Here is a 44,933-nt window from a genome sequence, read left to right on the forward strand (position 1 = left end):
GATTATTTTAATACTTTAAAGAGTACGGCATTTCAGCCTCGTCATTTTCCCTCGGTAGTTAACGTAGTGACAAAGTCACTTGGTAATTAAGGTACGACAGAATCGCTTGGTGATCACATGAGCTAGCCTCACCAGCTAGCTCGAAGCTGGACAAAAGTTTGTCAGTGACCTTGCTAAATTAGTAATCAATGGATTACTTCAAGTATAGGGAACTTCGCCAAGCAAAAGGCAAGACCTGAACCTATTAGTAACAGCCATCATAAAGAAAAAGGGTAAGCCAGTTATCAGCTTACCCTCTCACAAAAAATCAGTCGTACGGACTCAGCGCAACATAGCGTGTGAGCTGCTCTTGGCAGCACTAGATGGCATAAGCCTACTAGTGATACATATGTATTCGAAGCACCTTACCCGTACAGCTCAACACTAACTTACTAGTATGGACTTCGCAATTCTTTTTTCATTAGAACCTGAGCTAAGTTGTTTTCCTTCCAAGTAAAAAACCAATCTCTTCCTTTCAAATACTCTATTACCTTCTTATTCGAGAATCTCATACGAAGTTTTTTAGACAACATATCAATCAATCCATATTTAAATTCATCCGTAAAGAAAGGATTGCTAAAGCTATCAAATAACATACAAGTTAATTCTGTAGACTGTTTAATAGCATCATCATCGCTAAGCTCTATTTTTCTCATAACTTCACACTGCAAGAACTCAGTTATTTCTTTACGAGAGTTCCCGTTGAACCAAGACAACACCATAATCTGAAAGTAACCTAATGGAACTTTATTCTGTTCAATTAACCCCTCATCATTATGCTTAATATCAAATAAGTCTAACAATGTGCTTTGGCTAATTGGGTAATCACTAAAGTTAGTTTTTATAGAAACAAGCAAATTAAGAGTCTCAATACTATTAGCCTTACCTTTATCTTTCATTTTACTTAAAAGAAGCATTGATTCATCATAAATTTTCTTTCTCACTACATCTTTAAGTTCTACAGAAGAATTTTCCGTCAATCCATTTAGCCCAACCACAAGTTGAGTAATTATATATGTAGTTCGAACTCGAATATCCATACTATAGATAAAGAATGACACCTCCAAAGAAAACACACATAGCTTCATTATTCTATCTGTTTCTGTATTATTGATAGCTTGTATTACTCTTTCGTCCTCTATCAACCTGAAAAGCCTTCTACGAATTTCACCTAAAGCATAGCCAGTCAAACTTTCATAGCTTACGTTATTAACTTTTACCAGTCTCTTTAAGTCACGAATAAATAAATTGGATTTTCTTGATGGATTTATTGAAGATATAAACTTGATATCATCTACATCAGGATTATCTTTAGTAATAAGATCAAAATACTCATTAACGAGCTTTTTGCAGTCCATTTTGGCTATCGTTAATCCCGTGATAAACGGAACTTGGCAATGCTCTGTTTTAGACTCATTTATGAATAATTTATACTTTTCCAGTTCATCAACAACAACTTCCATTATAGTTGTAGATGCCGCCATGCTTTTAGTGTATAAAAAGTAATCATCAACATACCGCCTAATCGTGTAGTCCGAATCAAAATATAGCTCACAATCATTTTTCAACCTTCTAATTATATTTAGATCTATATTTTGGAGTATCACCTCAGCATATATTCTAGAGAACTCTGGGCCAACCAAAATTCCACTTGATTCTAAATCATTTGAATCTTCCATCAATTTTCTAAATTGTAAGTCAAACGAATAGTAATCAGAATACCTCTTTGAGAAATCCTTGCCCTTCACCGCCCAAGTAAAAGTTGGCGTATATATATTATGGAAGCATTTTGAAATATCAAACTTAGTAAGAAAATCAAACTTCTTTTCAATTCTATGTGACTCATACGAATCATAATACTTATATAAAAAATTATACTTTTTATAAGTAAAGTATGAACTGGCATATACTGATGTTTGTTCAAACGCATCTTTTTCGGTCTCAACTCCAGTGTCTTTGTCCAATAAAGAGAAAGAAGCCAGTTCTTTTTCATAATATCTCGATGCAATCTTATGAGGTGCTCTAAGACTTATAGGACTTCTACTACACAACTCGGTAATTAAAGAGTCATATTCTCCATATAACTTGGTTATTTGTCGTTGAATAGTTGGATGAGGGACAGATAATAATCGTTTACTCTTTGAATTCTTACTTATTCTATAATTATAGGGAACTGTGTAAGTATCCACGTAGAAGAAATGATCAACAAACTTACTAATATCTTCATCTACCTTCTTATAATGCCGACTTTTTTTATCCTGACTTCTTAGGTAGAAGTAAGCGCCCTCATTGAGAAAGGTGATAGGTACTTCGTAAGGAAGTGTATCAGTCAGCATGACTCTAAGGTGATCATGTTTATCTATTTTTACTTTTGACATTACCAACACCTTTTAATATTTCTACAATCTTTTCTATTAAATGAGTTCATTACTCTTTTACTAAACCCGAAGTAAAAAGACAATTTCTTTACCTTCACCAGTCTATTACCATGAGCTTTTTTATCATAGTTATCTATATAATTAATAGCCTTAGCCACACTACCTTTCTTAGTGTTAATAAGTTTCTGATAGTATTTATCTAGCTCTTTAACCTGAGAGCTGTCATTTATCAATGGATAGTTATAATATATTCCAGACTTAAGACGAGTTCTCTCTATATCACCTATAATATACTGATTTCCAGTTAAAAACTCCAAACGAGCCAAAAGCAACCTAAAGTTCCTAGTTCTAACATAAGAGGAAAAAGACCTTCTAACTCTATATTTTATTTTCCCAATCTTCTTATCACTAATTTTAACAATAACTTCTCTTTTTTGATTTTTGTTTCTTTTGTTAACATTACTTGAAGTAATTATCTTATAGCCTAAATAGTCTAGTGTTGAACGTGGCTTATTCTTACAATTCAAGTCTATTAACTTAGTTTTATCGTTAAAACTTAACTCAGGAGAGTTTCTTTTAAGAATGTCTTCTAAATCAGACATAATCTGCTTACTATCTCCAGTAAACATAATTATTATGTCATCAACAAACCTAGCATAATAATAAACGTTCTCTAGCTTTCTAACCTCGCGGTCAAACGGACGTATTCTAATTTCAGATAACGTTGAACTTAAAGACATTCCTCTTGGTAAGCCAGTCACACCTATGCTTTTTAAACTATCATCCCAGCATTTTAATACACATCTATTCTGGTGTGATAACAACCATTCATTTATTACATACTCTAGCACCTTATCTCTATCTACTGTTTCATAAAATTCTTTAATATCCAATCTAAGAACTTTAATTGGTTGTGTATCACTTAGTAAAGATATAACCTGCTTAACAATAGCATGCCTATCGCCAGCGTTTATTTTAAATAGCCTTCTTATATTATCATTTAATTTTTTACATACTACTTCATCTTCTGAAGAGCTAAAATCATATGTATCCTTACCCATTAACTTGAAGCACTTAAAAGTAGAAAACAAGTATTTCTCTCTTTCTAACTTCGCTTCCAATTTAGTGTACATTTCATCAAAAAATACATCAAATGACTTAGAATGATTCCATTTATGCCAGATATTTGATGATATGTTTTTTATATTTTTCTCACTTATTGACTGATCTAACATTCTAAAAATCCTTTTTTATATTTGAAGCCAAATAATTATAATACACTTCAGATTCTAAAAGACTCAAAAAATGACTTGATCTACTCATGAATACTCTTGACAAGAAAAATATAACAATTGAAAACATCATTGAACAAAATACGTAGTAACCTACAAAAGAAGACACAAAGAGAATAAATGAAAAGTTTCTATAAAAACCAAACCTAGCTAAAAACACCTCGACATTATTATTCTTGCAATTTTGAGAGACGAAAGCCTTGCAGTATCGAAACATTGTTTTTTCAGTTATTATGTCAGGAAGTAATTTTCTTACTTTTGCTTCTGCTTCCATTTGATCCCTTGATACTCTTTTATTTATTCTAAAAATCTTAATCTGAGTTCTATGGAATCTATTTGATAATGCGTCTACCAGCATTCCTAATAAAAGCAGTAGGACTGGCATTATAATAACAAGTACAGGAGAGAACTTTGATAGTAACTCTAGGATTTTAAAGTGGTCAAAATCTACATAGAAAAATACTGAAAAAAGAATTATAAGAAGTGTTGCTAATCCTATGGATAAATTGTTAAACACATCCCATAAGCTTAGCTTTCCATTGTCAAACATTATCTAGTCAGCCATCTGATAAATATGAAGTTATAGCGGCCACTTTATATTCTTTAAGCATCCGATTTTGTGATCTAAGACATACAAATGCCATCAATAACCTAAGATCGCCATATACTCAGAACGACTTGTAAAGCGTTTCTTAGGCTCTTGATCACTTAGCTCTAGCCGTCGAATAACGGGGTCAGATCTTGCCTTTTGACAATCATTACTTTTTGTATGTCAAAGTTAACTGAAAATCTATGTTCGTACTTTGGTTCACAACACGTTTCGGGGCAGGCCTTAGCCAGCAAGATCACAATTGGCACTGCAATGACATGCGTCTATGGGTGTTCAAGCTTGATTGTGTTTATTCAACCACTTCAACCCTTCACGATTGGCAATCCCTTGTATGTTTTGCTGATCAATAAACGAAACTACAGACTTGGCGTTGGTTTTCGAGAATTCTCGCAGTGCCCAGCCTATCGCTTTTTGTATAAAAAATTCATTGTCAGCCTGATTTTCTTTGATGATCTCAAATAATAGCTTTTCATCCGTCTGCTGTTTGAATCTCAATTGATAAAGTAATGCAGTTCGCCGCAACCAAATATTATCTGAGTTACGCCAACGACTAATGTACTGTCGAGTTTGGTCGGAATGGTTGATATACAGAGCAGCTGTAATGTGTGAGGAGAGAAAATCAACCGTATCCCACCATGATTTCGTAATGATAAGCCACTCTAATTCATATAGAAACGCTTCTGGTAGCTGGTTTTTACGTTTAATGAGCAAGTCAACTGCGATCAGTTGAAATTCCCTTTCAGGAAGTGACCAAAGCTCTCTGACAATGCTAGGTAAATCGTCTATCTCGGGGAGTTGTTCTTTTGAGAAAAGTGGTTTAAGCACTTCTCTCCTTTGAGTTGATTTAATCCCCAAGAATCGAAACTGATTGCGCATGTATGCCTGCATCTGTAGTGCATCAGCACTATTCGCCAAAGGTTCAAGCATTGTCTTTACCGTTATATTCCAAGGATGCATTCAAATGTTCCTAAGGCTCATTGAGTTCAATGATAAAGTTTACTTATTACATTATGTATATCAACACGACTCGGTTATATAGTTCAGTATGTCGGAGCGTAGCTCGGAATGGGGCAATAGTGAGTTAGCTATTCCTCTAAAGTCCATATTCCTCTAAAGTCCATAAATGCACAGGAAAACAATGAAAGTGATTTCTAGTATTTAGGGATAAGAATAAGCCCGCAGCAGAGGTGCGGGCTTTAAAGGAAACGAAAAGTTGAGCATCACACTTTAAAGCGGCCAACCAAGTCGTATAGTTCGTTGGCACGGTGGTTGAGCTCTTGGCTACCAGCGCGATTCTCATTTGCCAGTTCGGCAGATTGCGAACTCTGGTCTGAAATGACAACCACACGTTGAGAAATTTCCTGACCCACTAGGCTTTGCTCTTCCGTTGCCGTTGCGATAAGTGAGTTCATATCCATGATGGTTCCGATTGATTCCTGTATCTGAATGAGCGCTTTGGCGGCGGCATTCGCTTCTTCAACGGTACTTGCACCACGTCTTTGGCTAGACTCCATCGCTTTCACTGCATCGTCAGAGGCGGCTTTTAGTTGCTGGATCATCTGGTGAATCTCTCCAGTACTATCTTGAGTGCGGCTAGCCAGTTTGCGTACTTCGTCAGCTACGACCGCAAAGCCTCGGCCTTGTTCACCCGCACGAGCGGCCTCAATGGCTGCGTTCAGCGCAAGTAGGTTAGTTTGCTCAGCGATGTCTTGGATGACTTCCAGTGAAGAGGAGATATTCTGTACGTCGCCTTCTAGACGAGAAATAACGCCATTGGCTTGTGAAACCTCTTCAGCGAGAGCTTCAACCGATTGTGCCGCTGAATTAACGATGTGCTGCGCTTCTTTCGCGTAGTCATCCGCTTCTTTGGCTGATGATGCCGCCTGACTCGCGTTGTTGGAGATCTCGCTAGCTGTCGTTGTCATTTCGGTCATTGCCGTCGCGACTTGTTCTGTCTCTTCACGTTGCCCTGAAGCCAACTCATCGACTTTAGCAGCACGCTGGGACATATTGTTGGTTTCCGCGACGACTTGCTGGCCGACATCACTAACGTTTGCAATGATGGTCTGAAGGCTGGCAACGAAAGCGTTAAAGTTACTGCTTAGCCTAGCAAATTCAGGGGCTTTAAACGCTTCCATACGAGCGGTCAGGTCAGCGTCACCGCTTGCAAATGAGCTAATGGAGTTATCAAACATTTCTAGCGGTTTCATAATGGTACGATTTATCGCAACTGCGAAGACAGCAACGATCCCCGCGATGACTAGACAGAAAATGACGATAGCTGACAAGGTAGTTTGCAACGCACTAATGGTTGCGGCTTCCATATCGGCGATGATGGCATCAATATCATCTGTGTAGAAACCAGTCCCCAGCATCAAATCCCACTCTGGAATAAAGATTGAGTAGCTCAGTTTAGGTAGAGGCTTAGTTTCGCCTGGTTTAGGGAAGTAGTAAGTGGTGAACTCGCCAGTCTTTGCGTTACGGATGAGATCTTGGATCAGGTAGTTGCCTTGTTGATCTTGTAGATTCCAGAAGTTTTCTCCGATCCCTTTTTCACTCTGCCCCTGAACACGTCGTACACCTTTGGAGTCGTAACCAAATACGTATCCTGATTCACCGTATTCTAGTGTTTTCAGGGTTGGGTATGCCTCCGCAAGGCTCGCACCTTTCTCTAGAAAAGGTTCGATGGAGGATTTGGCCATTTGAAGATAGTTCCTTAGTTCGGCTTTCTTCAAGTTCATTAAGTTAGCGCGAGTAACTTCGATTTGTTGCTCGTTCAGTTCGGTGGTTTTCATGTAGGTAAAGCTAAGCATACCTAACGCGATAACTAGCAGCGGAACCAATGCCAAAATATATAAGCGGCTGCGAATTGTAAGACTCATACAAACATCCTGTTTAAGTAATAGTGGCTCATTGACCATACTGCGATCTAGAGGACCGAATAGGCAAGAAGCTTAATTATTGGAATCATGCTTATAGACCAAAAGTTTATCTTATAAGATTAGCCAATTTATCGGCTCAGGACTGTGAATCTTGAGGGGTTTGCAGATTCTCGATATTAGACCTTAGTACAATCTATCGAAAACATTGCTTGTCGTCGCAGTAACTCTTTGCTGTCAACCATTTAGACTAGTGGTTAAAGGTTGTTGGTAAACTTGATGTATAGCCAATCTGCCCATCGCTTTTACACGCAATGGGCAGCGGCCATCGTAGAAAATCGTCAATTTAGTTATGTTTTTACCTCGATGTTTCTGCGAAACCGTTATGGCTATTGATCATCGCTCACTGACGTTAAGTATCTGTGCCAGTTTTGACTCACTGCTTGATATTGATAGATACAAAAATCTTTACGATCCGCCAGATAGTCGTTTTCGACTTCGTCTAATAAGCTTTTATGTTGTTCAGGGTTGCTGCCATAAACTAGGCACAAAGTTGAGAAGTAGCGTTGTAAGTCAAAGCTGTGCTCGTCTATGTATTCACCAAAATCGTAATAGTCAGGACGATCTTCGGATTCAAAGGCGAACATATCGGCGGCACTGATTGCTGCATCTTCTCCATTTTCCACATATTCGATCATCATTAGCGCAGCAAAATTATCTACGGCATCTTCTTCCTTGCCTAAAATCGGGATGTTTTGGTCGGCAATATAAGCGTGTCCGGCTTCGTGAAGCAGGGTGTGTAATACGGTATCAATGGCACCGGCTTGCGCACTCTTGCCAAATTTTTTGTCATACTGATTTTTCTTAAAGTAATCCAGTGCTTGCTGATAGAACTCGTAAGGCATATGAACCTGATGCGTTTCTGGATCGTAAAGTGGGCCTTGATCGCCACCGTATTGGATGGTTAAGGTGTTTTTGAACGGAAAAATACTCTGCGATAAGTCGACTAAGGTTTGGTTTACACCACTTTGCTCAATCTCAGACTTGGCCATTTTCTCAACCTCATTTTGTGGTTTAAGATAGCGAATGACAACACTTTCTGAACCGGCAAAGACAGTAGATGCAAACAGCATTAGCGAAGGAAGTAACACACGATAAAACATACTCAATCCTTATTATTATCTTGGCATGGATGGGCTTAACTAATACTGGCATATAATGAACGATTTCGCTCTAGTTTGCCGTTGGTAACACTCAATTTTGAACGATGGATTGAGGGCAGGGTTGTTCAAGTGAATAGAGGGGAGTGAAATGATGATTATCATTAGGGAAGCAGCTATGCTTGTGCTACACTCGCCGCCCTTTTCCGTTTCTATGAGATAAATCACCATGAGCCTTAAAAAAGAACTTCAAAACCTTCATAACCGTCTAGATACTTGCCAACGTAAACTGGACGCAGCTAAAGGTCGTGGTGATCAGGAAATGATTTCTCAGTTCACTGATGAAATTGAAAAACTCAACAAGAAAGTAAGCTCAATGAAGCATAAGCAGCAATTCGATCGCAACAAAGAGCGTAAGAGCTTGCAGGATATGCCATTCTCTCGCGAAATCACGAAAGCGGAACAGGCGGATATGGGTAAACTGAAAAAGTCGGTAAAAGGTTTAGTGGTGGTTCACCCAATGACAAAGTTGGGCAAAGAGTTGCGCATTGAAGTGATGACAGGCTACGCACCGAACAAGTTCTAATGCCAACGTCTTGTATGTATTTAAAAAAAGCGCCTAACGGCGCTTTTTTGTTTTGGTGTTACGCCCAGTGAGCACTCACTATTCTTGAGCTGTTTGGGGTAATAGGAACACACCATTGGGGTTGATGGTTAGGTAGGCGTGGTCTGCGTAACTGGCGTCGAACTGTGATGAGTTGAGTTGTAACAATAGCTCGTGACCTTGCCATTGAACCACGACTTCATACATAGACCCCATATAAGCAAAACTGCTGACCTGACATTGCTGGCAAGCCTCTCCTTCTTCGGCGAGGAGGATTGCTTCAGGTCGTACACCAATCTCATAGTCGCCAGCGACAATGCCAGCGAGATTATCTTGATTGGCTTTCAATCGGTAGCCATGGATATCAACGTATGTGCCGTCGTAATGGCCGCTAAACATGTTGGCTTCACCCATAAAGTTCGCCATGAACATAGATGCCGGATGCTGATACAACTCTGTTGGTGTACCTTGCTGCATGATGTCGCCATCTTTCATAACAATAACGGTATCGGAGACGGCAAATGCCTCAGCTTGGTCATGAGTAACATAGAGTGATGTGATATTAAACCGCTGCTGTAGGTCGCGAATAGTTTCACGCATATTTCGGCGTAAGTTGGCATCTAGGTTACTGAGTGGTTCATCAAATAGCAGAACTTTGGGTTTTAGAACCAGAGCGCGAGCAAGAGCGACACGTTGCTGTTGACCACCGGAAATTTGGTCGACGTAACGTTCGCCAAATCCCTCTAAGTCGACTAATTTTAGAGCGTCTTTGACTCGCTGTTTGATTTCGGCTTTATCTAGGCCAAGCATTTTTAAACCATAACCAACGTTGTCTGCCAGCGACATATGTGGGAACAAGGCATAAGATTGAAACACCATACAAATGTCACGATGTTGAATGGAAGTATTGGTGACATCTTCTCCATCGATAAAAATCTGCCCGCTGGTGGGTTTTTCTAATCCCGCCACTAAGCGCAAGACGGTGGTTTTGCCACATCCTGATGGTCCGAGTAGGGTGACGAGTGCCCCTTTCTTAATTTCAAGGTCTAAATCGCCAATGACGGTCTTATCCCCAAAGCGTTTGCAGACATTCTTTAAGACTACAAAGTTTTCTTTTTCCATGAGTTATATCTCCAATTGCTACTCTTGGTTATTGGCTTTGGAACGCGAGACGCGTGCTTCACCGACAAGAAAATCAAAAATCAAAATAATCGCTAACATGACAACAATTAGGATTGAGCCATAAGCAATCGCAATCCCGTATTCGCCGTCTTCCACTCGATTTAATATGTACGAGGTGGCAACGCGAGTTTCGGGGGTGACCAAGAAAATAATCGCGCTGACGGTGGTCATCGCTCTCACGAAGCTAAACACTAAGGTTGATAAAATCGCAGGGCGTAGGAGTGGCAACAGCACATGTGTAATGGTTTTAAGCGAGTTTGCGCGTAGGCTAAGAGAGGCTTCATCAAGTGCTTTATCAAGTTGGCCAAGACCGGCGATACCTGAGCGAATCCCTACCGGAACATTGCGCATTACCATAGAAATAACCACAATTGCCGCAGTACCCGTTAAGTAGATCGGAGCATCGTTAAACGCGAGAATGTAAGATACACCCGCAACCGTGCCAGGAACGGCGAAACAGAGCATGGTGGCAAATTCAATCACTTTCTTACCATGGAATTGCTGGCGAACCACAATATAGGCAATCAGCAGACCAAAGAAAGCGGTCAAAGGCGCAGCAATGCCAGCGTAGATCATCGTTGTGATAAGCGATGGCCATGCACCTTCACCAAAACCACTGCCGAATAGGTTTAAGTAGTTAGATAGGGTTAGGCTGTAGTCTACGCCCCAGTTAACTGTAAAGCTTCCATAGAAGATGCTGCCGTAGAGTAGGATGTTAAACGCCATCCAGAAGTAAAGTAGGCCACAGACCGCATGTTTTAGAGAGGTAGGCAAAGGTTGCACATCGCCGCGATAGGACTTCCCAGAGATGGTGACGTATGAGCGCTTACCAATCCATAGGTACTGAACGACGAAAATGGCGAGTGAGAAGAGCAGCAGAACCGCACCGAGAGTACTTGCTGATGCGTAGTCCAGTTGAGCACCTGCGATATAGAAATAGATCTGCGTTGCCAGTACGTCAAAGCTACCACCGAGCACAAGCGGGTTACTAAAGTCAGCTAATGACTGAACAAATATAATTAGGAAGCTATTAGCTAGTGCCGGTTTAAGCAGTGGCATGACGATTTTGAAGAAGGTTTGATAGCGGTTTGCACGCAAGGTATAAGACGCTTCTTCGAGTGAAGGGTGTAGTGACTTCATTGCCCCATCCAGAATCATAAATGACATAGGAGCAAAAGCGAGTACCTGTGCAAGCCAGATACCAGTGAAACCGTACAGCCAGTTGGTCTGTTGTAGACCAAACCAGTTGACCATGAGTTCGGTGATGTAACCAGAGCGACCCAACATCAATGTCACACCAAGGCCGACCACAAAAGGTGGCGTGACAATCGGTAAAATGGAGAATATACGTGCGATAAACGCACTGCGCTGCGCAATACGAGTTGTATAAATAGCGAAAATCAGACCAAAGAAAGTCGCACCGATACCAACAGCGATACCTAAGCCAACCGAGTTGATTACGATCTGAATAATGTGCGAGCGACTGAGGATATCGACAAACTGCCAAGCGACAAAGTTGCCCATTTCATCCTCAAACATTGGGACGAAAATGGCAAAGCTCGGATAGATAATAAAGACGGTGATCAACAGAACGATAGCGATCAGTGAGCCCACGACGAAGGCATCTCCACCAAGGTATTCTAGGCGTGAGAATGCGAGTGTCATGACGGCACCTAACACCGTAAACAACACTATGGTGGCATAACCCATACCGTGTTCGGTGTACCAAGAAGAGATCAGCACCAGCAGCATACAAAATGCGGAGTAGCCAATATCAAACTGATGACGACGTTTGGCATATTTGTTTTGTGTTTTTAATGGACGTAGCAGCAAAACAGCAGGAAGGCCGAACCATAACCACGAAATATTGACACCACTCCAACCCATGGCGGAATAAAACTCATCAGGAGTAGAGTCGATCAAACCATAGTCGAGAGCAAAGACAGGAAGAAGAATGAAAGCGACTACCAAGCTCAATATCCAGTAAAATACGGGATCGCGCTTAGTAAGTTCAGGGCTAATATGCGCGGTGAGTTCGTTCATAATTAATACCTAAATTTATGAGCAAGTAGGGTGATGACAAGCATCATCACCCGTTCCCAGTTGGATTATTGACCCATCTTGACGATGTTCACCCATTTGTTGATCAAACGTTTACGTTCGTCTGATGAACCGTACGTTTCCATATCGTAATCAATGAGCTCAAGTGTTTTAGGATCAAGAGCGTTTGGCGATTGCTCGGCAGTCGTATTGGTTAGGATTTGGAATGATTGACCTTTTTTCCATGCAGTTTCCTGACCCTCTTTCGACAAAACGAAATCCAAGAATTTCTGTGCATTTTCTTGGTTACGCGCTCCGTTTATAATACTTACACCGCCGATTTCGTAGCCTGTACCTTCACACGGAGCGATAAGTTCTAGAGGTGCGCCTTTTGATTGTTCTAGCGAGTAGTCGTGCAAGAAGCCGATACCGATAGCGACTTCACCACGAGCGGCGTTGCGCGATGGTGTTACGCCTGATTTAGTGTATTGAGAGACGTTTTTATCCAACGCTTTGAAGTAGCTAAAGGCTTTGTCTTCATCCCAGAGCTGTATAAAGGTGGCGAGCGCGGTATAAGCGGTACCAGAGCTTTGTGGGTCTGAAATTTGAACTTCACCCACATATTCCGGCTTAGTTAGGTCACTCCAGCAGCGAGGAATTGCCAAGCCTTTTTCTGCCAGACGGTCCTTATTGACCCCAAAACCTAGAATCCCCATGTAAACCGCAGAAGAGTAGTTACCTTTGCGTTTGGCTGGGTCTTTAAAATTGTCCATGATGAATTCTAATTGAGGGGATTGGTAAGCTTGGAGCAGATCCATCTCGCCAGCTTGCGATTGAGGATCGAGCGTACCGCCATACCATACGTCCGCACGAGGGTTCTTTTTCTCGGCATCAATTTTTGCCAGCGTACTGCCTGAACCATTTCGAACGAACGACGTTTTTACATCATACTTCTCTGAGAAAGCTTTTGTTGTCGCTTCGCACATGGCGTTGGTCGCACTACAGTAAACCACTAAACGACCATCGGCGAGCGCTTGAGGTGCAGCGATTGATGCTGCAAGAATGCAAGCAGAGAGTAGGCTGCGTTTTGTTCCAACTTTCATGTTATTTCCTCTTGTTGTATCCAACTGTAGGGTTGGTAAGTCCTTGCGGTATAAGGCAACGAGAGGGAATTTATCAGTTAGGTTATGGCTATCCCTGCCCGTTGTTGAGCTTTAACAAAAGGAAGAATTAACAGTCCAATTAACGCTGCTGAGAGCGTAACGACGCTGAAAAATCCTTCCCAGTTAAACTGGTCGATTACAAGTGCGAGCGGGTATCCCGCCAGTGCAGCACCAAGGTAGGCAAATAAGCCAACAAAACCGGTCGCGGTGCCCGCCGCATCTTTGTGAGAACACTCTGCTGCGGCCATGCCAATCATCATTTGTGGCCCAAAGACAAAGAAACCAATGGCAAAGAAGCAGCCAGATAAAATGATGAAGTTATCCAAAGGGGTAAGCCACAAAGCGGCCACAGAAACAAAAATCCCCAGAGCAAATAGCAGTATCATCGGTGCTCGGTTGCCGTGAAAAAACTTGTCTGATCCCCAGCCCCCAAAGAGCGAGCCGAGTAAGCCTCCTACTTCAAACATTGACACGACACCATTGGCACTGAAGAGTTGGTATTCGTGACGCTGAGTAAGATAGAGATTGCCCCAATCATTGATTGCAATGCGAACTACATACACCAATAGATAAGAGCTGCACAGCAACCATATATATTTGTTTGCCAATACGTAGGTCTTCACTATTTGCCAAAACGGTAACCCACGCCCTTCTGCTTCATGTGCAATTTCTATGGGGTCGTTAACCCATTCACCAACTGTGGGTAGCCCCATCGAGGTCGGCTTATCACGTAGTCGGAAGCAGAGCATTACACCAACGATAATGGCTAGACTTCCTGGGAGGATAAAGCCAAAGCGCCATCCCCAAGTTACCGCGGCAAAGCCAATCGTTATGGGTATTATCGCGCCACTTAAGTTGTGGCATGTGTTCCAAATAGACCACCAAAAGCCACGTTCAGATCGTGAATACCAACTGGTTAACAGCTTGGCGCACGGTGGCCATCCCCATCCCTGAAAAAACGCGTTTAAAGTCCAAAGCAGCGCGAACATAAATAGGGAAGAACTCAAGCCAAAGGCAATGTTGATCAATCCTGTAAAAATCAGCCCAAGCCCCATAAAGTAGGCAGGTTTGGTTTGATCACTCACCATACCGGAGAGAAACTTTGACACGCCGTAGGTGATATAAAATAGCGTTCCCAAAATACCGATGTCGGAAGTCTCCAGTCCTAAGTCGGTGATCATACTTGGCATCGCAAAATTGAGACTTTTACGGGTAAAGTAAAAAACACCATATCCGACATACATCACCATCATTAGCTGAACTCGCCAATAACGGTACATTTGGTCAATTTGATTTGGGCTTTTGTCAGCGACTAACACGAGCTCCTCTCCTTGGCATGAAAGAATGGTAACCAACCCATAGATGGAATGAATTAGACGGTTTTATATATCTCTAGGAAATTTTCCTAGTTTGGTGGAGATGTTGTGTTTTTTGTGGGTAAGTTAACAAATATCCTACTCCCCAATGAATTTGAGGTGATACTCATCGTTCCTCCGAGAGCACTGACTCGTTCTTCAATGCCTCTGAGGCCTTGTCCTTTCAGCCTCCAGTTCTCAGGTAGGCCTATACCGTTGTCACGCAGTTCTAAACTGAAGCGCACGCCGGGCACTAAAGAGAGTTGTACTTGATTGGCTTGCGAATGCTTGCAGACATTATTGAGTAGTTCTTGGACGATGCGATAAAGCGTCACCGCGGTAATATCATCAAGCCGTTCGGCAAAAATACCGAAGTTAAGACTAAAATCGATATCGCGCTCGGCAAACTTCATTTCCGCAACTAACTGTCGAATCGCACTTTCAAGACCTAGCTCATCAAGAGCATGAGGGCGTAATTGTTTGAGAAGCTGACGAGTTGAATCATGGATTCTTAGTGCTAACTCGTTGGTTGTGTTAGCAATATTGATTTGTTGTTCATCACCTGCCAATCGCTTTGCGAGCATTGATTGAATCTGAATCGCGGTAATATTTTGGCCAATCTCGTCATGAAGCTCGCGAGCCACGGATTTACGAATGTCTTCTTCAACATGGACGAGTTGGCTTGCCAGTTGCTGTTTACTGGCGAGTTCATTGGCGAGTTTTAAGTTAGCTTGATGAAGTTGTTGTGCAAGGAAGTACTGACGACTGATCGCGATACCTAAACCAAGACCAATAAATGCTTGGGTAGAGATAAAAGTTTGCAATTCTAAATCGCTATCGAAGGAGCCGGTTACCTGTCGCGCAGTAGTGAGCAAAATACTGTTCATTACGCTGGCCAGAACGCCCCCTTGCCATCCGTAACGATAAGCCATGAATATGTTGGGCAATAGAAAGATCAGCAGAGCCAAAGACTTCATCTGCTCGAATAATGTCAGCTCGGTAATTAAACCAATCGCAAAAAACAACAGGCACCAGATGAGGGCTGACGGGCGCAACACCACTTCTTGATGCACTAATGTTGGCGTGAGTGGCTGCCATACTTGGCGGCGCAGATAGTCATACACTAGGTAGAAAAACGGTGTGAGCAGAATGCCGCCAGTGAGTACCGCAATGCCACCTTGAAGCGCATACATGCCACCTAAGCCTACCGGTTTACTCAACAGCAGTAATGCAAAACCACAAACGTGAGCGTAGGCGAGAGCAAGTGCAGACAATGCGAGCAAGCGCTGCCAATAGATTTGAAGCGGTCTCCAAAACTGTTGAAACATGATCGCGATGGCATGGTTAAAACAGGCAAAGAGAATCAGAAGGTAGCAATAAATAGGCGCATTAGTTAATTGAACCAAGCTAGCCACAAGCAAAACCTCAGACATGGTGAACCAAGGCCAAAGTTTTCGCGTGGTTAAAGTATAGATAGCGAGTTTAAACCCAGTTGGTAACAGAAGACCGGCCAACAAAATATCAGGCGTTAGGTAGAGACTGACATTCCATAAACAAAACCAGCAAATAACATATCCCAAGATGGCAAAGCTATAACTAAAGCCTTTAGTTAAAATCAGTTTTGGTAATTGCTGTCGTCGAGTCAGTTCACTCATACAGGTTCATCACTGAGCAGCTTATGATGGAGTGCAAAGCGAATCAGATCGACGTTATTGGAGAGATCCAGCTTGCTGAGGATATTTGCGCGGTGGACATGAATGGTTTTATGACTGATGGACAGCTTGTTGCCGACTTCTTTCACATCTAAACCTTGAATCAGATGATCGAAGACTTCTCGCTCGCGTTTGGTTAGCTCTTTCAATGCGGAAGAGGCTGATGAGGCATTGCTAAGATTGACTAATGCGTCGGTACACAAGTAATGATCACCTGCGGCGACCTTACGAATCGCGGTGACCAATTCACCTGGTCCACAACGTTTCGAAAGGTAACCATAGGCGCCAACATCGATGGCTTTACTGACAAACGATGCTGAATCATAAATGCTGAGCATGATGGCTTTTAAGTCAGGTTGTTTTGCTCGCAACTTCTCTAGCAGTACTAAGCCACTCTCATCGGGCATCGATATGTCGATCACAGCAACATCTATGTTCGATACAGAAAGGACGCGATATGCATCACGTGCGTTATCAAACTCGCTGTGCACTTGTATATCGGGTTCACACGACAGGAGTTGAGCAAAACCTGAGCGGACCATAATATGGTCGTCGACAAGAGAAACAGAAATCATAGCGGTTTCCTTGAGGTAGCTTGTAGCAAAAGTTCTAGCAAAAGTGACATATTGAATTAAGTATCAACGCTAGTGAGAACAACTATAAGGAATTGTTGACTCTGTCAATAGATATCGTGGTATCCATCATTTCTGATGGTAAAAGTGCTAACACGAACCAATTTGTTTGAAAGTTGGTCCGTGTTTTTGGCACTGAATATCGAGCTTGTGAAGCAGGGAAGGGAAGCCCCAACCATTTTTACCTTCAACCACTTTTTCACCAGTCAAATACTCAAACAGAGTAGGCGCTAATGAACCATTGGCCTCCGATTTAAGTGGCGTTGCCGCTTGACCAATTGGTGTATAGCTGGTCAGTTCTCGCCACTGAGTGGCATTACACCATGTTTGGCTCTCATTCGGGTTCACACGTTCGTCAAACCTTGTTCCATCTCGATTGGCCATGATGCGTATTTGGCAGTGATTTTCACCGCAGGCTTGTTCACGTACGATCATATAATCCAATGAATCATCTAGGTAGTTTAGGGATTCGGCAATAATGTCTACGCTTTTACCTTGTGCATTGATCGGCTGCCAGTTGATTAACTCAGCGTAGACAGGCTGACTGTCCCACCCTTGCTTTGAATTGAATAGGTCGAACATGAAGTTGCCTCCAGTGGTTGAGGCGACAAAATTTGGTATGCCAATTTGGGATGCCTGTCCCTTGTTCGTCTTGTTCGCCTTGAACGGAAAAATACTCTGCGATAAGTTGACTAAGGTTTGGTTTATACCCCTGATGATTGAAAATGCTTGTTTTTCTTTAGAATCAGGATCATGCTACGAACCGTGAAAATCACACTGACTCCTCAGCAGAAAATCCTACTTCGCTCTTTATTTATAAGGATACTCAATGACTTCGGAGACGATTGCACTAACCCTCGCTAGTGTTGGCTTACTGGGTTTGATTTGCCAATGGGTTGCATGGCAGCTAAAACTTCCCGCTATTTTGTTTCTACTCATAGCAGGCTTGTTAGTGGGGCCTGTACTTGGTCTATTTTCTCCTCAAGAAGCGTTGGGGGATCTATTTTTTCCAGTTATCTCTTTAGCGGTTGCAGTGATTCTTTTTGAAGGCAGCTTGACGCTCAATTTTAAGCAGATCAAAGGGATAAGTAAGAGTGTTTGGAGCATAGTAACGATCGGCGCTGTGGTGTCATTGATTATTACTACCGTGGCGACGCATTATTTATTAGGCCTAGATTGGGCGCTGGCATTTTTGTTCGGGAGCCTGACGGTGGTCACTGGGCCAACCGTGATAGTTCCCTTGCTACGAACGGTCAGACCGAGCTCGAAGCTCGCCAATATTTTGCGTTGGGAAGGGATACTTATTGATCCTCTAGGCGCGCTGTTTGTAGTGATGGTATACGAGTTCATTGTCTCGCACAGTCAAATGCACAGTTTGGCGGTATTTGGTTTGATTGTGGTGATTGGCTTTTCTGTCGGCATCGCCGCAGGTGTGTTGGTTGCATCTATGATACGGCGCCACTGGCTACCAGAGTACTTACAGCCTTTTGCTGTGCTGACCATCTTGTTAGGCGTGTTTGCCTTATCCAATTACCTAGCACACGAATCGGGTCTATTGACAGTAACCGTGATGGGTATTTGGCTGGCGAACGCCAAAGGCGTCAACATCAGTCATATCCTCCACTTTAAAGAAAACCTGACCATTTTGTTTATTTCTGGCTTATTCATTCTGCTCGCTGCTAGGGTTGAGTTGAGTGACTTTGCTCAGCTTGGGTGGGCAGCTTTGGCGCTGTTTATCGTGATTCAGTTGGTGTCGCGCCCAGCTTCCATTTTCTTATCCACCTTGCGCAGCAATTTAGAAATTAAAGAGAAAGCATTTCTTGCTTGGGTGGCACCTAGAGGTATTGTTGCAGCAGCGGTGTCGTCTCTATTTGCCATTAAGCTAACTCAGCAAAATGTTGAGCAAGCCAACCTACTTGTCCCACTTATCTTTATGGTCATCATCGGTACCGTGGTGCTGCAAAGTGCCACCGCTCGTCCGATTGCCAATCTGCTTGGGGTCGCTGAGCCAGCACCAAGAGGCTTTTTAATCGTTGGCGCGAACGATGTGGCGAGAGCATTGGGTAAAGCGATTCAAACTTACGGTTGTCGCGTGCTTATGTCAGATACCAACTGGGATTATGTTAGTAAAGCACGTATGGGTGGTTTTGACAGCTATTATGGCAACCCGACTTCAAGTCATGCCGATGAGTACCTTGATTTGATTGGGATAGGGCAAGTGTTGGCAGTTACGCCCGATCAGCACTTAAACTCGGTGGCTAGCGTGCATTTCTCTAATGAGTTTGGTCACCGTAAGGTGTTTAGCCTGCAAGATAAGAAAGAGCAGGAGAGGTTAGATAAGCATAGCCATAACTCGGAACACGCCTACTCTTTGCTACTCGGAGGCACGACTAGTTACAAGAAGCTCGCGAGTCTGATTAGCCAAGGCGCAGAAATAAAACACACTAAGCTGAGTGATAGCTTTGGTTACGAGGATTACCAAGCGCAGTATAAATCAGCGACAGTGGTGCCACTGTTTACGGTTAACAGCAAGCAGCACATTCAAATGCTTGCTCAAGCTGATGAAACGGTCCCAGTGAGTGGCGATATTGTCGTTTCTTTGGTGAAAGAGAGTTAACACTCTTAGAGTGATTTCTTTTTAGTGCCTATTTCAGCGATTTGTGATGCATAGCCGTCTCCAATTTTGATCTGACGCAATCAAGCTTGTGACTACCTCTTTTGGGGTGGTCGAATACAATGACAACTCACATAAACTAGAGCGTAAACAACTACAATTAACACGGTTATACGTATGAGAAGCAGAATTCAGAGAGATACTCTGTCAGAAGGCGCTTCAACTAGGATAATGTGATGAGCAAGCCTAAAACGACAACTTCTGAAAGCCGTCGGCGATTTCTCCGCGATACGGCGCGAACGGCTGCAGGTGTGTGCGCCGCCGCAACCATCTTGGGTTTATAGTCAGTACAAATACAAATCAAATTTACATATGCTCATAAATCAAGCTATACGCCTGTTTTTGTTTGTAGGTATTTTCGTTCGCGGTTGTGAGCTCCTCCTTATAAACTACCTAGTAACCCATTAACTGCAACAGGTTTTCGGCGGTTTTAACCGCCTCTTTTCTGTTGGCGATATTGAGTTTCTGGTACAAGTTGCGAATATGGGTTTTGATGGTTGTCCCCGCTACATCTAGCTCTTGGGCGATCTGTTCGTTGCTAAAACCAGAATAGATCAGCCCGAGAACTTGCCATTCACGCTGAGTCAGTGGACTGGTGCGAACCAACTCTGGGATGTTCGGGTGGTTGACCAGCTTTTCAACAAACTCTTCATCAAAGTGAACAGAACTGCTGCGTTGAGTGGTTGAGATATCTTTGAGTAGCTGTTGTGCGCGGTGACGTTCTAAATCTCCCAGCTCATTCTTATGGTTGAGCTTCTCCAAGATATGACCCACTTTCGCGCCATCTATGAGGAAATTACCTAACATACCCGTCTGATTGGTCAGTGCTAATGCTTTCTTTAGTTGTTCACGAGCGCTCTCTTCGTCATCTTGTGAGATGGCGAGTACAGCGGAAACAATCAGGTTTCGGTTGGTGTCGGTCAGCAACTCATTTTCCTCTGCCTGTTGCTGGAGGAAATTAAGTGTCTCAGTGGCTTGGTCAAAAAGCCCTAGTATGATTTGCGCACGCGCAATATTACGCCACTGAAGTTGAGTAAAGTGGTTACATGCATGCTGAGGCTTAACTGTTGTTTCCAACCACTGTTTGATTGACTCGTGATCGCCGCGAGCCTGCCAAAATAGGATCAGAGAGAGCGAGGCGTTGGCAGTCCAGTCAACGTGATAGGTAGATTGTTTGAGTAAGTGAACAATCTGCTCGATAAACTTACCTGCCTTATCCAGCTCGCCTCGGCCAATCGCGATACGTGCCAGCATTGAGTAGCTATGTAAGTGCTTACTCGGGCTGTGGTTACCAAGGATATCCAGACCTTTATAGGCACATTCTTCTGCTTCATCCAGTCGATTCCAACACCATAGGATCTGGGCGCGTACACGAAGTAAGAACTCATGCAGCGGAACTTGTTGCAGTTGTTGTTCTTCTATCAGTTTAAAGGCGTTGTCTTGCACTTCGAAAGCGGCTTGAACGTAGCCCTGTGCAATCAGAATTTCACTTTGTTGCAGCATCGCCCATAAAGCCTGATGGTAGACCTGATACTGGCGAGCCAGTTTCTCTGTTTGCTGCATCATTGGCAGAGCTCGGCTAAGATGACCAAGTACGTGGTTGACCTCACCCACGACTGACGTCGCAACAATACGGCTACGGTAAACCGTGCTGTCCAACTGGCTTAGCGCCAGTTCTGCTAACTCTAGCGCTTGTTCTGGTTCGTTACGGTTAATGGCAACCTGAGCGCGAAGGGCATTGAACTCACCTTGCTCTTTGGTGCTTAGAAGCACATTGAGCTTACTCATCTCTTGGTCAGCTTTTGATAGCAGGTCACCAACATCGTTGTAGCGGTGCTGACTCTGCGCTAGCCAAGCCTGCAACATACAAAGCTTAGGTTCACTGTAGAGCTGTTCTGTGGTGAGAGAGTTGATCGCTTTTTCGAGTGTTTGCAGCTCACCACCATTAAACATCTTCCAGCCATACTGAGTCAGGATATCTGCGGTTAACTGGCTGTCTTTGGCTTCTTGTGCATGACGAAGAGCTTGATGAGGCGAGGAGAGTTTTAGCCACGCTTTAGCGGCTGCATGGTGGAGTTGCTTCTCTTGCTGAGGAATTCTCGCACTGCGCTCGTGAGCAAGGAACTCGGCAAACAGATTATGGAAACGGTACCAGTTTTGCTCTCCCTCGAGAGGGTGAATAAACAGACCAAAGCGATTGAGAGACTCGATCATGCTCAGTGCATCTTCTCGCTGAGTCAGTTCAGAGACCAGTTGATCGTTAAAGTGATCAAGGACAGAACACTGAAGCAAGAATTGGCGGGTTTCGGTATCTAAAAGATCAAACACTTCTTCTATCAGGTAGTCCCAGAGGTGTGCGTGGTTGAACTGAGAGAAAGACTCGGCCGACTGAGCGAGAGTTTTGTTTTGATGCTGCGCTTGCAGAGCGATCAACTGTAGTGCTGATGGCCAGCCTTCTACGTAGTTACGCAAATTGGTCGCGGTGGTATCGTCAATGCCATCGGCGATACGTTGATTAAAGAAGCGCGTTGTCTCTTCGGTATCGAAGGCGAGCATTTCGTCGCCGATCTCGATCATTAAGTCTCGCACGCGAAGGTTAGCCGTCCCCAGTGGTGGTGCTGCTCGGCTGGTCACAACCAGTGTGAGGTTGTCTGGCATATGCTTGAGGAAAAAGCGCATAGCTTCGTGAATTTCGTCATCAGAAATCAGGTGATAGTCGTCCAGAACCAAATAACACTCTTGATGAAATTGAGACATCTCAGTGAAAACTTCACCGAATAGGGAGTGAAGTGAAGAGAATTGGCGTTTTTCTGCAAGTTTTTGCGAGTTTGGGCAACTGCCATCGGTGGCTTTGTTCAGTGCCTGAAGCAGGTAGTTCATAAAGCGAAAAGAATCGTTGTCACTTTCGTCAATGCTGTACCAGCCGACGTGTGACTTGTCCGATAGCCATTGAGCCGCCATGGTGGTTTTACCATAGCCAGCGGGTGAGCGGAGTAGCACCAATTTGTAGAAAGGAGCCTGCTGGAGCAGATCTAATACCCTTGGTCGTACAATGGCGTTATGTAATCGACCCGGACGCGTTAACTTAGAAGGAATCCACATCTTTTTATTCCCTATTATCCTTCCACTTTCCGTGGAGCAGCGAAGTTACCCGAAGGTGAAACACTTAATTGTGTAAATATTAATCAGTAAAGCTTATTGGCAATGATGTTACTTGAGAACAATCATAACCGTTATTGATCAACAATGGGTTTTTCGCTTAATTCACATTTTGCTACCAGCTACGCCCCTTTATTGTGACGAATGTCTCTTATTGGATCTGTGTGAGATGAGATTTTAGTGCCTGTTTGCACGAGAAATCATGAAAATTGCACTGCGAAGTAAAACTTAATGTGATCGAGTATGCATATTCATCAATTGTGTATTTTTCTCGACACCTATCTTTAATAAACCAGATATAGGCTAAATTGGTTGACGGTGTGATCTCAATCACCCGAGCTGTGATGTTAGGAAAACTTAATGAGACCTAGATCACTGAGCTACTGGTTGTACGCCCTCTACGCCCTTTGTCCTCCTCCTAAAATGGCTAGGAGTAGGAGGATGTTTTGCCAATCATGTCGATGCACGATATGGCACAGATGGATTGAAACCAATAAGTGAGATTTCTCTAATGAAACCTACGCAACAGAAAAATTTTGATAAAGCAGTGTTCCAAGCTGATGTGAAAAAACACCTTTCAGCGACTTACGCTAAAACTGTAGAAACAGCGACTGCGCGTGAGTGGTACCTAGCAATGGGCAAAGCACTGGCAGAACTAACAACCTTTGACTTGCTTAAGACTGAGCAGGATCCGAAGATCAAAAACGCGAAAAGCGTAAACTACTTGTCATTAGAGTTCCTTATTGGTCGTCTGACGGGCAACAACTTAATCAGCATGGGTTTGTACGATCAAATCACCGTAGCGATGGAAGAGTTGGGTCAAAACCTGACTGACCTTCTTGAAGAAGAGCGTGACCCATCACTGGGTAACGGTGGTCTAGGTCGTCTAGCAGCATGTTTTATGGATTCTTGTGCAGCACAAGAGTACCCAACGGTGGGTTACGGTCTTCACTATGAATACGGCTTGTTCAAGCAATCATTCAAAGATGGTCGTCAGCAGGAAGCACCAGATGCATGGCGCGGTGTTGAAGGCTACCCATGGGAAGTGGCTCGTCCTGAATTGGCACAAGAGATCGGTTTTTACGGTCATGTTGAAGTGACGCATGAAAACGGAAAAGAAGTCCGCAAGTGGGTACCTGGCATGACGGTAAAAGCAATGCCTTGGGATCTGCCAATTGTTGGTTACGAGTCTGACACAGTATACCCACTGCGACTTTGGGAATGTCAGGCTATAGCGCCTTTCTCACTAGCAAGCTTCAACAACGGTGACTACTTCGAAGCGCAACACGCACTAATCGATGCAGGTAACATTACCAAAGTTCTATACCCGAATGACAACCACGAGAAAGGTAAGACACTGCGTCTAATGCAGCAATACTTCCACTCGGCAGCATCAGTTCGCGATATTCTGCGTCGTCACGAGCAAGCAGGTTTTGCATTGGCGGATCTGCCTAAGCAAGAGACTATCCAGCTAAACGATACTCACCCAACAATCGCTATCCCAGAATTGATGCGCATTCTTCTTGATGAGAAAGGGTTATCTTGGGATAAAGCGTGGGAAATCAGCTCGAAGACCTTTGCTTACACCAACCACACACTTCTTCCAGAAGCATTGGAAACTTGGCCTGAATCTCTGATCCAGCGTCTGCTTCCACGCCACATGGAAATCATTTTTGAAATCAACCACCGCTTCCTACAAGAAGTTCGTGCAATGTGGCCTGGTGATGGTGAGAAACAAGCTAAGCTATCTATCATTCAAGAAGGCTTCAACCGTATGGTTCGCATGGCTAACCTATGTGTGATTGGTTCATACGCAGTAAACGGTGTTGCCGCTCTGCACTCAGAATTGGTTAAGAAAGATCTTTTCCCTGAGTTCCACGAAATGTACCCAACTCGTCTACATAACGTGACAAACGGTATTACTCCACGTCGTTGGTTGAAGTTCTGTAACCCGGGCCTGTCTCAACTTATCACGGATAAGATTGGCAGCGAGTGGCCGGCGAAACTGGAACTGCTAGAAGGTATTGCTCAGTACGCTACTGACGCAAAATTCCAGAAAGAGTTCATGGCTGTTAAGAAACAGAACAAAGAGCGTTTGGCTAAGTGGGTTAAAGACAACATGGGCATCGAGCTTGATACCAATGCGATCTTTGACGTACAAATCAAGCGTCTGCATGAGTACAAGCGTCAGCATCTAGACTTGCTACACATCCTGTCTCTGTACCACCGAATCATTAACGAACCTGGTTTCGAATGCACGCCACGTGTTGCATTCTTCGCAGCGAAAGCAGCGCCGGGTTACCACCTAGCGAAAGAAATCATCTTTGCTATCAACAAGATTGCGGACAAGATCAACAACGATCCGCGTATTGGCGATAAACTGAAAGTGGTCTTCATTCCTGACTACCGCGTGAGCATGGCTGAAATCATTATTCCTGCGGCGGATGTATCTCAGCAAATTTCTCTAGCGGGTAAAGAAGCATCGGGTACGGGTAACATGAAGATGGCGCTGAACGGTGCATTGACTATCGGTACTATGGATGGCGCTAACGTTGAGATTCGTGAAGAGGTGGGTGATGAGAACATCTATATCTTCGGTCTTGAAGTTGACCAAGTCGTTGCGACTAAAGCAGCGGGTTACAACCCTTACGACTACTACCACGCAGATCCTTTGCTAAAAGCGTCACTAGACCTGCTAGTGGGCGAAGAGTTCACACCTGGTCAACCTGGCCTGCTAAGAGCAACGTACGACAGCCTGCTTGATGGTGGTGACCCATACTTATGTTTAGCGGACTTTGCATCATATGTTCAGGCGCACGAGGCGATGGGTGCACAGTACAAAGACCAAGCTGGCTGGGCGAAGAAAGCCATCTTGAATACGGCCTTGATGGGTAAATTTACCTCAGACCGTTCGATTCGAGACTACGTCAATAACATTTGGAAATTAGAAGCGGTATCGCGCTAATTGAACCAGACAAAGCCAAGGCCTAGCGCCTTGGCTCTACTCTTTATAACGATTTAATAACCCTACATTTTGAAGGTATAAGCAGTCCTTCGGAGAGAGCGATGAAACAAGATAACGCATTAAAACAAGTCGCTGAAATGGCGAGAATTGCCGACAGCTACGTAAGCGCGTGGGGAGATGAAGCAAAAGTTGCTGATGAAACAATTCGTCGACTACTCGCTTCTTTAGGCTATGACACAACCAATGATGAAACTCTTCTAAAATCAGCGGAGAAAAAGCACAAGCAAGAGGTGCTCGCTTCTGTTCAGGTAGTCCGTGATGGAGAGCCAATTGAAGTGGTGCTCAATCTTGGTGCGAGTGCTCGCGAAAGTGAGTTCAGCTGGCGTCTCGATACAGAGCAAGGAGAGGTACTTGAAGGCTATCTTCAATCGCAAATCGTTCGTGATGAGCGCAAAGAGGGTGGCCCTTTAGTGTTTGCATTACCAAGTGATATTGCTTGGGGTTATCACAAACTGACGATTTCTCGTAAACGTCGTAAAGCGCCTTATGAAATGACGCTAATTGTGACGCCAAAAGCATGTTACAAGCAGGATGCTATCGTCGATGGTAAGAAAATGTGGGGCCCAAGTGTCCAGCTTTATACGCTACGCACTCAGCATAACTGGGGTATTGGTGATTTCGGGGACCTGAAACAGTTAGTGGCAGATATCGCTTCCCGCGGTGGTGATTTTGTTGGTCTTAACCCTATTCACTCACTGTTCCCTGCCAACCCAGAAGGCGCGAGCCCATACAGCCCTTCATCACGTCGTTGGTTGAACATTCTCTACATCGATGTGAGCTCAGTACCTGAGTTTTCGCTTAGCATTGAAGCGCAGCAAAAAGTGGGCAGTGCGGAGTTCCAGCAACGTCTACAAAAAGCACGTGAATCTCATTGGGTGAATTACAGTGAAGTCGCGGATCTCAAAATGAGTGTGCTACCGCAGCTGTTTACTGAGTTTAAAAAGCGTCATCTGGATAAAAATAGCGAACGTGCACAGGCTTTCTTAGCGTTCGTCGAAGAAGGTGGCGAAAGCCTAATTCACCAAGCTGCGTTTGATGCTCTGCATGCGGAACTGCATGCGAAAGATTCAAACATCTGGGGCTGGCCAGTATTCCCGGAAGAGTTGCGTAAGTTTGAAAACCGCGCGGTTCAGGATTTTATCGAGCAAAACAAAGATCAAGTACATCTTTACATGTACCTGCAATGGGTGGCTGATATCCAAATTAAAGAGGCGCAGGCTCTAGCAGAAGAGAAAGGCATGTCTGTTGGCTTGTACCGTGACCTTGCCGTCGGTGTTGCGGATTCTGGTTCAGAAACATGGGCAGATGAAGGCAACCTAGTCATGGATGCGAGCATTGGTGCTCCACCAGATATTCTTGGTCCTTTGGGTCAGAACTGGGGTCTACCACCGCTTAACCCACAAGTGCTTCAAGCAACAGGTTACGATGCATACATCAAGCTACTGCGTGCGAACATGAAGCATTGTGGTGCATTGCGTATTGACCATGTACTGGGTTTACTGCGTTTGTGGTGGATCCCGAAAGGTGAAAACGCGACTCAAGGTGCGTACATTTATTACCCTGTGGAAGACATGCTCGCAATCTTGGCTCTAGAGTCTCATCGCCATCAATGCAGTGTGATCGGTGAAGACTTAGGTACTGTGCCGGATGAGATTGTTGATATTCTGCGTGACGCAGGTGTTCACTCATACAAGGTGTTCTTCTTCGAAACATCAGAAGATGACGGTGGTTTTATCTCTCCAGCACACTACGCTGAACAGTCTATGTCTGCTCTGTGTACTCACGATATGCCGACTCTACGTGGTTTCTGGCACTGTGATGACCTGAAGATGGGCCAAGAGTTAGGCCTTTACCCAGATGCCAAGCAACTAGAAGGTCTGTTTGCGAGTCGTCTAGAGTGCAAGCAAGGTATCCTAGATTCCGTTGCATGGCACGGTTACTTGCCTGAAGGCGTTGGTCGCGATGCTCAGTACGTACCTATGGATTCCTACCTAGCGGAAGCACTGCAACTGCACGTTGCTGCGGGATCTTCGACCCTGTTGAGTATTCAGTTGGAAGATTGGCTGGAAATGGACAAGCCAGTTAACATTCCAGGCACGGTTGACGAGTACCCGAACTGGCGTCGTAAGCTGTCGATGAACCTTGATGAGGTTTTTGCTCATGAAGGGGTAAATCGTATTGCTCATAAGCTCACCGAAGTTCGCGCTAAAGTGAGTAAATAAAACGGATTTACAAGGTGTACATGGAAAATTTTTCGGTCAGGTCACTCTATGTAAACGCCGAATTCGCTACACTGTTGTAACGCTAATTAAGCCCGCTACCTAGCGGGCTTTTTGGGTCATAGAACCCCTTTATATTTCAGCCAAACTCATTTGAATAAAGAAAGTTAGGTTAGGGAGAGAATAACTTGAAAACGACAACGTTAGATAAGGCGACAAAGATATATAACCAACTTTCACATGCGACATTTTCTGACCCTTTTTCTTTCATCGGCCCATTTCTAAGTGGTGAACAAGAGGCATTGCGTGTTTGGATGCCAGGTGCGGACAAAGTTGAGTTAGTTATTGATGATCAACGTATCGAACTTGAACGTGAGGACGCTTCGGGCTTTATCCTCAAACAAAACAAAGATCTACGCTTTAGCCACTATCTATTAGCCGTTGATTGGAATGGAACCGAACAACTGATTGACGACCCATATCAATACCACACGATTTACGCAGAGTATGACGATCTGCATACACCAAAAGAGATGTACAAGCACATGGGTGCTCAATTCATCACTTTGGAGCGAGATGGCAAACAGATCTCCGGTATCCGCTTTCTGGTTTATGCACCGCATGCGTCAGCGTGTAGCTTAGTCGGTGAGTTCAACCAGTGGGATGGTCGTCGCACGCCAATGCAGCGTCTCGATTATGGTATCTGGGGTATCTTCATTCCAAACCTCGCTGAAGGCACACAGTACAAGTTCGAATTAAAAGGTCCTAATGGTGAAGGCTTACCGCATAAAGCGGACCCTTGGGGCGCATACTCTGAGCAATATCCATCGTTTGCTTCTGTGACTTATGATCACAACCGTTATCAGTGGAATGATAAAACATGGCAAGAGCGAGAAGTTACACAGAAACGTAAGCAGGCGCTCTCATTTTATGAGCTACACGCAGGTTCTTGGCGCCGCAATGCCGATGGTGATTTCCTTAACTATCGCGAACTGGCGGATCAGTTAATTCCTTATTTAGTCGATATGGGCTATACACACGTTGAACTGATGCCGGTTTCTGAGCACCCATTCTATGGTTCTTGGGGCTATCAGCCGGTTGGCCTGTTTGCGCCAACCAGCCGTTATGGTTCGCCAGACGACTTCAAATACTTTGTTGATCAATGCCATCAGTCGGGTCTTGGCGTGGTGCTTGATTGGGTTCCTGCGCACTTCCCATCGGATGACCATGGCTTGGCGAACTTTGATGGCACGCCACTGTTCCATGATCCTGATCCTCGTCGCGGTTGGCATCAAGATTGGAACTCGTACATCTACGATCTTGGTCGTGAGCATGTTCGCCGCTTCCTCGTGTCTAACGCGCTTTACTGGTTTGAACAATTCCATATTGATGGTATTCGCGTCGATGCAGTGGCGTCGATGCTCTATCTCGACTACTCGCGCAGTCACGATCAATGGATTCCAAATGTCGATGGTGGCAACGAAAACTACGATGCGATCGCAACCCTTAAGTGGATGAACGAAGAAGTTTATAAACATTTCCCAAATGCCATGACCATTGCTGAAGAATCGACCGCTTTCCCTGGTGTTTCTGCGCCAACCTTTATGGGCGGATTGGGCTTTGGCTTTAAGTGGAATATGGGCTGGATGCATGACTCATTATCATACATTCAGGAAGATCCTGTTCATCGCAAATACCATCACGATACCATCACTTTCCCATTAGTTTACGCTCATAGTGAAAATTACGTTCTGTCTCTGTCACATGATGAAGTGGTTTACGGTAAAGGCTCTATTCACAACAAGATGCCGGGAGATGAGTGGCAGCAAACGGCAAACTTGCGCGCTTACCTCGGCTACATGTATGCACAACCTGGTAAGAAGCTCAACTTTATGGGCGCTGAGATTGGTCAGACGGCTGAATGGAATCATGATGATCAGCTACAGTGGTTCTTACTTGAATTTGAACGTCACCAAGGTGTGCAGAGCCTAACCAGAGATCTTAACAAGCTTTACGCAAGTGAAAGAGCGATGCACGAACTCGATTGCGAACCGCGCGGTTTTGAGTGGCGTCTACAAGATGCGGCAGAAGCCTCGATTCTGGCTCATGAACGTTTGAGTGACAACGGTGAGAGAATTTTGGTGATCACCAACTTCACACCTGTTCCTCACGACAATTTCAGGCTAGGCGTACCTTTGGCAGGCGAATATGAATTGCTGCTCAATACGGACAGCGCTAAATATCATGGTAGCGATTATTCAGTTGCACAACAGGTAACGACCGAGGCGGTAGAAAGTGAAGGATTGGCACAATCTATTTCACTGCGTCTGCCTCCACTAGCAACCGTATTCTATAAGTTTAAATAGCCAAATAATAAGTAACACAAGGGTCAGCTTCCATCGCTGACCCTTTTTTTTATTGGCTCAGATCCGGCTTAGAATTGTCTTGATAGTTGGGCAATTGCTGTTTGAGCCCTTCAAAGGTGCTGCGAGCGCTCTCTTTAGCCAATTTGTTGATTAGCCAGTTAGGCAGAGCACCGCCAGGATTAGCAAATGCGGTGTACTCTATTAACGTCATTCCGTTGGTTAGCTTTTGCAGTGTCCAAGTCGCTTTCACTGCGGTAATACGGATGTAACCATCTTGTTCGGGCAAACTTGCGGGAGGGGCATCTTTGATATTTAGCGTAAAGCCTATCTCATCCACGGAGTATTTTGAGTAAGTCACCATATCGCGATCTTTGGCGGGCCAGGGAGCGGAAAACTGGGTGTAGACAATGTTTTCGTTTGGTGAGATTTGCCTTACAACGCGGCTGTGACTGACGTTATCAATCCAGTTGGGCACATTCTCCGTGTCTTCTAACAGGGTGACAAAAGCCCCATAACTGGTTGGCGCGAACATACGTGCGCGAATTTCTACCAGTCCATCACTATGATGGCGGGAGAAGATGGTGATTCCGTCTTCGTCACCTTCAAATTGCCAATGGGTTGAGGCTTGGCAATAACCGATACCTGATAGCGTCAACAGGACAATAATGAGGCTTTTCCTTAAGCTTGTCATAACCTTACTCAACGATTAATTTGTGATTTAATTCAAGCATACTTACAGTACAGAGCAAAGTCTTCCTATTAGGAAAGGAGACAATTGGCATCCAAGGGTCGAACGGTTAGTGCTGCACGCGTCCGCGCAGGGATTTCGTTTGTGATTTGATTCCTTTACTCTTGAGCCTGCGCTCTTTAGACGCTCTGGTTGGCTTGGTTTCGCGGCGTTTTTTCTGCACCACCATCGCGCAACGGATAAGTTCCGCTAAGCGATTGAGCGCATCTTCTTTGTTCTGTTCTTGGGTACGGAACTGCTGCGCCTTGATGGTGATAACCCCCTCTTTAGATAGACGGGAATCCTTGAGGGCGAGTAGACGCTCTTTGTAGATAGCTGGCAGGGTAGAATGCTTCACGTCGAACTGAAGATGAATCGCAGAGGAGACCTTGTTGACGTTCTGACCGCCTGAACCTTGCGCTCGTATAGCGGTCAGTTGGATCTCCCAGGATTGAAGGGTAACGGTATTAGAAATCTTCAGCATTAGGGCTTACGACAAAAACAGACACCGACCTATTGTAGCTTTACTGAAACTCTTCGCCATGGTTTTCGAGTTTTTTGTGGCCACACTCCTGACAGACTACATAGCGATCAATCAATTCTAGAGAAGCCAGCGCACCACCGACGGCAGCACCAGTAACAAATCCAGAAAGAAAGGCCTTAAATTGTTCCTTTTTGCTTTTACCGTATTTAGACGGTTTCTGCTTTATCAGTTCTTTGTGCTCGGTCTCTTTGGCACATTTTTCACACCATTGGATAGTCATATTATCACCTTATCGCTCTCTTGCTGCCAACTGACGAAAATGCCAACGATTGTCAGTCTAATGTGAGTGAGTTCATATGTCATCACTGATCAATGGTAATTTATGATTGTAGTGCCGAGTCGCTAGCGGCAGCGATGGTAGACAACTTATGTGGCAATATTTGTTTGGATTCCGAACAAGGGAACCACGTTTACAGTCACCCTGCCTGTTGGTTCATCAGTGAGAAAATGAGCATTATAGCCTTAGCCAAGGTGGCGGAGAGTGAGAACTGCGCTAGCTTTAGAAGGGAACTTGTAACGGTTAGGTGACAGTATGCAAATGAATCCGGTTGGTTGGTTTGAAATCTATGTGAATGATATGCCGCGAGCGAAAGCTTTTTATGAAGCAGTACTTGAAACCTCATTGGAGCATCTCGAAGATGTCGCCAATATGGGGGTCGAGATGTGGCTGTTTCCCTCTGATATGGAGCAGTATGGAGCATCTGGTGCGTTGGCGAAAATGGAAGGCGTCGCCGCGGGTGGCAACAGTACTATGGTCTATTTCTCATGTCAGGATTGTGCGGTCGAGGAGTCTCGTGTTGAACAAGCGGGTGGCAAGGTAATGAATAGCAAATTTTCCATCGGCCCGCATGGATACATTGCCATAGTGGCTGACACGGAAGGCAATATGATTGGCCTCCACTCAATGAGCTAAAAAAACGCCCCCGATGTGAGTCGGGGGCGTTAATTTTAGTTGATAGTTGCCGCGGTTTGATGACCCATAGCAATGAGCGTATCGAGGATCTTTTCACCATCGGCACGCAGCCCGTTGTGCTCGTACTCGTTGGTAATCCACGCTTGTGAATTTGGAATCTTTGCCAAGGTTTCACGACTAATGTCCATTTCGACGAACATATCATCAGCGTATACCGCGCAGCTCACAGGTACTTTGTTATTGGCAAGCACATCCGCATGGTACAAGGGTGCCCAATCCTGTTTTGCTGCCAGTTGTTCTGCTGCTTGTTTGAGTGGTTTCAGGCAGTGATATTGGTCGAACATCCACGGAAACACCATCTCGCCGGTAAAGTAGAATGGCTTTTCTTTTGTGTAGTTAAATTCATCTCGTGTCTGACGAATACGATGAGCACTCCAGTTTGAAGCAAAGCTCTGGCAGTAGATCGACTCATGCAGGATGGCGTAGATAGGGTTGGTCTGGAAACCTTGTTCCATCAGCATGCTGTTGAGGAATTCGTAACGTAGCTGCGGTTTACCATTCACCTCAATCAAAGCATTTTCCAACGCATAGTAAGTTGGCAGGAAGGTATCACTCATGCCGAAGTTGATACCAATCTGCTGAAATTGCTCAACCGTGAAACGCTGCCCGTTGGGCAGAAACTCATCGTTCTCAAGCAGATGGTCGGCAATCTGCTTACACAGTTGCTGCGCTTGCGGAAACTGTTTGAAGAAAGCTTGGTTCTTTTCCATCGTACGCTTGAATGTCGCCTGATACACCTCATCAGGATGGCGGTGAATAGATGGCACACCTCCAGTGATGTAGCTACGAGAAAGGCTTTCAGGGAACAGTGACAGGTAAGTAAGTGAACAAAAACCACCAAAGCTCTGACCGAGAATCGCCCACTGGTTGATACCAAACTGTTGACGAATAAATTCCGCGTCACGAACGATATTGTCTGCACGGAAATGACTTAGGTACTCAGCTTGCTGCTCTGCCGAGAACGGAGCCAGAGTTTGATGGGTGATCACAGAACTATTGCCGGTACCGCGTTGATCGAGGAGTAACACTCGGTACTCTTGTAGGGCACGTTTTACCCAGCCATTGTGACCATTCTGGCGTGGAGACGGGAACCCCGGTCCACCCTGAAAATAGACCAGCCAAGGCTTAGTGCTGTCGCCATCGGCGACCAGTGATAGTTCACGAGCAAAGATTTCAATTGTCCCTTGTGCGCTGTCTGCGTAGTTTAAGGGGACTTGGAAATAGTGCGGAGTGTATTTAACACCAGCATCAATAAATGGGTGAGCTTTCATAATTATTATCAGGACTTCCGTGACTTAGAGATGGCGTATCTTATCCTGATGCGGAACAGATACCAATCGCCGTTTGGTGGAGTGAGGCATGTGTTCAGTGTCAGCTAGCCGCCAGTGTCTAGCTGTACTCATTCAAATTTTTCAAACAAGCCGTTCGCTTGTGCCCTCTGTATGAAAGGCATATCGCTCTCTAAACTACACCTATCAAGTTATCGGGAGGCGATCATGGCGAATCGAGTAATCAAGCAAATCATCCGCACTCATGCGACATCTGATGGTGATGGTGTGAAAATCCAACGTGTCGCTGGGTTTAACAATACGCAATTTTCACCATTTTTGATGGTCGATGAGTTGAAGTCGGATCAACGTAAAGACTATGTCGGTGGATTTCCTCCACACCCACACCGTGGCATTGAAACCCTAACCTATATGCTCAAAGGCCACTTTCAGCATCGTGATCATATGGGAAATGTTGGTGAACTTCGCACTGGTGGTGCGCAATGGATGGCGGCGGGTCGTGGCGTTATCCATAGCGAGATGCCCATTATGGAAGAGGGCGATTTGCACGGTTTTCAAATTTGGATTAACCAGCCTGCCCGCGACAAAATGAAACCCGCGCAATATTTTGACTTCCAACCAGAAACCATCACTGAACATAGCGGTGATGAACTTGGATTGCTGCGGGTATTAGCTGGAACCTTAATTGCCAATGGTGAGACGTTAACGGGGCCGCTAGACAGAACAGGGGTCGAACTGAGTGTTTCTGATTGGCGCTCTGAGCAAGGACAGCAACTTTCAATTGAGGTGCCAGAACACTTTAACATGATGGTTCTTAGCTATCAGGGCTCTGTGGCTATTGATGGTCAGGTAGTCAATCAAGGCGAACTCGCTCTGTTGAGCAAGGGGGACAAGGTGTCTCTGACCAACCTCGCATCGGGTGGGGTACTGATCTTTTCTGGTCAACCGATCGATGAGCCTGTTGTTCATTATGGGCCTTTTGTCATGAACAGCATGGCTGAAATTGAGCAAACCATTCGTGATTACAACGCTGGTGTGTTTGAAACCTATTAACTGAACCTTTGTGACCGCCATTCGGTCACTGACGACAACCCCAGAGTAATTGGAGTCACGACCGGATCTCGAAGCTAATCAAGCATGAACAACGTTCTTTCTAATCTGCCAATTTCTCTCAATGCTTTAGCTAATCCATTCTGTTTGGGGTAACTAGCCAGCTTTTTCATCATCAGAGAAGCGGTGACTGTCCCTTGCCTAATTGATGTGGCGAGACGCAATACCTCATCCCAATGTGGCTCGATATCTTTTGGTTTCAAACTTGTTGGAGAGATAATGGATTTAAGTCATTGATTAATAATCCATTATCGCTCTTATATTGACTCAATATTTATCACCTTCATTAATGTTCAAAGATCTTCACTCCCCTTTCTTTAAGTCTTCTGGCAACGTAATCGTATAATGACCTAACATGTTGATGTGTTTGTATATTGGTGGGGATAGCTGAGAGATATCTTCTTCTACAATTTCTTCACTATTGGATTTCATCTAATTTAATGCTTGCTGTACGTAGAGAGTGTTCCATAACACGATTGCATTTGTAACGATACCTAATGCGCCCAACTGATCTTCTTGTCCCTCACGATAACGCTTTTTGATTTCTCCGCGTAGACCATAGCAAACGGCTCTAGCGACAGTGTGTCGACCCTCCCCCCTATTGAGTTGTGTTAAGATCCGGCGACGATAATCCTCGTCGTCTATATAATTAAGCAAGTACAATGTTTTGTTGACTCTGCCGACTTCCATGATGCCCTGAGCTAACCAGTTCTGATGCTCGAATGGTTCTAAGCTTTAATGAACCGACTGCACGCATCATTTCATCCCACTGTTCTTTTGCTTTTGAAAGAGTCGTACAGCTTCGAGCCAAATCATCTAACGGTCCATAGGCAGCGGACTTATCTACTCGCCAGAATACTGCTTCTCCTGCATCAGCCAATCGAGGGGAGAACTGATACCCTAACAACCAGAATAACCCAAATATAATATCGCTAGCGCCGGCAGTATCTGTCATTATCTCTATGGGGTTGAGCCTCGTCTGTTGCTCAAGTATTCCCTCCAATACATATAATGAGTCTCGTAACGTTCCTGTCACGATGATACCTTGAAAACCCCGTGAGGTACGGGGCATTACTCATTTCGATTCCGATTTACGCGCTTGGCGGAGTGCCTTCACCATTCGATACAATCGCATCCATTTGCACTAGCGCACCAATTGGTAACGCGGAAACTCCAACCACTGTTCGCGCTGGAAGCTCTTCTTCAAAATAACTTGCGTATATTTCATTGACTGAGTCCAGATCCGCCATATCTGTAAGTTGGATGTTTATCTTAACGATATCATCCATCACATGACCGACACTTTCTATAATCGCCTTTAAGTTGTTCAAGCACTGCATCGCCTGTTCTTTTGCGCCAACCGCAACGACAGCTTTTGTAATTGGGTCTATAGGCAACTGCGCCGAAAGATTGTTGTAATGCGAAAATGCGACAGTTTGCGTCGATAGTGCGTGGCTAGGGGCGTTTTTAGTGTTGTTTGCTCTGATCACAATGCTATGTCGATCTTCTACCGCTTGTGGAGGAGTGCCGTCACCATGTGAGACTGTGGCATCTATCTGCACTAGCGCATTCATAGGTAAGCCCTCTGCAACCATCAACGAACGAGCAGGCATGTAACTTACCGCTCTGGCTATTGCAGAGTCAGGGAAGAAGGTGCTGTACACTTCGTTAATTGCTTCAACGTCTTCAAGGCTTGAGACCTGAATATTGATCTTAACGATATCGTCAAATGGAGCATCAATGCTTGCTAGTACCGCTTTGAGGTTTTTAAGACATTGAACAGCTTGCTCTTTGGCGTCACCCGCAACAATATTCCCCGTTGCTGGAACAATCGGTAGTTGAGCTGACAAATGGTTATAATGGGAAAAAGCAACAGTATGTGTTGATAGCAAACATGCTGGTGCATCAGCTGTATTTTTCGCCACTTTAACCAAATCACACGCTTCTTGAGGATAAGTTCCTTCACCATTAGACAACACCGCATCCATCTGAACTAGCGCTCCTTCTAGTGGCAGCGCCGAAACCGCAAGCACGGTACGCGTTGGGAAGTAGCCTTGGAAGAATGAAGAATACACTTCGTTTACAGCATCGAGATCCTGAATATTTTTAAGATATACGTTCACTCTGACGAGATCATACATGCCGTGACCAATGCTTTCGACTATAGCTTTAATATTCATCAAGCACTGCTCTACCTGCGCTTTCACGCCACCTAAAATCAACTTTCCAGTTTTAGGACTGACAGGCAACTGAGCCGAAATATTGTTGTAGTGGGAAAACGCAACAGATTGCGTCGACATCTGATTTAATGGGGCTACATGGATTCCCCCGGTTGTCAAACATCCGCTAAACTTCAAGTGATGGGTTTTGGACTGCCGCTCTACATTCGGTCTTTATATCGATGATTCGCAACATCGTGACCCTGATGACTTTGCGCGACTGCGGTGCCTTACTCGTTAGATGACATCTGATGTGTCCGCCGCATTAACAGGCTCTCCGCTAGTGGTCTTAACCTATCTCCATCCATTGCGTCTGCTATGACCCGGTGGGTGTATTCTTGCTACGCTGCTTGGGTTAATGGTTTCTTAAGCAGCGTAATTCTCATATTCCGTTTGGTTGTGTAATAGCGACCAGATAATTCGAGCATTCTTCGCTGCAAGAGCGACAATAGCACGGTTCATTCCTCGTCGTTCCAATACGTCTCGACACCACTGGCTGAGCCTGTCTTGTTTATCACCTAGATTAGCAATGACTGTTCTAGCACCATGGACGAGTAAAGTGCGTAGATACTTGTCTCCGTGTTTGGTAATTCTGCCTAATCTGGGTTTGCCGCCTGTTGAATATTGCTTTGGTACTAACCCTAGCCAAGCGGAGAAGTCTCGGCTTTTATCAAACTGAGAGCCGTTACCAATAGAGGCAAGAATAGCAGTTGCTGTTTGTGGACCAATGCCTCTGACTTTCATAATTCGTTGAACATTTTCGCTCACCCTTGAAAAAGCCTCGAACACTTGTTCAGTATCTACAATACGTTGGTTGAGTTGTTCAAGATGGTAGTATGCGTCAGCAATAACGGTTCGCGCTAAATGTGGAAGCTCGTTTTCGGCATCTTCCAAAATGAGAGGCACTTGCTTCATTAAAGAAGAGCGTCCCACTGGAATGATAAGACCAAACTCAGAAAGTAAGGCGCGAATCCGGTTCATTAGAGCCGTGCGTTCACGAACCCAATGCTCACGCATACGATGAACGGACAGTATGGCTTGTTGCTCAGGAGACTTTACAGGAACGAATCGTGTAGATGGGTGTTGGACAGCTTGGCAGATAGCCACGGCATCATTGAGATCGTTTTTACCTTTAGTTCTATGTGGAACAACATACTTAACCGCCATAATACGAGCATCATGTCCTAATTTATTAAGCGTTCTTGCCCAATAATGTGCACCACCACACGCTTCGAGTCCTATACGCATAGGTGGCATATTTGCTATTGTGGTCAGTAGCTTAGAGCGAGTAACTGATTTATGAAGAGTCACTTTACCTTGTGAGTCAACAACATGAATACTAAAGTGGTTTTTAGCTAAATCGATACCGCCAAAATAAGAATAATCAGACATGGTGCCTCCAGTGCTAATAAGTACCACGTAAGTGTGGCAGATCCTCGTGAGGGGGAATCCATGTCATTCGTTATCAGTGTTTCTTGAAACTTTTTTGATACCGATAGTCATGTCGATATTTCTCCTTGTATGGCGACTCGTAGAAGTGCTTATTTTTAGGAAGCTATAAACCAATCACCGGAAGCAAATAATTAGCCCTGCTTCTCGCTGGGGAAACAGGGCCATTTAAGTCTTGTTTTGCTGCTACTATTTAAACGGGGCAAAACAAACTGTCATCGAACGTTATAGGGTACTTAGGAAACCATTGATCTTATCTTCGTGATGCTTGATGGTTTCTTGCGTTGGGATAACCGAATCTTTATGCGTGAAGTAAACCAAAATAGCCATTTGAGCCGTCAGACGGTTTTCAGCTTCATCGAATGCCACGGAGTATCCACTCTCTAGTGCGCCACGAGTCACTTCTTCTTTGTCGTTTGCTGGCAAGCAGTGAAGAAGCATTGCGCCAGGACGAGCTTTTGCCATCAGCTCTTCAGTGATGACGTAGTCCGGCATAAATGCCGCCAAGCGCTCTTCTTTCTCGTCCATCTGAGTCACCCAGTAGAAGCTGTCGCCGTAAACCACATCACAATCACTGATACGTTCCACGTCATCGGTAATTTCAATCGTACCGCCAGACTCTTCACAGAAGTTGAGCGCCATATCAATCCATTCTTGCTCCATATGGTACTTCTTAGGGCCAATTTGCTTAAAGCCCATACCATATTTTGCACAAGTCAGCATCAAAGAACGACACACATCCGTAGCATCACCCATAAACGCCAGCGTTAAGTCAGATAGCTTACGTCCGTCGGTAATATGCTCTCTGATGGTGTATAGGTCAGCCAGCATCTGGGTTGGGTGGAAACGTGTATCAAGGCCATTGATAACCGGCACTGTCGACATGTTTAGCAAACCATCCAAGGTTTCAGGGCTATTGGTACGAGCCATGATGACGTCACACATACGTGATAGAACGCGAGAGGTATCATCAATCGACTCTTTACCTCCTAGGTGAATATCTTTCGGCGAAAGGAACAGCGCGTGACCACCCAGTAAAGTTGCGGCTACCTCAAACGATACGCGAGTTCGTGTAGAGCCCGCTTCGAAGATCATACCCACTGACTTGCCTTTAAACAGTTGTGGAATCGCATTGTCTTTACGTGCCTGCTTTAGGTACGTCATTAACTCCATCATGTTATCCATCTCTTCAACAGAGAAGTCTTTCATTGATACCATGTGCTCAAGGTTTGCTTTGTTCAGTTCAGTCGCGCTAGAAGAAGGTAATTTCATAATATATTCCTATTTTTCGTCGTTTCACGGTGTCGTTTAAGTCGATCTCGTGATGATTTCGTTTCGGTTGGATTTAAACTTTGTTGTTGCTGTTTTTATGTTTGAGGCGATGACCTCAGGTTATATTCTTGGTACTTGCTGAGTAATGCAGTGGATATTGCCGCCACCGAGCAAGATCTCTCGCGCTGGAATGCCATTAACCTCATAACCTGGGTAGAGCTCTTCTAGGATTTCAATCACGTCGTCGTCATAGCGTTTATCCAGCAATGGCAATACTATTTGCTTATTGGTAATCAGATAGTTGGCGTAGGATGCCGCTAATCGCTCACCCGCTTCACGTTCCATCCCTTCTGCAATATCAATCCCTGCTGCTTCATCGGCAGACATATACAAAGGACCTGGCATTGGCAGCTTGTGTACTTTGATTTCTCGCCCTTTAGCATCGGTTTGGCTTGTGATGTAGTCATACGCTTCTCGGCTGATTTCATACTGAGGATCGTTTTCATCATCACACCAAGTCAGCACGACTTCGCCCGGCTTAACCACATGTAAGATGTTGTCTACATGGCCATTGGTTTCATCATTATAGAGACCACGAGGTAACCAAATCACTTTCTGAACATTGAGGTATTCACACAGCACTTTGGTCAGCTCTTTTTTACTCAAGTCTGGATTACGGCTTTCATGCAATAAGCACTCTTCCGTTGTATAAAGCGTGCCTTCACCATCCACATGGATTGAGCCGCCTTCCAATACGATAGGTGCTCGATATCTTGAGTCTCGGATGGTTTCACACATTTTTTGTGCGACTTGATTGTCTCTGTTCCAAGGTGAATACAAACCATCAACGAAACCACCCCAAGCATTGAATTCCCAGTCAACTCCGCGACGCTCTCCCTTATCATCAACGACGTATGTTGCGCCAATATCACGCATCCATGAGTCATCGGTTGAGACTTCTAGAACTCGAATATCTTCAGGTAAGCGAGACACCGCGTTATCGTATTGAGTTGAGCTCGCGAGCATCGTCACTGGTGTAGTTTTACTGATCTGCTCGGCAACCTCCGAGAACACTTTCTGCGCTGGTTTCGCTCCGTCGCGCCAGTTATCTGTACGCTCTGGCCATGCCATCCAAATTTCATTGTGTGGCTCATGCTCACCAGGCATTCTGAAACCATCATGTTTTGGTGTGGTATCAATAACTTTCTTCATTGCTCTATCCTCCAACTTAAGCTTGAGCTTGTTTATTTTCTGCAGTGTCGCCAGAGCTACCCTCTTGCTCGCTTTGTGCTTTTTTGCGCTTGAGAGCCCCCAACAAAATCCATTCACCAATCAAGACTGTCGCGATAACACCAATCAAAACTGGCCCTGTGTATCCCCAATCTGCCACCGTGAGATCGAGTGCCTCAGGGAAGATAAATAGAACCACCGCTTGGAAAATCACGAAGAAGCACACAATCGACATCAGCCATTGAGCGGGCATACCTCCCGGCACTTTGAATGGGCGCTCACGTTGGCCATCAACCACACGCAGCTTCAGATACGCTGGGAACATGAACAGATAAGGAAGTAAGAAAATGCAGCTTGAGAAAGCGAAGATAGACCAGAACAGATCATCGTTACCTTGAGCAAACAACGCGTACGACAAGATGACAACCGTTGAGACTATGCCTGTAATGTTGTTCGCGCCAATTGGAGAACCCTTCTCTGATACTTTTGCCACTGGAGCAGGCAGTTCACCTTCTTGAGCCGCTTCTGCTGCCGCACGGCTTGCCCCCATCGTCCAACTCACCATGTTGCCGATAAGCGTGAGTAGAGCGAACGTGCCAAAGACGTAAACCATTGCCGTGCCAAACGGACCTTCACCAAATAAGGTTTTAAAGGTGTCGATCAGGCCAGCCACAAGTCCAATGCTCTCAACAGGTAACGCCATCAAAATTCCAACAGTACCGAAGATGTATAGGAAAGCGGTGATACCGATGGAAAGGAAAACAGCCTTAGGCATGTCACGGACGTCTTTCATCTCTTTGGTCATCGTCGCGACAAGCTCGAAGCCCATTAGGTTGAAAACAATGGCAGGTAGAAATGAGACCGCTGAATCTAATGAAGGCATCATTGCTGGCAAAGTGAACTCATTGGCAACGCCGTTTTTCATCGCGTAGATAAATCCGCCTACACCTAATGTGCTGATTACGATTATTTTTAATACCGCGCCAATGTTCGTTACCCACACGCCAATATCAGCAGACACATTACAAATCCATACCGTTAGCCAAGTTAACAAGATACAAATTGCGATCTGCCCCCATAGCGACAAGCCCGGCATAAACAGCTCTGCGAACATACCCGCGAACATGATGTAGACGGCAGGCATCCACAAGCCTACGTTGATCCAATAAAACCAAGTGGTTCTTACTGCCCATTTAAAGTTGAAAGCTTGTTTTACCCAATCGTAAATCCCCCCTTCTCCTGGATAGGCGGTGCTTAACTCTGAAGTGATTAGTCCGTAGGGAATAACAAAGAAGACCAGCATTAACACCCACCAGCCAATAGCGCTAACGCCAATACTTGCTGACGCGGTTAATGTGTCGACTACTAGCACAGCACACAGTGTAAAGAGTGCTATCCCAGTGACCCCCATTTTTCCTTGCGTTTCGTTGCTCATCGCTTAGCTCCTTAATATCTAATTCGGAACTTATTAAACGGCAAAGCGATGAAGTGAACTGGGATGAAAATTGAATATCGGTTTTGGGGAAGAAAACTCAGATTACAAATGAAATAGAACCGACAAAAACTGGATAAAAAGCAACCAAACACTGAATGATTGATTTTCATCAACAAAAGTACTGTTTATTTATTGAGCGTCTTAAGTTGAAAACAAGATCACATATCCGATTGAATTCGCGATTATTTTCACTTTCTGTGATGGGGTGGCAACTAAATAGACTCACTTTTGAGCAGAAATCGAATTGTGATTTTTATCGCCAATAGTACTCTGATATTTCAATAGAGTATCTCCATCTTACGTGGCTTTTAGCCAGTCATTATTTGGAGATTAAGAGATGTTGAAGCCTATTATTGTTGTTGCGGTCGGTGGTAATGCGCTGCTGCAACGCGGAGAAGTAATGAGCTGTGAAAACCAGCAAAAGAGTATTGAGCAAACAGCAAGTTCATTAGCAGCCCTGAGTAAAGATTATCGCTTGGTTATCGTGCACGGTAATGGCCCTCAAGTGGGATTACTCTCTCTACAGAATGATGCTTATAAAGAGTGCCCGCCGTATCCGTTTGATGTATTAGGCGCTGAAACCCAAGGTATGATCGGCTACTTAATTCAACAGGGGTTAAATGCTGCAATCGAAGACCGCTTCACCACCACAATACTGACGCGCATCGTTGTTGATGAAAATGACCCTGCGATCGCAGACCCAAGCAAATTTATTGGCCCTGTTTATACCGAGCAGCAAGCTAAACTGCTGGCTGAAGCCAATAATTGGGTCGTAAAACCAGACGGTGTGCATTGGCGCCGAGTTGTTCCATCTCCTGCACCTAAAGAAGTGTTAGAAATAAAAGCAATTAAAGACTTACTAGAGAAAGAGCATCTTATTATTTGTGGCGGCGGTGGCGGCGCACCAGTTATCGAAAAAGACGGTGCCTATGTCGGCTTTGAAGCTGTGATTGATAAAGATATGACAGCCGCATTGATTGCCGAAGAAATTGGCGCACAGCACTTACTGATCTTAACTGATGGGACTCATGTTTGTTTGGATTGGGGCACGCCACAAGAACAAAAGCTAGAAAGAGTATCGGTTAACGAGATGAAGGGATATCACTTCCCTGCAGGTTCGATGGGGCCTAAAGTCGATGCATGCTGCCAATTTGTGGAAAATACCAAGCAACATGGTCATATCGGGGATCTTTCCTGCGCACTCGAAATCATTGAAGGGAAATCAGGCACACATATCCAAGTGTAGTTTTGATCAAGCTCGGTTTTTGCCTAGATATTCATACGCACTAAACAAAGGGTTAATGACGTCAAACTTCATATTGATAAGATTGATTTTTGAGCATCAACCCTTTATTTTTTAATCTGCTTTGACAATAAGTGACGACAGTTTTATGCGAAAAGTAACGACAAAAGAGAAACTTACAAAAATCCATAACGCCGTTGCTCAATTAATGGAAAGGCGCGAAGCGACAGATATCTCTATGTACGATGTGGCAAAAGAATGCGGTATGGCCACCTCAACCGTTTATCACCACTACCCGAATATCGAGAACCTATTTCATAGCTTATTGGACGATGTGTTTACCGATTTCGACTCACTACTTGGTCAATGTATCGATGCCGACAAAGTCACCCATTGGACTGATATCAACCGTATGATCGAAACCGCTTATGTGGACTACTACAACAATAATCCAATCGCGAGAAAGCTGATTTTAGGTCGCCATACTTTTACTGAACTTGGTCACGCTGACACCAAACATGATTTAACATTGGGTAAAGAAGTCGAAGCAATCTATCGTCAATTCTTCGATGTCCCCCAGTTTACCCAACCCATCAATGTATTCGCTATTTCACTGCAAGTCGCCGACAAGATATATTCACTGTCTTACCATGAACATGGCTATATTACCCCTGAACTCGCTAACGAAGCCCTTCGTTTAACGGAGTCTTACCTTCAGCTTTATATTCCGCATATTTGTCAGAAGTCGGTTTGGGGCGGTTAAGTAAGTTAAATTGCTGTACAAAAAATGTTCATGAAAACCCCTTAAGCAAATCAGGCTTTGTTGCCTAAATCGATGGAACTAAATCTAGAAGCTACGATCTGATCGGCTACACCCATCAATCGTCGTAGCC

30 protein-coding genes and 4 pseudogenes are annotated in these 44,933 nt (G+C 44.5%); 10 read left to right on the forward strand and 24 right to left on the reverse strand.

Annotation, left to right across the window (positions count from 1 at the left end):
- Positions 1-431: 431 nt before the first annotated feature.
- The 5 genes from drt3b to ACQEXT_RS18390 all read right to left on the reverse strand — a co-directional run bounded on the left by drt3b (position 432) and on the right by ACQEXT_RS18390 (position 8,361).
- Complete coding sequence (gene drt3b, locus ACQEXT_RS18370; protein WP_426953141.1) at positions 432-2,417, reverse strand: antiviral reverse transcriptase Drt3b; 1,986 nt, start codon at positions 2,415-2,417, stop codon at positions 432-434.
- On the reverse strand, positions 2,417-3,652 hold the full coding sequence (gene drt3a, locus ACQEXT_RS18375) for an antiviral reverse transcriptase Drt3a (RefSeq protein WP_337163054.1): 1,236 nt from the start codon (positions 3,650-3,652) through the stop codon (positions 2,417-2,419). The genes drt3b and drt3a overlap by 1 nt, the downstream gene beginning before the upstream one ends.
- A gap of 940 nt (positions 3,653-4,592) precedes the next feature.
- The gene (locus ACQEXT_RS18380) at positions 4,593-5,276 is read right to left on the reverse strand and encodes a DNA alkylation repair protein (RefSeq protein ID WP_138971681.1); all 684 of its coding nucleotides are present in this window, start codon (positions 5,274-5,276) and stop codon (positions 4,593-4,595) included.
- 263 nt (positions 5,277-5,539) lie between these two features.
- The gene (locus tag ACQEXT_RS18385; RefSeq protein ID WP_138971247.1) at positions 5,540-7,201 is read right to left on the reverse strand and encodes a methyl-accepting chemotaxis protein; all 1,662 of its coding nucleotides are present in this window, start codon (positions 7,199-7,201) and stop codon (positions 5,540-5,542) included.
- A 386-nt stretch (positions 7,202-7,587) separates the two neighbouring features.
- Positions 7,588-8,361, reverse strand: coding sequence for a DUF4344 domain-containing metallopeptidase (locus tag ACQEXT_RS18390; RefSeq protein WP_426953142.1), 774 nt, complete (start codon positions 8,359-8,361; stop codon positions 7,588-7,590).
- 226 nt (positions 8,362-8,587) lie between these two features.
- Between ACQEXT_RS18390 and ACQEXT_RS18395 the strand changes: the two genes are divergently transcribed.
- Entirely contained in the window at positions 8,588-8,944 is a 357-nt protein-coding gene (locus ACQEXT_RS18395) for a YibL family ribosome-associated protein (protein WP_138971249.1), read from the forward strand.
- Between the two features lie 78 nt (positions 8,945-9,022).
- Here ACQEXT_RS18395 and fbpC read toward each other — a convergent pair whose 3' ends face one another.
- From fbpC to ACQEXT_RS18430, 7 genes and pseudogenes are all read right to left on the reverse strand, one after another.
- Positions 9,023-10,084 (reverse strand): ferric ABC transporter ATP-binding protein, encoded by a 1,062-nt coding sequence (gene fbpC, locus ACQEXT_RS18400; protein WP_426953143.1) that lies wholly within the window; start codon positions 10,082-10,084, stop codon positions 9,023-9,025.
- An 18-nt stretch (positions 10,085-10,102) separates the two neighbouring features.
- Complete coding sequence (locus ACQEXT_RS18405) at positions 10,103-12,187, reverse strand: iron ABC transporter permease (protein ID WP_331418099.1); 2,085 nt, start codon at positions 12,185-12,187, stop codon at positions 10,103-10,105.
- A 65-nt stretch (positions 12,188-12,252) separates the two neighbouring features.
- The gene (locus ACQEXT_RS18410; RefSeq protein WP_331418098.1) at positions 12,253-13,287 is read right to left on the reverse strand and encodes an ABC transporter substrate-binding protein; all 1,035 of its coding nucleotides are present in this window, start codon (positions 13,285-13,287) and stop codon (positions 12,253-12,255) included.
- A gap of 77 nt (positions 13,288-13,364) precedes the next feature.
- The gene (gene uhpC / locus ACQEXT_RS18415; protein WP_426953144.1) at positions 13,365-14,666 is read right to left on the reverse strand and encodes an MFS transporter family glucose-6-phosphate receptor UhpC; all 1,302 of its coding nucleotides are present in this window, start codon (positions 14,664-14,666) and stop codon (positions 13,365-13,367) included.
- Positions 14,667-14,752: 86 nt separating this feature from the next.
- Positions 14,753-16,357, reverse strand: coding sequence for an MASE1 domain-containing sensor histidine kinase (locus ACQEXT_RS18420; RefSeq protein WP_426953145.1), 1,605 nt, complete (start codon positions 16,355-16,357; stop codon positions 14,753-14,755).
- Positions 16,354-16,989 (reverse strand): response regulator, encoded by a 636-nt coding sequence (locus tag ACQEXT_RS18425; RefSeq protein WP_426953146.1) that lies wholly within the window; start codon positions 16,987-16,989, stop codon positions 16,354-16,356. Before ACQEXT_RS18425 ends, ACQEXT_RS18420 begins: the two co-directional genes overlap by 4 nt.
- 147 nt (positions 16,990-17,136) lie before the next feature.
- Positions 17,137-17,679: pseudogene (locus ACQEXT_RS18430) on the reverse strand (alkaline phosphatase family protein); the annotation flags it as partial.
- A 196-nt stretch (positions 17,680-17,875) separates the two neighbouring features.
- Here ACQEXT_RS18430 and ACQEXT_RS18435 point away from each other — a divergent pair.
- Both ACQEXT_RS18435 and ACQEXT_RS18440 read left to right on the forward strand, forming a co-directional pair.
- Positions 17,876-19,663 (forward strand): cation:proton antiporter, encoded by a 1,788-nt coding sequence (locus tag ACQEXT_RS18435; RefSeq protein ID WP_426953147.1) that lies wholly within the window; start codon positions 17,876-17,878, stop codon positions 19,661-19,663.
- A gap of 233 nt (positions 19,664-19,896) precedes the next feature.
- Positions 19,897-20,001 (forward strand): annotated as a pseudogene (locus ACQEXT_RS18440) (twin-arginine translocation signal domain-containing protein); the annotation flags it as partial.
- Positions 20,002-20,113: 112 nt separating this feature from the next.
- On the opposite strand, the gene malT reads toward ACQEXT_RS18440, so the two are convergent.
- Positions 20,114-22,822 carry an HTH-type transcriptional regulator MalT gene (malT, locus tag ACQEXT_RS18445; RefSeq protein ID WP_426953148.1) on the reverse strand — a complete coding sequence of 903 codons (2,709 nt, stop codon included), beginning with the start codon at positions 22,820-22,822 and terminating at the stop codon, positions 20,114-20,116.
- A gap of 568 nt (positions 22,823-23,390) precedes the next feature.
- Between malT and ACQEXT_RS18450 the strand changes: the two genes are divergently transcribed.
- From ACQEXT_RS18450 to glgB, 3 genes are all read left to right on the forward strand, one after another.
- Positions 23,391-25,844 carry a glycogen/starch/alpha-glucan phosphorylase gene (locus tag ACQEXT_RS18450; protein ID WP_426953149.1) on the forward strand — a complete coding sequence of 818 codons (2,454 nt, stop codon included), beginning with the start codon at positions 23,391-23,393 and terminating at the stop codon, positions 25,842-25,844.
- 101 nt (positions 25,845-25,945) lie between these two features.
- Positions 25,946-28,126: a 4-alpha-glucanotransferase gene (gene malQ / locus ACQEXT_RS18455; RefSeq protein WP_331427923.1), complete on the forward strand. Its 2,181-nt coding sequence runs from the start codon at positions 25,946-25,948 to the stop codon at positions 28,124-28,126.
- Positions 28,127-28,311: 185 nt separating this feature from the next.
- On the forward strand, positions 28,312-30,489 hold the full coding sequence (gene glgB / locus ACQEXT_RS18460; protein ID WP_426953150.1) for a 1,4-alpha-glucan branching protein GlgB: 2,178 nt from the start codon (positions 28,312-28,314) through the stop codon (positions 30,487-30,489).
- 49 nt (positions 30,490-30,538) lie between these two features.
- Here the strand turns inward: glgB and ACQEXT_RS18465 are convergent, their stop codons facing one another.
- The 3 genes from ACQEXT_RS18465 to ACQEXT_RS18475 form a co-directional block, all read right to left on the reverse strand.
- Positions 30,539-31,180: an START domain-containing protein gene (locus tag ACQEXT_RS18465; protein WP_426953151.1), complete on the reverse strand. Its 642-nt coding sequence runs from the start codon at positions 31,178-31,180 to the stop codon at positions 30,539-30,541.
- Positions 31,181-31,286: 106 nt separating this feature from the next.
- Positions 31,287-31,700, reverse strand: coding sequence for an alternative ribosome rescue aminoacyl-tRNA hydrolase ArfB (arfB, locus tag ACQEXT_RS18470; RefSeq protein ID WP_426953152.1), 414 nt, complete (start codon positions 31,698-31,700; stop codon positions 31,287-31,289).
- Between the two features lie 40 nt (positions 31,701-31,740).
- Complete coding sequence (locus ACQEXT_RS18475; protein ID WP_426953153.1) at positions 31,741-31,980, reverse strand: hypothetical protein; 240 nt, start codon at positions 31,978-31,980, stop codon at positions 31,741-31,743.
- Positions 31,981-32,292: 312 nt separating this feature from the next.
- Here ACQEXT_RS18475 and ACQEXT_RS18480 point away from each other — a divergent pair, with 312 nt between their 5' ends.
- On the forward strand, positions 32,293-32,673 hold the full coding sequence (locus ACQEXT_RS18480) for a VOC family protein (RefSeq protein ID WP_138971258.1): 381 nt from the start codon (positions 32,293-32,295) through the stop codon (positions 32,671-32,673).
- A 35-nt stretch (positions 32,674-32,708) separates the two neighbouring features.
- On the opposite strand, the gene ACQEXT_RS18485 is transcribed toward ACQEXT_RS18480, so the two are convergent.
- On the reverse strand, positions 32,709-34,004 hold the full coding sequence (locus ACQEXT_RS18485) for an alpha/beta fold hydrolase (protein WP_426953154.1): 1,296 nt from the start codon (positions 34,002-34,004) through the stop codon (positions 32,709-32,711).
- A 222-nt stretch (positions 34,005-34,226) separates the two neighbouring features.
- Between ACQEXT_RS18485 and ACQEXT_RS18490 the strand changes: the two genes are divergently transcribed.
- Positions 34,227-35,075: a pirin family protein gene (locus ACQEXT_RS18490; protein ID WP_426953159.1), complete on the forward strand. Its 849-nt coding sequence runs from the start codon at positions 34,227-34,229 to the stop codon at positions 35,073-35,075.
- A gap of 77 nt (positions 35,076-35,152) precedes the next feature.
- On the opposite strand, the pseudogene ACQEXT_RS18495 reads toward ACQEXT_RS18490, so the two are convergent.
- From ACQEXT_RS18495 to ACQEXT_RS18525, 7 genes and pseudogenes are all read right to left on the reverse strand, one after another.
- Positions 35,153-35,362, reverse strand: a pseudogene (locus ACQEXT_RS18495) (Tn3 family transposase); the annotation flags it as partial.
- 202 nt (positions 35,363-35,564) lie between these two features.
- Positions 35,565-36,204: pseudogene (locus ACQEXT_RS18500) on the reverse strand (Tn3 family transposase).
- 19 nt (positions 36,205-36,223) lie between these two features.
- Positions 36,224-37,432, reverse strand: coding sequence for a RidA family protein (locus ACQEXT_RS18505; RefSeq protein ID WP_426953155.1), 1,209 nt, complete (start codon positions 37,430-37,432; stop codon positions 36,224-36,226).
- 285 nt (positions 37,433-37,717) lie between these two features.
- Positions 37,718-38,743: an IS110 family transposase gene (locus ACQEXT_RS18510; RefSeq protein WP_032372215.1), complete on the reverse strand. Its 1,026-nt coding sequence runs from the start codon at positions 38,741-38,743 to the stop codon at positions 37,718-37,720.
- A gap of 282 nt (positions 38,744-39,025) precedes the next feature.
- A complete protein-coding gene (argF, locus tag ACQEXT_RS18515) occupies positions 39,026-40,072 on the reverse strand; it encodes an ornithine carbamoyltransferase (RefSeq protein ID WP_331418083.1) in 1,047 nt (348 codons plus the stop codon).
- A gap of 120 nt (positions 40,073-40,192) precedes the next feature.
- Entirely contained in the window at positions 40,193-41,284 is a 1,092-nt protein-coding gene (aguA, locus tag ACQEXT_RS18520) for an agmatine deiminase (protein WP_426953156.1), read from the reverse strand.
- A 16-nt stretch (positions 41,285-41,300) separates the two neighbouring features.
- The gene (locus tag ACQEXT_RS18525) at positions 41,301-42,737 is read right to left on the reverse strand and encodes an APC family permease (protein WP_426953157.1); all 1,437 of its coding nucleotides are present in this window, start codon (positions 42,735-42,737) and stop codon (positions 41,301-41,303) included.
- 397 nt (positions 42,738-43,134) lie between these two features.
- Here ACQEXT_RS18525 and arcC point away from each other — a divergent pair, with 397 nt between their 5' ends.
- Positions 43,135-44,043 carry a carbamate kinase gene (gene arcC, locus ACQEXT_RS18530; RefSeq protein ID WP_426953158.1) on the forward strand — a complete coding sequence of 303 codons (909 nt, stop codon included), beginning with the start codon at positions 43,135-43,137 and terminating at the stop codon, positions 44,041-44,043.
- A 145-nt stretch (positions 44,044-44,188) separates the two neighbouring features.
- Complete coding sequence (locus tag ACQEXT_RS18535) at positions 44,189-44,803, forward strand: TetR/AcrR family transcriptional regulator (protein WP_331418079.1); 615 nt, start codon at positions 44,189-44,191, stop codon at positions 44,801-44,803.
- The last annotated feature ends 130 nt before the right edge of the window (positions 44,804-44,933 follow it).

The organism is Vibrio sp. TRT 29B02 (assembly GCF_050113655.1).
Classification (GTDB): Bacteria; Pseudomonadota; Gammaproteobacteria; order Enterobacterales; family Vibrionaceae; genus Vibrio.

What these genes read in the sequence shown, in the direction of transcription:
- drt3b (WP_426953141.1), bottom strand. Translation starts at nt 2,417, where the DNA reads ATGTCAAAAGTAAAAATAGATAAACATGATCACCTTAGAGTCATGCTG.
- arfB (WP_426953152.1), bottom strand. Translation starts at nt 31,700, where the DNA reads ATGCTGAAGATTTCTAATACCGTTACCCTTCAATCCTGGGAGATCCAA.
- ACQEXT_RS18480 (WP_138971258.1), top strand. Translation starts at nt 32,293, where the DNA reads ATGCAAATGAATCCGGTTGGTTGGTTTGAAATCTATGTGAATGATATG.
- aguA (WP_426953156.1), bottom strand. Translation starts at nt 41,284, where the DNA reads ATGAAGAAAGTTATTGATACCACACCAAAACATGATGGTTTCAGAATG.
- fbpC (WP_426953143.1), bottom strand. Translation starts at nt 10,084, where the DNA reads ATGGAAAAAGAAAACTTTGTAGTCTTAAAGAATGTCTGCAAACGCTTT.
- malT (WP_426953148.1), bottom strand. Translation starts at nt 22,822, where the DNA reads ATGTGGATTCCTTCTAAGTTAACGCGTCCGGGTCGATTACATAACGCC.
- argF (WP_331418083.1), bottom strand. Translation starts at nt 40,072, where the DNA reads ATGAAATTACCTTCTTCTAGCGCGACTGAACTGAACAAAGCAAACCTT.
- ACQEXT_RS18425 (WP_426953146.1), bottom strand. Translation starts at nt 16,989, where the DNA reads ATGATTTCTGTTTCTCTTGTCGACGACCATATTATGGTCCGCTCAGGT.
- ACQEXT_RS18450 (WP_426953149.1), top strand. Translation starts at nt 23,391, where the DNA reads ATGAAACCTACGCAACAGAAAAATTTTGATAAAGCAGTGTTCCAAGCT.
- ACQEXT_RS18390 (WP_426953142.1), bottom strand. Translation starts at nt 8,361, where the DNA reads ATGTTTTATCGTGTGTTACTTCCTTCGCTAATGCTGTTTGCATCTACT.
- drt3a (WP_337163054.1), bottom strand. Translation starts at nt 3,652, where the DNA reads ATGTTAGATCAGTCAATAAGTGAGAAAAATATAAAAAACATATCATCA.
- ACQEXT_RS18485 (WP_426953154.1), bottom strand. Translation starts at nt 34,004, where the DNA reads ATGAAAGCTCACCCATTTATTGATGCTGGTGTTAAATACACTCCGCAC.
- ACQEXT_RS18385 (WP_138971247.1), bottom strand. Translation starts at nt 7,201, where the DNA reads ATGAGTCTTACAATTCGCAGCCGCTTATATATTTTGGCATTGGTTCCG.
- ACQEXT_RS18405 (WP_331418099.1), bottom strand. Translation starts at nt 12,187, where the DNA reads ATGAACGAACTCACCGCGCATATTAGCCCTGAACTTACTAAGCGCGAT.
- ACQEXT_RS18510 (WP_032372215.1), bottom strand. Translation starts at nt 38,743, where the DNA reads ATGTCTGATTATTCTTATTTTGGCGGTATCGATTTAGCTAAAAACCAC.
- ACQEXT_RS18475 (WP_426953153.1), bottom strand. Translation starts at nt 31,980, where the DNA reads ATGACTATCCAATGGTGTGAAAAATGTGCCAAAGAGACCGAGCACAAA.
- ACQEXT_RS18435 (WP_426953147.1), top strand. Translation starts at nt 17,876, where the DNA reads ATGACTTCGGAGACGATTGCACTAACCCTCGCTAGTGTTGGCTTACTG.
- ACQEXT_RS18420 (WP_426953145.1), bottom strand. Translation starts at nt 16,357, where the DNA reads ATGAGTGAACTGACTCGACGACAGCAATTACCAAAACTGATTTTAACT.
- ACQEXT_RS18410 (WP_331418098.1), bottom strand. Translation starts at nt 13,287, where the DNA reads ATGAAAGTTGGAACAAAACGCAGCCTACTCTCTGCTTGCATTCTTGCA.
- ACQEXT_RS18525 (WP_426953157.1), bottom strand. Translation starts at nt 42,737, where the DNA reads ATGAGCAACGAAACGCAAGGAAAAATGGGGGTCACTGGGATAGCACTC.
- ACQEXT_RS18535 (WP_331418079.1), top strand. Translation starts at nt 44,189, where the DNA reads ATGCGAAAAGTAACGACAAAAGAGAAACTTACAAAAATCCATAACGCC.
- ACQEXT_RS18465 (WP_426953151.1), bottom strand. Translation starts at nt 31,180, where the DNA reads ATGACAAGCTTAAGGAAAAGCCTCATTATTGTCCTGTTGACGCTATCA.
- malQ (WP_331427923.1), top strand. Translation starts at nt 25,946, where the DNA reads ATGAAACAAGATAACGCATTAAAACAAGTCGCTGAAATGGCGAGAATT.
- ACQEXT_RS18395 (WP_138971249.1), top strand. Translation starts at nt 8,588, where the DNA reads ATGAGCCTTAAAAAAGAACTTCAAAACCTTCATAACCGTCTAGATACT.
- ACQEXT_RS18380 (WP_138971681.1), bottom strand. Translation starts at nt 5,276, where the DNA reads ATGCATCCTTGGAATATAACGGTAAAGACAATGCTTGAACCTTTGGCG.
- ACQEXT_RS18505 (WP_426953155.1), bottom strand. Translation starts at nt 37,432, where the DNA reads ATGTCGACGCAATCTGTTGCGTTTTCCCACTACAACAATATTTCGGCT.
- arcC (WP_426953158.1), top strand. Translation starts at nt 43,135, where the DNA reads ATGTTGAAGCCTATTATTGTTGTTGCGGTCGGTGGTAATGCGCTGCTG.